The 57229-nt window shown below is 52.6% G+C and carries 57 protein-coding genes, 1 pseudogene and 1 riboswitch (1 of these 59 only partly in view); of the genes and pseudogenes, 18 read left to right on the top strand and 40 right to left on the bottom strand.

Annotated elements, in window-relative coordinates:
• The 8 genes from EVJ24_RS01360 to EVJ24_RS01395 all read right to left on the bottom strand — a co-directional run.
• On the bottom strand, positions 1 to 586 hold the 5' portion of the coding sequence (locus EVJ24_RS01360) for an acetyltransferase (RefSeq protein ID WP_131438999.1). 41 nt of this gene lie to the left of the window's left edge; only the first 586 of its 627 coding nucleotides appear in the window; it begins with the start codon at positions 584 to 586; the stop codon falls past the left edge of the window.
• 3 nt (positions 587 to 589) lie between these two features.
• Entirely contained in the window at positions 590 to 1210 is a 621-nt protein-coding gene (locus tag EVJ24_RS01365; protein ID WP_131439000.1) for a sugar transferase, read from the bottom strand.
• Between the two features lies 1 nt (position 1211).
• Entirely contained in the window at positions 1212 to 2291 is a 1080-nt protein-coding gene (locus EVJ24_RS01370; RefSeq protein ID WP_330857575.1) for a DegT/DnrJ/EryC1/StrS family aminotransferase, read from the bottom strand.
• A 77-nt stretch (positions 2292 to 2368) separates the two neighbouring features.
• The gene (locus tag EVJ24_RS01375; protein WP_131439603.1) at positions 2369 to 4186 is read right to left on the bottom strand and encodes a polysaccharide biosynthesis protein; all 1818 of its coding nucleotides are present in this window, start codon (positions 4184 to 4186) and stop codon (positions 2369 to 2371) included.
• Between the two features lie 76 nt (positions 4187 to 4262).
• Positions 4263 to 5156: a UTP--glucose-1-phosphate uridylyltransferase GalU gene (gene galU, locus EVJ24_RS01380; RefSeq protein ID WP_131439605.1), complete on the bottom strand. Its 894-nt coding sequence runs from the start codon at positions 5154 to 5156 to the stop codon at positions 4263 to 4265.
• Positions 5157 to 5381: 225 nt separating this feature from the next.
• Positions 5382 to 6131 (bottom strand): tyrosine-protein phosphatase, encoded by a 750-nt coding sequence (locus tag EVJ24_RS01385; RefSeq protein WP_131439002.1) that lies wholly within the window; start codon positions 6129 to 6131, stop codon positions 5382 to 5384.
• 15 nt (positions 6132 to 6146) lie between these two features.
• Positions 6147 to 6863, bottom strand: coding sequence for a CpsD/CapB family tyrosine-protein kinase (locus EVJ24_RS01390; protein ID WP_070328404.1), 717 nt, complete (start codon positions 6861 to 6863; stop codon positions 6147 to 6149).
• Positions 6856 to 7581: a YveK family protein gene (locus EVJ24_RS01395; RefSeq protein ID WP_131439003.1), complete on the bottom strand. Its 726-nt coding sequence runs from the start codon at positions 7579 to 7581 to the stop codon at positions 6856 to 6858. Before EVJ24_RS01395 ends, EVJ24_RS01390 begins: the two co-directional genes overlap by 8 nt.
• A gap of 194 nt (positions 7582 to 7775) precedes the next feature.
• Here EVJ24_RS01395 and EVJ24_RS01400 point away from each other — a divergent pair, with 194 nt between their 5' ends.
• The gene (locus tag EVJ24_RS01400) at positions 7776 to 8948 is read left to right on the top strand and encodes a hypothetical protein (RefSeq protein WP_131439004.1); all 1173 of its coding nucleotides are present in this window, start codon (positions 7776 to 7778) and stop codon (positions 8946 to 8948) included.
• A gap of 27 nt (positions 8949 to 8975) precedes the next feature.
• Entirely contained in the window at positions 8976 to 9992 is a 1017-nt protein-coding gene (gene galE, locus EVJ24_RS01405; RefSeq protein ID WP_131439005.1) for a UDP-glucose 4-epimerase GalE, read from the top strand.
• A 25-nt stretch (positions 9993 to 10017) separates the two neighbouring features.
• Here galE and EVJ24_RS01410 read toward each other — a convergent pair whose 3' ends face one another.
• From EVJ24_RS01410 to EVJ24_RS01430, 5 genes are all read right to left on the bottom strand, one after another.
• Entirely contained in the window at positions 10018 to 10365 is a 348-nt protein-coding gene (locus EVJ24_RS01410) for a hypothetical protein (protein WP_131439006.1), read from the bottom strand.
• Between the two features lie 124 nt (positions 10366 to 10489).
• The gene (locus EVJ24_RS01415; protein ID WP_131439007.1) at positions 10490 to 11689 is read right to left on the bottom strand and encodes a hypothetical protein; all 1200 of its coding nucleotides are present in this window, start codon (positions 11687 to 11689) and stop codon (positions 10490 to 10492) included.
• An 85-nt stretch (positions 11690 to 11774) separates the two neighbouring features.
• The gene (locus tag EVJ24_RS01420) at positions 11775 to 12698 is read right to left on the bottom strand and encodes an LCP family glycopolymer transferase (protein ID WP_131439008.1); all 924 of its coding nucleotides are present in this window, start codon (positions 12696 to 12698) and stop codon (positions 11775 to 11777) included.
• Positions 12699 to 12800: 102 nt separating this feature from the next.
• The gene (locus EVJ24_RS01425) at positions 12801 to 13670 is read right to left on the bottom strand and encodes a YihY/virulence factor BrkB family protein (RefSeq protein ID WP_131439009.1); all 870 of its coding nucleotides are present in this window, start codon (positions 13668 to 13670) and stop codon (positions 12801 to 12803) included.
• Positions 13671 to 13718: 48 nt separating this feature from the next.
• Positions 13719 to 14597, bottom strand: coding sequence for an LCP family glycopolymer transferase (locus EVJ24_RS01430; RefSeq protein WP_236637510.1), 879 nt, complete (start codon positions 14595 to 14597; stop codon positions 13719 to 13721).
• Between the two features lie 509 nt (positions 14598 to 15106).
• Here EVJ24_RS01430 and EVJ24_RS01435 point away from each other — a divergent pair.
• Positions 15107 to 15319, top strand: coding sequence for a hypothetical protein (locus tag EVJ24_RS01435; RefSeq protein WP_131439011.1), 213 nt, complete (start codon positions 15107 to 15109; stop codon positions 15317 to 15319).
• 59 nt (positions 15320 to 15378) lie between these two features.
• Positions 15379 to 16260 carry a phosphogluconate dehydrogenase (NAD(+)-dependent, decarboxylating) gene (gene gnd, locus EVJ24_RS01440; protein ID WP_131439012.1) on the top strand — a complete coding sequence of 294 codons (882 nt, stop codon included), beginning with the start codon at positions 15379 to 15381 and terminating at the stop codon, positions 16258 to 16260.
• A 53-nt stretch (positions 16261 to 16313) separates the two neighbouring features.
• Here the strand turns inward: gnd (EVJ24_RS01440) and pelG are convergent, their stop codons facing one another.
• The 5 genes from pelG to EVJ24_RS01465 are packed head-to-tail and all read right to left on the bottom strand — an operon-like array spanning position 16314 to position 23139.
• Positions 16314 to 17795, bottom strand: a complete 1482-nt coding sequence (gene pelG / locus EVJ24_RS01445) for an exopolysaccharide Pel transporter PelG (RefSeq protein ID WP_236637511.1) — start codon at positions 17793 to 17795, stop codon at positions 16314 to 16316.
• Entirely contained in the window at positions 17755 to 19173 is a 1419-nt protein-coding gene (gene pelF, locus EVJ24_RS01450) for a GT4 family glycosyltransferase PelF (protein ID WP_131439013.1), read from the bottom strand. Before pelF ends, pelG begins: the two co-directional genes overlap by 41 nt.
• Positions 19170 to 21011: a DUF2194 domain-containing protein gene (locus EVJ24_RS01455; protein ID WP_131439014.1), complete on the bottom strand. Its 1842-nt coding sequence runs from the start codon at positions 21009 to 21011 to the stop codon at positions 19170 to 19172. The genes pelF and EVJ24_RS01455 overlap by 4 nt, the downstream gene beginning before the upstream one ends.
• Positions 21008 to 21916, bottom strand: coding sequence for a hypothetical protein (locus EVJ24_RS01460; protein ID WP_131439015.1), 909 nt, complete (start codon positions 21914 to 21916; stop codon positions 21008 to 21010). Before EVJ24_RS01460 ends, EVJ24_RS01455 begins: the two co-directional genes overlap by 4 nt.
• Entirely contained in the window at positions 21913 to 23139 is a 1227-nt protein-coding gene (locus EVJ24_RS01465) for a hypothetical protein (RefSeq protein WP_131439017.1), read from the bottom strand. The genes EVJ24_RS01460 and EVJ24_RS01465 overlap by 4 nt, the downstream gene beginning before the upstream one ends.
• A 68-nt stretch (positions 23140 to 23207) precedes the next feature.
• Positions 23208 to 23292, top strand: a riboswitch (cyclic di-GMP riboswitch).
• Positions 23293 to 23331: 39 nt separating this feature from the next.
• On the opposite strand from EVJ24_RS01465, the gene EVJ24_RS01470 reads away from it, so the two are divergent.
• Both EVJ24_RS01470 and EVJ24_RS01475 read left to right on the top strand, forming a co-directional pair.
• Positions 23332 to 24189 carry a putative glycoside hydrolase gene (locus tag EVJ24_RS01470; RefSeq protein ID WP_131439018.1) on the top strand — a complete coding sequence of 286 codons (858 nt, stop codon included), beginning with the start codon at positions 23332 to 23334 and terminating at the stop codon, positions 24187 to 24189.
• Positions 24190 to 24650: 461 nt separating this feature from the next.
• Positions 24651 to 27104, top strand: coding sequence for a putative bifunctional diguanylate cyclase/phosphodiesterase (locus EVJ24_RS01475; RefSeq protein ID WP_131439020.1), 2454 nt, complete (start codon positions 24651 to 24653; stop codon positions 27102 to 27104).
• A gap of 127 nt (positions 27105 to 27231) precedes the next feature.
• Here EVJ24_RS01475 and EVJ24_RS01480 read toward each other — a convergent pair whose 3' ends face one another.
• The 3 genes from EVJ24_RS01480 to EVJ24_RS01490 form a co-directional block, all read right to left on the bottom strand.
• Positions 27232 to 27642 (bottom strand): hypothetical protein, encoded by a 411-nt coding sequence (locus EVJ24_RS01480; protein ID WP_071398262.1) that lies wholly within the window; start codon positions 27640 to 27642, stop codon positions 27232 to 27234.
• Positions 27643 to 27770: 128 nt separating this feature from the next.
• A complete protein-coding gene (locus EVJ24_RS01485; RefSeq protein ID WP_131439022.1) occupies positions 27771 to 29357 on the bottom strand; it encodes an FMN-binding glutamate synthase family protein in 1587 nt (528 codons plus the stop codon).
• 102 nt (positions 29358 to 29459) lie between these two features.
• On the bottom strand, positions 29460 to 30308 hold the full coding sequence (locus tag EVJ24_RS01490) for a MurR/RpiR family transcriptional regulator (RefSeq protein ID WP_131439024.1): 849 nt from the start codon (positions 30306 to 30308) through the stop codon (positions 29460 to 29462).
• 130 nt (positions 30309 to 30438) lie between these two features.
• On the opposite strand from EVJ24_RS01490, the gene gnd (EVJ24_RS01495) reads away from it, so the two are divergent.
• The 4 genes from gnd (EVJ24_RS01495) (at position 30439) to EVJ24_RS01510 (ending at position 34782) form a co-directional block, all read left to right on the top strand.
• The gene (gnd, locus tag EVJ24_RS01495) at positions 30439 to 31323 is read left to right on the top strand and encodes a phosphogluconate dehydrogenase (NAD(+)-dependent, decarboxylating) (protein ID WP_131439026.1); all 885 of its coding nucleotides are present in this window, start codon (positions 30439 to 30441) and stop codon (positions 31321 to 31323) included.
• An 82-nt stretch (positions 31324 to 31405) separates the two neighbouring features.
• Positions 31406 to 32749 (top strand): GntT/GntP/DsdX family permease, encoded by a 1344-nt coding sequence (locus tag EVJ24_RS01500; protein ID WP_071398266.1) that lies wholly within the window; start codon positions 31406 to 31408, stop codon positions 32747 to 32749.
• 16 nt (positions 32750 to 32765) lie between these two features.
• Positions 32766 to 34265 carry a gluconokinase gene (gene gntK, locus EVJ24_RS01505; RefSeq protein ID WP_131439028.1) on the top strand — a complete coding sequence of 500 codons (1500 nt, stop codon included), beginning with the start codon at positions 32766 to 32768 and terminating at the stop codon, positions 34263 to 34265.
• A 214-nt stretch (positions 34266 to 34479) separates the two neighbouring features.
• Positions 34480 to 34782 carry a hypothetical protein gene (locus tag EVJ24_RS01510; RefSeq protein ID WP_131439030.1) on the top strand — a complete coding sequence of 101 codons (303 nt, stop codon included), beginning with the start codon at positions 34480 to 34482 and terminating at the stop codon, positions 34780 to 34782.
• Between the two features lie 43 nt (positions 34783 to 34825).
• Here the strand turns inward: EVJ24_RS01510 and EVJ24_RS01515 are convergent, their stop codons facing one another.
• The gene (locus EVJ24_RS01515; RefSeq protein WP_131439032.1) at positions 34826 to 35341 is read right to left on the bottom strand and encodes a dihydrofolate reductase family protein; all 516 of its coding nucleotides are present in this window, start codon (positions 35339 to 35341) and stop codon (positions 34826 to 34828) included.
• Positions 35342 to 35415: 74 nt separating this feature from the next.
• Between EVJ24_RS01515 and EVJ24_RS15485 the strand changes: the two genes are divergently transcribed.
• From EVJ24_RS15485 to EVJ24_RS15490, 3 genes and pseudogenes are all read left to right on the top strand, one after another.
• Complete coding sequence (locus EVJ24_RS15485; protein ID WP_236637512.1) at positions 35416 to 35808, top strand: helix-turn-helix transcriptional regulator; 393 nt, start codon at positions 35416 to 35418, stop codon at positions 35806 to 35808.
• A gap of 33 nt (positions 35809 to 35841) precedes the next feature.
• Positions 35842 to 36000 (top strand): annotated as a pseudogene (locus tag EVJ24_RS15575) (WYL domain-containing protein); the annotation flags it as partial.
• Positions 35977 to 36306, top strand: coding sequence for a hypothetical protein (locus EVJ24_RS15490; protein ID WP_442899254.1), 330 nt, complete (start codon positions 35977 to 35979; stop codon positions 36304 to 36306). The pseudogene EVJ24_RS15575 and the gene EVJ24_RS15490, both read left to right, overlap by 24 nt.
• 267 nt (positions 36307 to 36573) lie before the next feature.
• Here EVJ24_RS15490 and EVJ24_RS01525 read toward each other — a convergent pair whose 3' ends face one another.
• Positions 36574 to 36984: an Lrp/AsnC family transcriptional regulator gene (locus tag EVJ24_RS01525; protein ID WP_131439035.1), complete on the bottom strand. Its 411-nt coding sequence runs from the start codon at positions 36982 to 36984 to the stop codon at positions 36574 to 36576.
• 118 nt (positions 36985 to 37102) lie between these two features.
• Here EVJ24_RS01525 and EVJ24_RS01530 point away from each other — a divergent pair, with 118 nt between their 5' ends.
• The 3 genes from EVJ24_RS01530 to EVJ24_RS01540 all read left to right on the top strand — a co-directional run bounded on the left by EVJ24_RS01530 (position 37103) and on the right by EVJ24_RS01540 (position 39302).
• Complete coding sequence (locus EVJ24_RS01530) at positions 37103 to 37861, top strand: MBL fold metallo-hydrolase (RefSeq protein WP_131439037.1); 759 nt, start codon at positions 37103 to 37105, stop codon at positions 37859 to 37861.
• Positions 37862 to 37986: 125 nt separating this feature from the next.
• On the top strand, positions 37987 to 38448 hold the full coding sequence (locus tag EVJ24_RS01535) for a GNAT family N-acetyltransferase (protein WP_233589653.1): 462 nt from the start codon (positions 37987 to 37989) through the stop codon (positions 38446 to 38448).
• A 137-nt stretch (positions 38449 to 38585) separates the two neighbouring features.
• Positions 38586 to 39302 (top strand): polysaccharide deacetylase family protein, encoded by a 717-nt coding sequence (locus EVJ24_RS01540; protein ID WP_131439041.1) that lies wholly within the window; start codon positions 38586 to 38588, stop codon positions 39300 to 39302.
• 34 nt (positions 39303 to 39336) lie between these two features.
• On the opposite strand, the gene EVJ24_RS01545 is transcribed toward EVJ24_RS01540, so the two are convergent.
• From EVJ24_RS01545 to EVJ24_RS01560, 4 genes are all read right to left on the bottom strand, one after another.
• The gene (locus tag EVJ24_RS01545) at positions 39337 to 39735 is read right to left on the bottom strand and encodes a cytidine deaminase (protein WP_016507888.1); all 399 of its coding nucleotides are present in this window, start codon (positions 39733 to 39735) and stop codon (positions 39337 to 39339) included.
• A 133-nt stretch (positions 39736 to 39868) separates the two neighbouring features.
• Positions 39869 to 40219 carry a cyclophilin-like fold protein gene (locus EVJ24_RS01550; RefSeq protein WP_071398277.1) on the bottom strand — a complete coding sequence of 117 codons (351 nt, stop codon included), beginning with the start codon at positions 40217 to 40219 and terminating at the stop codon, positions 39869 to 39871.
• A 134-nt stretch (positions 40220 to 40353) separates the two neighbouring features.
• The gene (locus tag EVJ24_RS01555) at positions 40354 to 40914 is read right to left on the bottom strand and encodes a DapH/DapD/GlmU-related protein (protein WP_131439043.1); all 561 of its coding nucleotides are present in this window, start codon (positions 40912 to 40914) and stop codon (positions 40354 to 40356) included.
• Between the two features lie 2 nt (positions 40915 to 40916).
• The gene (locus EVJ24_RS01560; protein WP_131439045.1) at positions 40917 to 41648 is read right to left on the bottom strand and encodes an SDR family oxidoreductase; all 732 of its coding nucleotides are present in this window, start codon (positions 41646 to 41648) and stop codon (positions 40917 to 40919) included.
• A gap of 104 nt (positions 41649 to 41752) precedes the next feature.
• On the opposite strand from EVJ24_RS01560, the gene EVJ24_RS01565 reads away from it, so the two are divergent.
• Positions 41753 to 42631, top strand: coding sequence for a LysR family transcriptional regulator (locus tag EVJ24_RS01565; RefSeq protein ID WP_131439047.1), 879 nt, complete (start codon positions 41753 to 41755; stop codon positions 42629 to 42631).
• Here EVJ24_RS01565 and EVJ24_RS01570 read toward each other — a convergent pair.
• On the bottom strand, positions 42628 to 43200 hold the full coding sequence (locus EVJ24_RS01570; protein WP_131439610.1) for a TetR/AcrR family transcriptional regulator: 573 nt from the start codon (positions 43198 to 43200) through the stop codon (positions 42628 to 42630). The two genes, EVJ24_RS01565 and EVJ24_RS01570, sit on opposite strands and share 4 nt — an antisense overlap.
• Positions 43201 to 43338: 138 nt before the next feature.
• Here EVJ24_RS01570 and EVJ24_RS01575 point away from each other — a divergent pair, with 138 nt between their 5' ends.
• Positions 43339 to 44088, top strand: a complete 750-nt coding sequence (locus EVJ24_RS01575; protein ID WP_071398281.1) for an SDR family oxidoreductase — start codon at positions 43339 to 43341, stop codon at positions 44086 to 44088.
• A gap of 45 nt (positions 44089 to 44133) precedes the next feature.
• On the opposite strand, the gene EVJ24_RS01580 is transcribed toward EVJ24_RS01575, so the two are convergent.
• From EVJ24_RS01580 to araB, 12 genes are all read right to left on the bottom strand, one after another.
• Complete coding sequence (locus tag EVJ24_RS01580) at positions 44134 to 45165, bottom strand: FecCD family ABC transporter permease (RefSeq protein ID WP_131439049.1); 1032 nt, start codon at positions 45163 to 45165, stop codon at positions 44134 to 44136.
• Positions 45162 to 46181, bottom strand: a complete 1020-nt coding sequence (locus EVJ24_RS01585) for a FecCD family ABC transporter permease (protein WP_071398283.1) — start codon at positions 46179 to 46181, stop codon at positions 45162 to 45164. The genes EVJ24_RS01580 and EVJ24_RS01585 overlap by 4 nt, the downstream gene beginning before the upstream one ends.
• A gap of 4 nt (positions 46182 to 46185) precedes the next feature.
• Positions 46186 to 47223: an iron-siderophore ABC transporter substrate-binding protein gene (locus EVJ24_RS01590; RefSeq protein ID WP_071398284.1), complete on the bottom strand. Its 1038-nt coding sequence runs from the start codon at positions 47221 to 47223 to the stop codon at positions 46186 to 46188.
• Between the two features lie 194 nt (positions 47224 to 47417).
• Complete coding sequence (locus EVJ24_RS01595; RefSeq protein ID WP_071398286.1) at positions 47418 to 48362, bottom strand: glycoside hydrolase family 43 protein; 945 nt, start codon at positions 48360 to 48362, stop codon at positions 47418 to 47420.
• Positions 48359 to 49306: a glycoside hydrolase family 43 protein gene (locus EVJ24_RS01600; RefSeq protein ID WP_131439053.1), complete on the bottom strand. Its 948-nt coding sequence runs from the start codon at positions 49304 to 49306 to the stop codon at positions 48359 to 48361. The genes EVJ24_RS01595 and EVJ24_RS01600 overlap by 4 nt, the downstream gene beginning before the upstream one ends.
• Positions 49303 to 50472, bottom strand: a complete 1170-nt coding sequence (locus EVJ24_RS01605; protein WP_131439055.1) for a sn-glycerol-1-phosphate dehydrogenase — start codon at positions 50470 to 50472, stop codon at positions 49303 to 49305. The genes EVJ24_RS01600 and EVJ24_RS01605 overlap by 4 nt, the downstream gene beginning before the upstream one ends.
• Positions 50469 to 51458: an aldose epimerase family protein gene (locus EVJ24_RS01610; RefSeq protein ID WP_131439057.1), complete on the bottom strand. Its 990-nt coding sequence runs from the start codon at positions 51456 to 51458 to the stop codon at positions 50469 to 50471. The genes EVJ24_RS01605 and EVJ24_RS01610 overlap by 4 nt, the downstream gene beginning before the upstream one ends.
• Positions 51459 to 51473: 15 nt before the next feature.
• On the bottom strand, positions 51474 to 51704 hold the full coding sequence (locus EVJ24_RS01615; protein ID WP_131439059.1) for a DUF6171 family protein: 231 nt from the start codon (positions 51702 to 51704) through the stop codon (positions 51474 to 51476).
• Between the two features lie 10 nt (positions 51705 to 51714).
• Positions 51715 to 53214: an alpha-N-arabinofuranosidase gene (locus EVJ24_RS01620; protein WP_131439612.1), complete on the bottom strand. Its 1500-nt coding sequence runs from the start codon at positions 53212 to 53214 to the stop codon at positions 51715 to 51717.
• Positions 53215 to 53282: 68 nt separating this feature from the next.
• Complete coding sequence (araA, locus tag EVJ24_RS01625) at positions 53283 to 54770, bottom strand: L-arabinose isomerase (protein ID WP_131439062.1); 1488 nt, start codon at positions 54768 to 54770, stop codon at positions 53283 to 53285.
• A gap of 33 nt (positions 54771 to 54803) precedes the next feature.
• A complete protein-coding gene (gene araD / locus EVJ24_RS01630; protein ID WP_071398291.1) occupies positions 54804 to 55502 on the bottom strand; it encodes an L-ribulose-5-phosphate 4-epimerase in 699 nt (232 codons plus the stop codon).
• Positions 55496 to 57193 carry a ribulokinase gene (araB, locus tag EVJ24_RS01635; protein ID WP_131439063.1) on the bottom strand — a complete coding sequence of 566 codons (1698 nt, stop codon included), beginning with the start codon at positions 57191 to 57193 and terminating at the stop codon, positions 55496 to 55498. The genes araD and araB overlap by 7 nt, the downstream gene beginning before the upstream one ends.
• Positions 57194 to 57229: the final 36 nt, after the last annotated feature.

A 57229-nucleotide genomic window follows, 5' to 3' on the forward strand; every position in this document is an offset into this window, starting at 1 on the left:
CAGGGTTATTGATACTTTTCACCACTACAGCACCTGCTGCGATTGTGCAATCTTGAAAAACACTTAAATTATTTATAATTCTTGCGCCTGTTCCAATCCAAGTTCTACTGCCTATTTTTACAGTTCCAGCGATTGTAGACCCCGGAGATAAATGGACAAAAGCCCCTAACTCACAATCATGATCAACTGTTGCGCCTGTGTTTATAATACAACCTAGCCCTATAGTAGACGATGAGTTAACAACACACATAGGCATGAGGACAGTACCTTGACCTATTTTAACATCAAGACCAATTACGGCAGATGGATGAATCAATGTAGACAAATACGCACCCATTTTCAATAACTTATGTGTGACTTCTTCTCGAACATACGCATTCCCAATTCCTACCACAAACTCATAGTCATTAACGTAAAATTCTAAGTTTACTGTTGTATCAATAATATTAAACCCTATGAGACTACTACCTACCTTATTCAAATCATCATCAAGAAATGATATTTCATTCCAATCGCCACAATCGTGCGCTATGTTGGCCACCACTTTGCCATGACCACTTGCCCCTATAATTAACAACTTTTTCAAAGGTTATTCGCTCCCTTTAAAAGGTTCTACTGTAACGTGGTCTGTTGCACTAATTCCTTCTTTCAAAACTACTTTTTTCAATGTCAAAAAAATCAGCTTTATATCGCCCATGAAACTAACATTTCGAACATATTTTACGTCTAAGTTAAACTTCTCTTCCCAAGTCAATAGATTGCGACCATTCACTTGCGCAAGCCCAGATAGGCCCGGTCGAACGTTGTGCCGTTTTTTCTGTTCTGCTGAGTAAAGAGGTAAGTATTCAACCAACAATGGTCGAGGACCAATCAATGACATATCACCATTTAGAATATTGATCAGCCCCGGAAGTTCATCTAGAGAACTTGAACGAAGAAAACGACCGAATCTTGTTAATCTTACATCGTCAGGAAGTAGATTGCCCTGCTTATCTCTTCCGTCCGTCATCGTTCGAAATTTATACATTTTAAAAATCCGGCCGTTCAGACCAGGGCGATTTTGAGAAAATAAGATTGGACTTCCCAATCTTAAACGAACTAGTAATGCAACAATTATAAAAAGCGGACTTAACGCAATTAAAGCGGTTAATGAAAGAATAAAGTCTAAAGGTCGCTTAAAGTGTTTTTCATATGGTCTTGTTTTATACATATTACATCCATAGCCCTTCAATTATCCCAACGACACGTTGCAAATCTTCATTCGTCATTTTTGTATCAGACGGTAAACAAATACCTTTTTCAAACAACGTTTTTGAAACGTCCGCTCCGATATAATCGTAATTTTCAAAGTAAGGTTGCATATGCATCGGCTTCCAGACAGGACGTGACTCGATATTCGCTTTCTCTAATGCGTCCATGACATCGCTTGAAGAAATATCGCCCTCAATCGTCGCGCAAGACAACCAATAGTTGGGTTGATCCCAATCATTCACGGGCATGAACGTAATTTCTTCAATCTCAGCGAGCGAAGTTTTATAAAACTCGAAAATCTCTTTTTTTCGTTGTACGCGCTGCTCAAGAACTTTCAATTGTCCTCTTCCGATTCCAGCGACAACATTACTCATCCGGTAATTAAAACCGAGTTCGCTATGTTGGTAGTGACGTGCTTGATCACGTGATTGAGTCGCCCAAAAACGAGTTTTTTCAACAGCGACTTCATCGTTCGAGACGAGCATACCTCCGCCAGAAGTCGTAATGATTTTGTTTCCATTAAATGAATAAATCCCAAACTGTCCAATCGTACCTGTTGGTCGGCCTTTGTAGAAACTACCAAGACTCTCCGCGGCATCTTCAATCACTGTGACGCCATATCGAGAGCAAATTTCCATGATTTGATCCATATCAGCAGCGAGGCCGTATAAATGAACTACTAATACTGCTTTCACGTTAGGATATTTTTCAAATGCGGCTTCCAGGGCAAGAGGATCCATATTCCATGTCTTGTAATCACTATCAATAAATACAGGTGTCGCACCTTGATAGATGATTGGATTAGCGGTAGCAGAGAACGTCAATGTTGAACAAAAGACGATATCACCCGTATTAACACCAGCTGCTTTAAGTGCTAAGTGAATCGCAGCCGTACCGGAACTTAAGGCCGCAGCAGCATTCACATTCACTTTTTCAGACAGCTCTTGTTCAAACCCATCTACATTCGTTCCAAGTGGTGCGATCCAATTCGTATCGAACGCTTCTTTCACATATGCTTGTTCATACCCTTCATCACTCATATGAGGCGATGCTAACAAGATCCGCTTGTCCGTACTTACTTGAGTTTTTACGTTCATTTAACAGAATCCCCTCGTTACTATATTGTTTGTTTCATATCATTCGTAACTGTTAACTGTTCATTTGCCCAATTAACAAGATATAGACTGAGCGCCTCACTCGTTTTCAGTTGCTTCATCTGGGCTAACTTCTCGTTCAAGTTTGTCTCTTCACTCACGATGCCTGTAAAGATTTTCGGGTAAACTGCTTCTGGATGGACTTCGCCTTCTTTCAGCAACTCCTCGAACATCTTCTCACCAGGACGAATCCCGCTAAAAGCAATCGGGATCTGCTCTTCAGTGAATCCACTCAGTTTGATCATATTTCGGGCAAGCTCGACAATCTTCACCGGTTCCCCCATATCAAGGACAAACACTTCACCACCGTCAGCCAGCGTACCAGCTTGAATGACGAGACGGCTCGCCTCAGGAATCGTCATGAAGTATCGCGTCATATCAGGATGTGTCACTGTAACGGGACCACCCTTCTCAATTTGCGATTTGAACAACGGGATGACCGATCCGCGACTGCCTAACACATTGCCAAAACGAACGACTGCGTATTTTGTCCGACTCGTCTTCGCCAAGTTTTGAATGATCATCTCAGCGACTCGTTTCGTCGACCCCATCACGTTCGTCGGGTTGACTGCTTTGTCGGTCGAGATCATGACGAAACGAGATGCACCATACTCATCCGCCATCTCGGCGACGTTTTTTGTGCCGTAAATATTATTTTTCACTGCTTCGTGCGGGTTTGCTTCCATTAACGGGACGTGTTTGTGTGCTGCCGCGTGAAAGACGAGGTGTGGTGAATGTGTCATGAATACATCGCGTAACCGTTCGACGTCTTGGACGTCTGCAATGACAGGAATGAGTTCTACATCTAAGTTCAACTCTCGCAACTCTCGCTCGATCAAATAGATACTGTTCTCACCATGCCCAAGCAGTAACAAGCGTTCTGGTTTAAACTTTAAAATTTGACGACAGATTTCGGATCCAATCGACCCACCAGCACCGGTCACCAAAACAATCTTTCCTTCCACTTCAGACTGAATACCTGAAATGTCGAGTTCGACTGGTTCGCGGCCGAGCAAATCTTCAATCGATACTTGACGCATCTGATTGACCGCCACTTTACCGGCTGCGACTTCTTCAATCATCGGTAACGTATGCACATTCGTACAAACCGCTTTCGCCCGTTTGATGATGGCTAACCGCTCTTGATATCTCATAGACGGAATGGCGAAGACGATTTTATCGACTGCTTCCTTTTCGACGATATCTTCTAACTTATCGACCGTCCCGACAACTTTGACCCCGTTAACGGTAAGCGTCTGCAGATGACGGTTATCATCCAAAAAACCGACCGGGTTCATTCGGTGATTATCCGACTGGTTCATTTGCCGAACGAGCATGCGTCCGGCTTGTCCCGCTCCAATGATGAGCGTCCGCTTTTCGTCTTTACGTCGCTTCATATTACGACCACGCAAGATCGAAAGCTGATCGTGTTTCCACGTCACGTAAATACGTGACCCTAAGCGGATGCCACCTAATAGTAGAAGCGACAAACAGAAGCTGAGGAACAACATCCGCTCCATCGCTTCGCCGTAAACGACGAACTGAATCATATAAAGGGTAATCGTACTCAAAAAAAGCGTCATCGCGAGACGAATCGCCTCAGACATACTGGCAAAGCGCCAAGCGACACGGTATAGACGACTGAGGCCGGCCATGACGATAAATAACGCACTATATAAAATCGCTGATTCAATAAAATGATTTTGATCAATATTTTGAATGAATTCGACTGGATATAAGAAAAAATAAGTGACGACCATCGACGATAAGATCGCTGCCATATCGAGGATGACCAATATACTCGTCCGTAACGATTTTCGACCTAGTTCAGGAATGGACAATCGTTTTCCCTCCCTTTCAATTGACCGCGTTCATAGAAGATTGTTCTTCTACTAACTGCGTCATCATCTTTAAAACATCGTCCCGTAAGTCTTCACGTGCCAAAGCGAATTCTAACGTCGTCTGGATAAAACCGAGTTTTTCACCGACATCATAGCGCTTGCCTGTGAATTCAAAAGCGAATACAGGTTGGACTTCGTTCAAGCGCGTGATCGCATCCGTCAACTGGATCTCGCCACCAGCGCCAGGCGCTTGGGTCTCTAGAAACTTAAAGATTTGCGGCGTGAACAAGTAGCGCCCGAGAATCGCCAAGTTCGACGGTTCGGTTCCTGGTGCCGGTTTCTCGACGAACGACTCGACTTTATGTAACCCGCCTTCAAGTGATGACTGAAGGTCAACGATGCCATAACGGTGTGTCACGTCACGAGATACCGGTTGGACACCGATGATCGAGCTCTCTGTCTTGTTGTACTGTTCAATCAATTGACGGGTACAAGGCACGTCCGCTTGCACGATGTCATCACCAAGCATGACGACGAACGGTTCGTCGCCGATAAACGCTTTCGCTTGAAGCACGGCGTGACCGAGCCCTCTCGGCTTCGATTGACGGATGAAATGGATGTTGATGTTCGTCGTCTCTTCGACGAGCTTCAAAAACTCCGACTTCCCTTTCTCAATCAATTGTTGCTCAAGCTCTGGCACCGAGTCGAAGTGGTCCTCGATGGCCCGTTTTCCTTTACCAGTCACAATCAAAATGTCTTCAATGCCTGACTCGACCGCTTCTTCGATGATGTATTGGATCGTCGGTTTGTCGACGATCGGCAACATCTCTTTCGGCATCGCTTTTGTCGCCGGTAAGAACCGTGTCCCGAGACCAGCTGCCGGAATGACCGCTTTTTTAACTCGTTTCATTGTCATCTATCCCACTCCTCTTGGATGGTTCTATCTATTATGTCTAATCCATAGAAAAAAGGATGTATCTACCATCCTTTTAAAAAATTATAAATTAAGGGTATCACGTTCGAACCACCTAAAAAACCAAGGAAAGGGAATTAAAACATAAAATCGTTCGACAGATGTCGACAAAAATCATAAAGATAGAGTAGCTGTCAACTGTCTATTGTTAATAAAGGGAAATCATTTCTTCCATTTCCCTCTCCAATTTTTAATTGGAAGAATAGGGGGGTCGATGAAGACGAACTCGTCTTTTAGGATTGCTTCGGCGTTACTAACGTACGTGTTCCATTTGTCTTGGCCGAGTTCTTTTGTGACGGCGTCTTTGGCGTCGTCCCAATAGAACGTGCGGCGCCCGGTACTATGGGCGTCCGAGGCGATCAAGTGGCTCAGCCCGTTACGAAGGAACGTGAAAGCGAGGTCTTGAACGTTCTGTCCGAACTCGCCTGTCAGGCTGCCCGTCGTGATTTGCGACAAGGCCCCGGACGACACGAAGTCCATCAACCGTTTCGGGTTCAGCGCGAACTCTTTGTTGCGCTCGGGGTGGGCAATGACCGGCGTGTAGCCTTCTGTCTGCAGTCCGAAGAACAGTTGCTCGGCATAGGCCGGGACAGAGTCGCTCGGAAATTCGACAAGGACGTAACGCGATCCGGCGAGCGACAGCGCCTCGACTAAATCGCCGAACACGCGAATCTCTTGACCAGCGTACAGGTCGAGCGCGATGCCCTCATGGCGCAACACGTCTTGAAGCTTGGCGACGGCGTTTTGGATGTTCAACTCGTCCGTCTCGAACTGGGGGTGAAACGCGTGGGGGGTGACCACGATTGCGGTCACCCCTTCGCTTGCCGCGCGTTTCGCCATTTCTACCGCTTGTTCGACCGTCTCCGGTCCGTCATCGACGGCCGGGAGCAAGTGACAATGAATATCGATCATGGCGTTGTCTCCTTTTTACTCGTACGCGTAGTAGTAATAGTAATCGTCGCTGCCTTGCGGCTCACGCTTATTCAAGACGACACCGAGGATATGGGCCTCGGCGAGCGTCAACTGTTCTTTCGCCTTGACGACCATCTGGCGGTCCGACTTGTCGCAACCGACGACGAGGACGACGCCGTCTACTTTCCGGGCCAGGACGCGTGTGTCGGCGACTTGCATCATCGGTGGGGCGTCTAAAATGATGATGTCATAATTCGTTTTCAACTCTTCGAGCACGCGGTCCATCGTCTTCGACGACAATAACTCAGAAGGGTTCGGTGGGATCGGTCCCGCCGCCATCAAGTCCAAGTTCTCGACTTGTGTCGAATGCGTCGCTTTCTCGATCGTCGTCTTCTTGGCGAGGACGGTCGACAGCCCGATACCGTTCGATAGACGGAACGTGAAGTGGGCCGTCGGACGACGCATGTCGCAGTCGACGAGTAAGACGCGCTTGCCTTGTTGGGCGTAGACGACGGCGAGGTTCGACGACGTCGTCGACTTGCCTTCGCCAGACGAGGCCGATGTGATGACCATCGTCTGTAAGTCGTCATCGACGGCCGTGAACTCGAGGTTCGTCCGGATTGTCCGGTATTGCTCGGAGATCGGCGACTTCGGCTTATGGACCGTGATCAAGTCGCGGCCGGTCTTATCGTACTTGATATGTTTATGCTTCTTTTTCCCGAAATTAAACATGGACTTCTTCACCTTTCACTTTCGCTTGGCGTTGTTGCTGCATCTCGACACGGTCAATGACCGGGATCGACCCTAATACCGGGAGTTCTAAAATCATCTCGACGTCTTGCTCCGTCTTGATGCGACGGTCGAGCACGACTCTGAGGAAGGCGATAGCGACTCCGATCATCAAGCCAAGCACAGTCGCGATCGCCGTATTGAGCAAGATGTTCGGGCTGACCGGGAACATCGGCACGGACGCATCCGACAACACTTTGACGTTGTCGACGCCGCTCATCAATTGTTGGACTTCTTTTGAGAATACGGTGCTGATCTCGTTGGCGATATCCGTTGCGAGCACCGGGTTCGTATGTTGGACCGCAATGTTGATGACTTGTGAGTTCTGTTCGCTGTTGACTGTGATCAAGTTACTGATGTCCTCCGGGGCACCGACGACGTTCTCTTGGACCGGCTCTAAGATGGCCGGGCTCTGGATGATGACGCGGTACGTGTTGACGAGCGCGACCGACGACTGGACTTGGCTACTATCAATCATGTTGTTTTGTGTCTCTTTAGGTGCGACGAGCACTTGTGTCGACGCCTCATACGTCGGTTGAATGACGTACGAGCTGACGAGGAAGGCGATGAGTGCCGCGATGAGTGCTAAACTTGCGATGAGCCATTTGCTCCGCTTCAAGATGGAGAACAGTTCTCCAAGGGAAATCGTTTCTTCATTCATATTCGTGTTCTCTCTCCTCTATTCTGTAAAATCACGACTGGAAAATTTCCGCAAATAATATTTTTACTGACAATACCAAAACATTATAGCAAAAATTCTCTCCCGTGATGACCCATTTTTTAAAAATTGGGTTTTTTGGCATGCAAATCTGCTAAACTTTGAAAGGAATAACTTTACAAAAGGGGGAGACAATAGTGCACGTTAGTGAGCGCCTACTCCAGCTATATGCCGATGTCGATGCGTCGACACGTACAAAATTGCAAACTTTAATCAAACAAAATCTAGGGGACGGCAAATCGTTGACCGTTTCTTTTGAAGAACTGACCGGTGCGACGAAAGCCCCACTCCCGACCGACGAAAAATCAGCGGCCGACTTCACGGCCTGGATCAAAGACGGGAAGAAAGATGCCACGTTCCTTCCATATTATGTGTCTTTACTCGAGAAGCATGATCGGGTGCTGAACAAAGAAGCGACGGTGCCGCAACCGATCACGGTTGACAAGACAGTCGTCAATGAGACACCTGCTGAAAAAATGCCACAATCAGCAGCACAGACTCAGAAGCCGCGTTACGTACCGGAGACTTCGGTCCCGTCACGCGCCGAACGGGCCAAGCGAATTGAACCGGCCCGCCCTCGTAAAAAGAAAGGCAAATGGCTCGGTGGCCTGTTGCTCGTCGCGATCTTATTAGGCGGCGGCTATATCGGGTATCCATATGTAGCGGCGCTGTTTGAGCCGAGCGAGACAACGGAAGTCGAAGCCCCGGCGCCTGAGCCGGAACCGGTCATCGAACAACCGGAGACGAACTACGTCTGGCTGGCGACGAAAAACGTCAACCTCGTCAGCGAACCGAACGGCACGACAGTCACCTATATAGGAGATATCGGCGATCGCTACGAGATTATGAACGAACAAGATGATCATGTCGAAGTCGACCTCGATGGCACGACGGCTTGGGTCGCACTCGATGCCGTCACGACCGACTGGCCGTCACGCGATCTGACTGACAGTACGCTGCTCGACTGGGCCGAGACGAACCTAGACAACACTTGGCTTGGTGAAGCGCTCCCTGATTTCTTTGCGATGAACGAGACCGCGCTCACCGAGACAATCGGCGCACCGTACGGTCGTGAGACAGACGCCTTGAACGCCTATGCGTTCTACAACGGCGGCTTCTTCGTCATCCAAGACGATCAAGTCCACGCCATCGACTGGACGAACACGCAACTCGCGCGCGAGGCGTTCGACCCGCTTGGTGAACCCGTCATCGAGACGAGCGACGCGCTCGTCTATGAGAGCGAGACGTACTCGCTCCGCTTATTTATCGGCACGAACGGACAGACCCGCGTGCGTTTGACAGAAAAATAATAGTTTTCTTCGGAAGGAGTAACCCCTATGACTACGATTTTAGTTACAGGTGGTGCCGGCTACATCGGCACCCACACCGTCCTCCAACTACTTGAGACCGGACACGATGTCATCGTCCTCGACAACTTGTCGAACAGCCGCCGTGAGGCGCTCGACCGCGTCGAGGCGCTGACCGGTAAAACGGTCGAGTTTTATCTCGGCGACATCCTCGACCGGGAGTTATTGGAACAGATCTTCTTGAAACATACAATCGACGCCGTCATCCATTTCGCCGGACTGAAAGCCGTCGGCGAGTCGGTGAACGAGCCGCTCCGCTATTACGAGAACAACGTCGTCGGGACGACCGTCCTGCTCGACGTGATGAACGCGTTCGACGTGAAACAAATCGTCTTCTCTTCTTCTGCAACGGTATACGGCATGCCGGAACGGACACCGATCGACGAATCGTTCCCGCTCAGCGCGACGAACCCATATGGACGGACGAAGTTGATGATCGAAGACATCATGCGTGACTTGGCCGTCGCCGACCCGTCATGGAGCATCGCGCTCCTCCGCTACTTCAACCCGATCGGCGCCCATGAGTCAGGCCAGATCGGTGAGGACCCGTTCGACGTGCCGAACAACTTGATGCCGTACATCACGCAAGTCGCCGTCGGCCGCTTGAGCGAACTGAGCGTGTTCGGTGACGATTACGACACACCGGACGGCACCGGCGTCCGCGACTACATCCACGTCGTCGACTTGGCGGAAGGCCACTTGAAGGCGCTCGACTATGTCATGGACCACATCGGCGCCGAGGCGTTCAACCTCGGGACCGGAACGGGCTACAGCGTGCTCGACCTCGTCAAGGCTTTCGAGGCAGAGAGTGGAAAAACTGTCCCTTATAAAGTGACGCCGCGTCGCCCGGGCGACATCGGCAGCTGCTACGCCGATCCGACGAAGTCGAAAGACGCGCTCGGTTGGGAAGCGAAACACGACGTCCGTGCCATGTGCCGCGACGCCTGGAACTGGCAAGCGAACAACCCGAACGGTTACCGGGCATAAGAAAAACCCCTTACGCGAGAACGAGTTATCGTTCTTCCGTAAGGGGTTTTGTCATGTCTTCTTCTATCAAGTCTTGTCGCTCCCGCGCCCCAAGCACGCCGTAGTCGAGGACGACGATCAAAATGGCGATCCCGGCGAGCGTCCAAGCGGCATCGATGGCGAACTCGCCGACGATGAAGCCGAACAAGACGAAGGCGCCGAACGTTAGGTAATAGCCCTTGCGCCAAAGCAATCGGTACTGATTGGCGACGTCACGGTCCCATACGTAGAGGGCGACGTAGCCGACCAAGGCGATGAACAGCGTGGCAAACATCCAATAGAGAAACGACTGCAACGTCAAGCCTAACAAATACGCGAATAAAGATTGATTCATGGAAATTCGCTCCTTCGGTGTATGGTCGTGTATGTCATAGAACTTCCTTCTATTCCATTTTCTACCTAAACACCGAATGCGTCAATACGACTATTCACCAAAAATGACTTTTGGTTCAAAAGACCTATTCTTGCTTGATCCACATGAAGTCGTATGCCTCGAGCACGACCGCATCGACCCATTCTCCCGTGAACAAGTTCGTCCCACTCGCAGCGATGACGACCCGTTCGTCGGACACGTTCGTATAGAGTAGAAGCGCCTCGCCTCCCCCGCTCCGCTCGACCGTGAACACGCGTTTGTCCGTCGCGACGATGCGCTGCTCGGCGTACGGCGAGAAGGCCGGATGCGTCCGCTTGACGTTCAGCTGGCTCAAGATGCCGGAGAACACTTGCAGGCGGTACGGATCCGTCTTCAACTCTTGGACGAGCGCGGCCCGCTCGACCGGCGTCGTCACCCCGAGCAGCGTCCGGTAATCGACGGCCGGGATGCCTTGCAGCGAGAACAGGACGCTATGGGCGGCGAGCAACATGTCGACCGACGGCTCGAGCAAATTCTTCTCGAACGGGTCCCGCTCCGGCGTCGACAAGAAGTTGAAGTACGTCTTGCCGTCCCCTGGCGCCTCGATGCGGTCGGCCCATTCGGTCAACCCTTTGGCGTTGCCTTGGGCGAAAGCGAGCAGCGTATGGGACGCCAAGTCGAAGTGACAGATGACGTCGGCGACTTCGAAGTAGGAACCGGTCCGGTCGGCGTCCCCTTCATAGGCGAGGACGAGCTGCCCGTGCGGTTTATAGTGGTGGAGAATCAATTGCCATAGTTCGAGCACGTGCTTGATCCGCTCCTCGGGCATGCCCCGGAACGATTGGACGTGGACGCGGACTTTCGTCGCCCCTTGTGCGAGCCGTTCGATGAAGGCGTCGGTCTCGTCGAGCAAATCGACTTGCAGCTCGTTATAAACGTCCGGCGTCATCTCATACATGAGATCGAACTCGTCGTGGAAGCGCCCGAGGTCCTCGAACAGACGGATGCGCGGGTTGACGGCCGTGTCGGTCGGCTTCACTTGATGCGGGAACAGCGACACGAGATACAAGTCGCTGATCGACGATCGGACGTGGTCTTTCAATAGCGTGTGCAGCGCGTCGAGGTCTTGCGTCCCGTCGGTCGTGACGGCGTTCGCGTCGACGATGAGGACGCTCGTCAGCTCGCTCGGCGCCTCGTGGTCGTGCCACGTGTGGCCGGCCCACTTGTCGAACAGACGGCGCCAGTCGTCGGTTGTATGATCGTCTTCGAGTCGGTTGATTATCGGTTCAAGTTTGTCCCAAATCATGTGATCCCTCCTAGTACTGTCTCTATTAACAGTCCCACCGATGTGCCCGTTTCAAACGCACGAAAAAAGCCACCCGAGGGCGACTTCAGTCCATCAAACGCTTCAGTTCGGTCTGGACGCTTGCGAGCGAGTCCGGATTTGGGTTCCAGTAATAAATACCGTCTGACTCTAGCCCGCCCGCCCCTTCGATCCGGAGCGTGCTGGCGTTACGGAACGCCTGCATGTAGTCCGTCGACAGACCGACGAGCTCGTTGAACTCGATGTTCGTCTTGGCACGGTTGCCGGCGACGTCCAACAGTTTCGTCACTTTATCGACCGAGAAGTCGGAACGCCCTTTCTCGACGATGGCCGCGACGACGGCGCGTTGCCGCTCTTGGCGGCCGAAGTCCCCGTTCGGGTCGTCGTAACGCATGCGCGTATACGACAATGCCGACTCACCCGTCAACTCCACTTCACCGACCGGATACGAGTAACCGTCCGACGCGAACGCGAAGTTGTTCGTCACCGTGATACCGCCGAGCGCGTCGACGACCTCGGTGAACGCCTCCATGTCGGTCTCGACGACGTAGTCGATCGGGATGTCCAAGAGTCCTTCGACCGTATCCATCGCCATCTCGGCCCCACCGAACGCGTAGGCGTGGTTGATCTTGTCACTCATCCCGCGCCCGACGATCTCCGTCTTTGTATCCCGCGGGATGCTGAGCATCGCCCCTTCGTCCGTCTCCGGGTTGAGCGTCATGACGATGATCGAGTCGCTCCGCCCTTGCTCGGTGCCGCGGCGGTCGACGCCGAGGAGGAGGACCGATACGGACCGTTTCTCTTCGATCGTCTGCACTTGTTTGCGCTCTTCAGAGATTTCTAAATTATCGTTCACCCGTGTCACCGTCTCATTGACGTCCCGGTACATCGACCAGACGAATAGCCCGCCGGCGATGAGGAAGACGGTCATGACGCCTACTGTGAGCAATACCCATTTCTTCCATGATGATTTCTTGCGATGTCTCGCCATCAGACCACCTGCTTTCATTAAATCTATAGTATGAATAATTCCCGCTTACCGTGTAGTATTATAGCACGTTGCCAAAAAATGCTAACGATTTCTTTCGGATTTTTATGGGAAATGTGTACGCTGTGGCCGGCGTCGCATATGACTGGGCCAAGCCGCGTTGATCTCCGCCCCGAGCAGCATCGTCGCCGCCGTCAAGTAGAGCCAGATTTGCAGCAAGATGACGATCCCGATCGTCCCGTACGTGTCGCCGAACATCGAGAACTGGTCGACGTAGATGCTGTAGCCGGTCGACAACAGCTGCCACGAGATGACGGCGAAAGTGGCGCCTGGGAGCGTCTCCGTGAATGTGACGTGTTGCTGGGGCGCGAATTTATAAAACAGCGAGAACGCGAAGATGAGGATGACGGTCGAGACGGTATACCGGGCGAGCGTCGCCAACCGTTCAAACTCCTCGAGCATCGGGAACCACGCGTACATGAGCTCGACGAACTCGCGGCCGAAGATGTGGAACACGATCAAGATGACGGCACCGACGCTGAAGGCGACGAGCGTCAACAGCCCGATGAGCCGACGGACGATGTAGCTGCGCGCCTCGGTCTCGCCGTACGCGAACACGGTCAGCTTGACGAGCCGGGCCGCCCCGTTCGAGGCCGACCAGACGGCGATGACGGCACCGACCGAGATGAGCCCGGCGTTGATGTCGCCGCTGACGTCATAGACGACCGACAGCATGTCACGCACACTCGCGCCCGGGATCAAGATCTCGATCTGCTCGATCAACAGGGCGTCGTCGATCCCGAGCCACGCCATGACGGCGAACAACAGGACGAACGTCGGGAAGATGGCGAGAAACCAGAAGAAGGCGAGCGTGGCGCTATAGTCGTTGATGTGATGGTCTTTGAAGCGATGGCGGACGTCGATGATGAGACGGATCAGTCGGTCGAGCACACGGGTCACCCCTTTTCTTTTCATTATCGCACAAATTAAAACGCCTCATCCGCTTTGGATGAGGCGCTGTTGTCATTGTTCCATCAATTCGCCGAGATACGACTTCACGTCTTCCAGTGAGGCCGCATCCGGGTTCCAGTAATAGATGCCGTCGTCAGCCTTGCCGCCAGTGCCTTCGAGTCGAAGGACGTCCTGGTTTTTGAAGGCGGCCATATAGTCGGCCGACAGTGTCCGGATGTCTTTGAACGTCATGTTCGTCTTCGCGTTATTGCCTAAGACGTCGAGCATATTGTTGAATTTCGAGATCGAGAAATCGTCTTTGCCTTCGTTGACGAGCGCCGTGATGACGTCACGCTGACGCTCTTGGCGACCAAAGTCACCACTCGGGTCGTCGTAGCGCATCCGCGTGTACGCGAGCGCCTCGGGGCCCGACAAGTTGATCGTGCCCGGCTCGAACGAATACTCGCCTGACGTGAAGGCGAACTTGTTCGTCACTTCGACGCCGCCGAGAAGGTCGACCGTGTCTTGGAACCCTTTCATATCGACTTCGGCGACGTAATCGATCGGGATGTCGAGTAAGTTCTCGACCGTCGCGAGCGCCATTTCGGCACCGCCGAACGCATAGGCGTGGTTGATCTTATCGGTCGTGCCTTTGCCGACGATTTCCGTCTTCGTGTCGCGCGGTATGCTGAGCATCGCGCTCGCATCCGTATTCGGGTTGAGTGTCATGACGATGATCGAGTCGCTGCGGCCTTGCTCGTCGGCACGGCGGTCGACACCAAGCAACAGGACAGATACCGGTTTCTTGTCGTTGATCGTCTGCTTGTTCATCCGTTCCGGGCTGAGCCCGGCCGACTCGTTCAAACGACTGACCGTCGAGTCCACTTGGTTATACAAATAAGCTGCCACCCCGACTCCGATGAGCAGGAACAGTCCAACGACGATCCCCACAATCAACGCGATGCGTTTTGCGGGTGTTTTCTTCCTACGACGTTTCTTGACTCTCTTTTTCTTTTGCTCTTCCATGACATTGCACCTTTCCTCGAACCTGTAGTCAATTTCACATAGGTTTTATTTTAGCATGCACCTTATTTTAATATTCCTATTTTTTATAAAAGAGGTAAATGGTTGCCGATTGTTGTCGAATCATTCACTCGCTTATTTCTATCGGTCGGTTTTGAAAAAAGGTTTAGCTTTTCTGGCATATCTTTTTTCAAACCTACCCTGACCTCCAAAAACTGAAACCGCTACCATTCCGATCACCATGGGCACAAGGTCACAGCACGCAGTTCTAATTCTTGCGAAACCGATCGGGGACGTCCTCGATCGATTGTTTTTTAGGTCCGTTTCCTTATTTCTAAAAAGCCTTATAGTACAAACGCATTATTTTTTGTAATATTTGTATAAGGAGTCATGTAAATGTAATTAAAATCCAATTATTTCGCGAAGGGGATAGACGGATGCGTTTCGTCGTCACGTGTTTTATCGAGAAAAAAGAGCCGTTTTCATTCATTATTTACGGGAGTTCGAAGCATCAGGCCGAACGGACATTTCACCAGACGCTCCAGTTGGCCAATCCGCTCAACGACTTCATCGAGGCGAGTGATGGACAGAAGATCCGAATCGGGTCGATCCTCGCCTACCGGATCGATGATATAAATCCTCTCTTTTGAATCCGCTCCATTTCGGGTAACCCTTATAAAGACTAAACCAATTGATTGGGGGAGCGAATATGGAACTAGGAATGATTGGACTTGGCAAGATGGGACTCAACCTGGCGCTCAATTTGACGGATGGGGGCCACCGCGTCATCGGATACGATCCGGGTAACGTATCGACGAGCCAGTTCGAGACGCTCGATTCGCTCGAAGCGGTCGTCGCCGAGCTGAAAGCGCCGCGCGTCGTCTGGGTGATGGTGCCAGCCGGTGATGTGACCGAGCGTGTATTGAACGATTTGCACGCGCTGTTGTCTCCAGGGGATATCGTCATCGACGGCGGCAACTCGAACTATAAGGAGTCGATGCGGCGGGCCAAACACTTCAACGACAAACTGATCTACTTCTTCGACGTCGGGACGAGTGGCGGCATGGAAGGCGCGCGTAACGGCGCCTGCACGATGATCGGCGGCGATATCGAGGCGTTCGGCAAGATCGAGGAATTGTTCCAAGACGTGTCGACGGACAACGGCTACTTGTACGCCGGTCCGAGTGGTAGCGGTCATTTCCTCAAGATGATCCACAACGGCATCGAGTACGGCATGATGCAGGCGATCGCCGAAGGGTTCGAGATTCTCGAGAAGAGCCCGTTCGATTACGACCACGAACAAGTCGCCCGTGTCTGGAATCACGGCTCGGTCGTCCGCTCCTGGTTGATGGAGTTGACTGAGAGCGCGTTCCACAAGGACGCGAAGCTAGATACGATCAAAGGCGTCATGCATGCGTCAGGTGAAGGCAAGTGGACGGTCGAGACGGCGCTCGAATACGGCGTCCCGGCACCGGTCATCGCCATGTCGCTCATGATGCGCCAACGCTCGCTCGAAGAAGACACGTTCTCCGGCAAGGTCGTCGCCGCGCTAAGAAATGAGTTCGGCGGGCATGCGGTCGAGAAGAAATGAATGAACACACGACAGAGCGCCAACCGAATTGTCGGTTGGCGCTCTGTCACTCCTTATGCTGACTTTTGATTGAGCCAATCCCCCACCCGTGTGAACGTCTGCGTGAGCGGCGTCGGCTCCATCCGACTGAACGTATGATAATCAATGTCTGTAATATACCAAACGAGCCGGAGCAACGAGAAAGCGAACGCCATCGTCGAACCGATTGCAAAGCTGAGGCCATACCCTTCCGCTCCTAAAGGGAGGAGCGATACTGTCAAGAGCGCGTTTGATGTCAAGAACAAGAATGACGTGAACGCCGCACCTCGATGATCTTCAAAGTAAAGCAGCACGAGCGTCAAGACGAGCACCATCGCATTCGAGAACGCGCCGACCGTCGTCATGAGAAAGACGTCGTGTGATTCGGGCGACAGTCCGATCAAGACGAACACTGTCGAAGAGAAGAGCAACACCATGAGCGTGACGATGCCCTGGTTACGGAATAAGCGTTGTAACTCTTGCTTCAAGACGAGAATCATCGCACTCTTGGCCCGTTGAATCTGTTGATACGTCCCCCCTTCATTCGCGTATCCATAAAACATACGATACCGCTCATAAAACCTTGTCTCGACGGAGACGACGAAAATCGTCATCGTTGGGATGATCGTCAAATACGACAAGAAGATTGCCGTGTCATAGACCGGGTGATAGCGGAACGTGTCTAGATGCGTGCTGCTTCCGTCAGCGAACCAAATGACCCACGTCCCGACCCAGATCCCGATATTGTATAAAAAACTCGTCCAAAACAAGGCCGGGTACTTATCAAAATAACTGAAATATGTGAACCTGTCCTTTGTGCCCCGACCCGGGAACGTCAAGAGCATCGATGTGAACAAACCGAACAGCGTGACGATGAGGCCGAGTGTCATGCTCGCCGTGAGGGCGATACTCTTCGCATACGGTGCCGTCAAAAACGGCATCAAAAATTGATCGGTCAGTAAGACGCCGCCGACGGAAATGACACCGCCGACGAGAAAGCTATAGGCGACCGCCTGATAGAACTTGGCCGCACTTAAAAACAGGAAGTGGACCCAGATCAAGTTGATTGTCATAAACAACACGAACGCGAGCGCGTTCAAGACGACCGGTAAGTCTGAAAATCCTAAGAAAAAGAGGAACAATAAACCCGCGAGCACGACCGTCGTCTTCGTCATCCCGATATAGGCCGGGAAAATATCATCATACCGTTTTTCATAAAAACAGTCGGCGAGGTATCTCGTGACGACGAGCTGTTGCACACCTAGCACGACTTGCGAAAAGATGAAACTATATGACACGACGAGATTGAACGTCGTCCGTTCCTCGAGCGACGCGATGGAGAGAAACGTCGTCAACCATTGCATCAAGGCGATCGTCACGATGACGATCAGCCATGGTCCAGACGTGACGAGACCGGCGAAAGCATACGCTTTGAGGCGCGATGAAAAGTAGTCTTCTTGAAATAATTTTTGCAGCTTAAACCCGATGCCCGCCATAAGCCACACCCCTTTCTTCATAAAGCTGAACGTATTCCGAGATGAACTGTTCGGTCCGGTAATACGCCAAGGCACGCGCTTGTCCGTTCTCACCGAGCTTTCGCGCGTCCTCCCGGTTATGGTAGAACCAACTGCAACGCTCGGCGATGCGTCGTGCATTGACCGGCGGCACGACAAAACCAGCCGGGCCGAACGGCTCGAACGAACGACCGTTGATGAGTTCGGCGCAGGCACCGACATCTGTGACGACCCATGGGACGCCTGCGGCCATGCCTTCTAAGACGGCGAGCGGTTGTCCTTCCGAGATGCTCGTCAATAGACATACGTCAAACTGCGGCAAATAAGACCGGATATCGACTTTACCGACAAGGAATACTTCTTGCTCGAGATCAAGTTGACGGATCAGTCCCATACATTCCTCGGCATATTCGTCATCCTCGTCGAGCGGACCCATGATTGTCATCTCGAACGGGATGAACATCTCTTGTAAGATTTTTGCCGCATGAATCATCGTCTTAATATCTTTGATCGGGACGACCCGGACGATGGCCCCGATCCTCAACACAGGGCTTGGTGGTTGTCGCGTCAAAGCCGACAATGCGGTCGCATCAATCCCGTTCGGAATGATGCGTAATTTTTCAGCGGGTGCTCCGAGCTGAGCTTGAAGCTCACTGTTACGGTCAAACAATGTAATGACATCGTCCGCCGCCCGATAAGCTTCTTGCGACAGATGATGGAAGAAGCGAATCCAGTGTGACCGGAAATCTGACGGGATCCATGCCGCTTGGAGCAACTCTTCTTCCCGTTCCCGAGAATAGATGCCATGTTCCGTCAAAATAAACGGGACATGCTGCCGCTCCTTGATCGCACTTGCGATCAATCCGGCGTAGCCGGTCGCGGCCGAATGGATGAGGTCGACTTGCGGCAGGTCTGCTTGTAGTAAGTCGAGCACTGGTGCATACATGCTGCGCCACATCCAAAAATAGTCGATGAACGAACCGGCCTGACCTTCTTCTTCATAGCTTGACGTGACAAGATCATAAAACAGACGGCTCGAAAAGAACTGCTCCGGCGTGCCGATTGAACTCTCGAGGAGCGGATAAATCGATTGATTCACTTGCCCGAACGTCATCCACGTTTTGATTTGTTGATTTTGTTCAGGTGTCAATGCACGTGGGCGCGATGGACGCGCTTGTTTTTGATTGAGCGCGAGCGTCGTCACCCCGCTCACATTGTCAGGTAGCGTGTATTTATAATCAGACGAAGTCATCGGTTTGGGCATGATTGAGATAATCTCGAACTCATGCATCGGCATCTGTTGCATCAACATATGCACCCAGCTCGATACCCCACCGCTAACATACGGATAACTCCCCTCAACGACTAGACCGATTCTCATGAGCCTTCCTCCTTGATTGCCAAACTAGCGTATGAATCCGTCAGTTCGACTTGATACAACGTTCCACTGTCCCCGAACGTGCGCACGGTGCCAAATGCGAACGTGCCCGTTTCGAGTGACGTGCCGGGCTCGAGACGGACGAGCACCGTCGACGGCGTCGGGATCGACCGACCATTGATTTCAATCGTATCGTCGGTATAGGCGACTTCGATGGTCGCTTGTTTGTATAGTTCGTATTTCCGGTAAGCATCATATTGGGTGAGCGCTTCGAGATGTGGATACGTCTCGTGAATCGTCTCGAACATGCCTTCAAACGACTCTTTCATCTCAGCCCAGCCTCGCCCTTTTGAGCGGAACTCGTCGAGGACGTCATCAGGATGAATGAAGTGAGAGACGAGCCCAAAGTTCGCGACCGCATCCGCAACGACGAATGTTTCATCCGCCGTCTCATTGTAGCCGCTCGATACACGTGGGAAATTGTACAGGTTCTTGTTGACTGGGTCCGGTCCGAACTCTTGGACGTAACTTCCTTTTGAGGTGTCCCCGCTGTAGAGTCCAGCAACAATCAGACCGTCCGGAAACGCATCATTCAACACCGATAAACCGGACGCCCCGATAATGTTTGACGGTGGGACGTAACTGCGGATTTGTTCTTTCGGCAAATAATAATCGAACGTCTCGACGACGCGGTCGACCGCACTACGCATCTGTTGTTCGTCATCCCATCTCGTATATCCGAGCTCCGGGTCCATCGTCTCGTCACCCGAGACGAGCGGTTGGTGGTTGAAGCCGTGCAGGCCGACTTCGCCATTAATCTGTAACAGTCCGCGCCCGTATTCGAGCATTGGCGTCCGGATTTTTCCGTTTAGTTCTTCGACCGTCTCTTCGTTCGTCGCCTTATAGCTACCAATCAAAAAGCCGGTGTAGATCACGTCATGGTCCTCGCCGATCTGCTTCATGTCCCGCCACCATACTTCAGAGAAAAACTCTTTAATCGAAAGATTGTAGGCGTCTTCGATGACCGGACTCGAATTGGCCGGAACCGGCGCCGGGAAGTCATCGAAATGGACGACTTTGATCCCTGCCTGTGGGGTCACGAATGCCGGGAACAGCGTCGTCAATGCTTGGATCATCAGCCCGCGTGAATTCTTATCGGCTAGTGACGTTGTATTCCAATACATCACTTCCCCCTCGCCGTATGGGGCTTTCCACAAAATCGGCTCCTCTTTCGCCGTGATCATCACGTCTGAACTCGCCTCGAGCTCGACATCGGCGATACTGTGGATGAACAGTTCTGAGTCTTGTGGCAAGTCGATGTAACCAGGGAACAACTCCCGCTCGAACACTAAGCCGTTAATATCATCCAAGTAATCTCCAAAGTCCGAGACGCCGACTAAGTCAGCCCATTTCGCATCGATAAAGCGGCCGGCGATATAAAGTCTTCCGCCTTCATCGACAAACCGTTCAATCGTCTCGTATGGCCATAACTCTGTATTCTCCCCGCTCAAGACGAGCACTGTGCGCGGTGACGGTTTGAGCGTTTCGATGGCCTCCACCCCGATGCGCGTATACGGTAGTTTCGCGTAATCCAATGCGTACGTGAAATTGGTCAAGATTGACTCCGAGAGACGATCTTCGTTTTGATGAATATAAATTTGAACCGGTTCTCCCGAGAGCGCCCGCGACTCTCCCGCAAGTGTGTCAAACGTCCGGGTCTCACGCGCCTCGTTCGGTATGAGGCGATGTCCGTAATCGAGTCGTAAAAATTGAACGATGACGATGACGGATACGAGAATCGAAAACAAAACGATGATATAGCCATAGATTGATTTTTTCACTGCGTCACACCTTCCAACCTTTCTAGAATAAAACGACGTTCCTCTGGGATGTCGTCTGGCGACACCGAATGCGTCATCCGATCGAGGAGTGGTCGTAGTGCTGTCCAGTCTCCCGCAGTCATATGATGTTCGATCAACATGAAGTATCCGTCTGGACGAGTAGCATGATGTCTCGTCAATTCGTCTGCCAATCGAACGCCCGCCTCGATATCGTCACGTCTGAACGCGAGTTGTGCCGCCGCTTTCAAATACGTGTAATCGGTCGCATCGATCTGAGCGAGCTGTTCTAAATAAGTATGCAGCTTGATCATGGCACGCTCTTTTGACGTATCGTCTAACAGCCCGCTCTCGATGAAGCGCTCATATGTGTCAATCAGCCGATAAAATGAATCGATTTTTTCATCGTCAAGCTGTACTTCTTTTTGCTTGATCGCCGTCTCGTAGCGATCGAATAACGTGTTGCGGACGGTCGCCGCATAATGAACTGTCTCAGTGTCCTCATGCTCGAGACCAGCATCCAAATAAGATTCGATGTTATCAAGTGGCGTCGACATCAACTGGGTCATCGATTGCTTCCGTCGTGTCGCGTCCATCAAGAGTGCCTCAGACAGTGGTACGGTATCGATATCTTCTTTCGCCTGTTGCTGTAACCGCTCTAAATTAACAGTATCGAATTGGATGTATTCGTCATAGTCGAGCAACGTCTTCTCTGAAGCGTAACGGCGAGCGATTCGATAGCTGATCCAACCAAACAACTCACCGAAAAGCGGAATGAGTGCACTCATCCAACAGACGACCAAGAGGATGCCGCGGTCTGATTCGGCCATCTTCGGAGCAATGAGTCGGTATGCCACGTACAGACAAATCGCATGGACGAGAAAGAATAGCCCGATTAGTGCCGTCATCGTTTCTGCCCGCCTTTCACTAAGAACGTCTGCTCCATACGCTCTTTAAAGCGCTCCGCGAACTCTTTAGGCGTCCCTGGAAGTAAGAAGTGTAACGTCTCCGTCTCAGCATCATAGCCGATGATGTCAATTTCTCGCATCGCTTGTCGCAAGATTAACTCCATCTCAATGAGTGACAAGTTGATGTGGTCGACCGCGAGCGCGAGCGTGCTATAAGGTTGGTCATATTGTTCGTGACGGACGGCTTGAAGCTTCACTTTCTCCTCGAACGCAGCGACATGATAAATATGCGTCCCGTCAACTAACTCGTTACGTGCGAGCATCCATTCCATCGCCCGCGCTTTCTCGATTCGTGTACCAGCCCAGTCCAAGATGAGCTGCATCATGTTCATCTCGTAGCTACGCAGCTTGTTAAAATCAACTTCTTGGATCACAACGACTTCTTGGATCGCACCATCATACCGAATCGGCGCAATCAGAAGCGGCACGTCCGTTTCGTCAGCCGTGCGAATCGATAACTTACCCGTCCGAAGCATGCGTTCATATAGACCTTGTCCCGCCTCGATGAACAACGTCTGCGGCAGACGAGACGCTTCACCTGACCGGACGTGCAGACGCAATGTCCGCTGTGACGTATCCACATGGTAAATCGCGATCTGTTTGGCATAAAAGGACTGTTCGAGCGTACGCACGAGTTGATCGCGGACAATGTCCGGGAGATCTTGATCGAGACCAAGCCCAATTTCATAAATTTTCGACAACGTATAATCGGAATCGAGCACTTTTTTACGCATCTCGACTTGTGAGAGTTCGAGATGTCTGACCGTCTCCTTCAGTTGTCGATTTTCATCAGCGACTTCTTCTTGGCGAATACGGAGCGACTGATAGCGCTCTTGGAACGATGTGCTGAAGATACCGGCGAAAATGGCGATGAAGAAATGGAGCAAAATCCAAGCCAGTTCGTTCGCATCATATAAAAATAGCAACAGATCGGTCCCTTGCGATAGAAGAAACATAAAGTGATAGATGCTCGTCAACGTGAAGCTGACGAATGCTCCGAGCAGACCATAACGGAGCGAGAACAATAAAATGTAAAAAATGAGCGGGTCGATCGCCCAGTCAGAGATTGAAAGATTAAAGATATAATCAAAGATGCCGATAATAAGGATACTAACAAGCATCTCCGTCCATTTGATCGCGTTTCGATTTTGGGTATAGATCACGTATCAATCATTCCTTTACCTACGATTTTCGTCATCCGATGAGACGAGGTGTTGTTCGTACAATTTCATATCGAGAAGGGCAAACTTGCTGAAAAGTAAGGGCGCAAAGACATGGGTCGTCGATCTTTTGATACCGATCGCCAGTCTGCAATGCCACAGCCGCTCTCTGATAACAATCAGGAGGGTATTTAAATGGGTATTATCTCACTCAAACGCACGATGTCGATGTTTTGTGCATTCGTTGTCGGTCTGTCTATATTGACACCACTCACAGCGAACGCACAGACGAGCAATCCGCTATCAGGGGTCAAATCGTACAAAATCTATTACGACGCCCCGACGAAAGCTCAAATGAAGAAGATGCAACGCTATGACCTCATGATTATCGAGCCGGTCTATTATTCGGCCGCCCAGATCAAAGAGCTTAAAAAATACGGCACGAAAGTGTATGGCTACATCAACACGATGGAAGCAGATAACTGGAACGTAGATTTCATGAAACAGTTAAACGAATCCGACTTTTTCCATCGAGACGGTAAACGTGTACATTATGCGGAATGGGACTCGTATTTAACCGATATCACGTCCTCTCATTATCAAGCACTCTTAGTCGCTGAAGTGAATAAACAGATTGTCAACAAAGGGCTAGACGGTGTGTTTTTAGATACGGTTGGAAACATCGACAACGAACACTGGCAGCAACCGGCTGTCCTCGCCGCCCAGCGCGACGGGATGAGTCAATTCATGAGTACGTTACGCGTGCAACATCCCTCGTTGTCATTGATTCAAAACTGGGGATTCGGCACACTGAAAAGTCATACGTACCGTTACGTTGATGGTGTCATGTGGGAGAGTTTTAATCATAGCGTCATTTCAAAAGACCAGTGGTCCAAAGATCGCATTCAAGAATTGCGTACGATCAGTGAAGCATACGACATTAAAACGCTTACTGTTTCATCGGCACAACAAGCAAAAAGTAAAGCACTCGCCGAAACAAACGGGTTTATTCATTTCCATTCGAACACGACATTAAACTACAATAAATTTTAAAGATTTTTCTTAGAATTACACATTCTTTCCACGAATACTATGTGTGGTTTCCAAAAAAGGTAGATGAGTTTTACACATACAAAGGTCGAGTCGATGATATTCTGTCAGCTCGACCTTTTTTATTCACATAAGCGAGGTCTAGGCTTCTCGATGACGCGAAGAGAAGACCTCTCACAGACAATCGTCAGCACATAAGCTTGCTTAATCACTATATGTAAATATTATACACGGAAAATAGAATTCTTCCTTTTGTTCGGTTTTGAGAAACATTCGTTAACATGATGCATCAACACACCTATTTAGGTCTTTATCCTCATTTCACAGGCTTTACGTTCAAACTTATTTACTATGTATCTAAAGATGCGTATATTTGTACACGCTGCTGTTTTGTAATGATTGGAAATGAAAACAAGGACGATTTACTCGTTTTGACTCGATGCATTCACATTAAGGAGGAAACTATGACTCGATTCACCTGGATCAATCCGCTCAAATCTCGATTGGCTGCCAATGAGTTACCGGTCGAACTCGCTGACGTCGCGAGCGACCGCCATTTCATCGAAGGACACCTCGATCCGCTCTACTTGCTCGACACTTCTGGCACGATCGTCGACTGCAACGAGAAGCTGTCGCTCTTACTCGGCTACACGAAGCGTGAACTGCACACACACTTCGCCCGCTTCACGACCGAAACGGACGCCGAACGGATTCACACCTATTTCGCAAGCGCACTCTCAGGAACTGAAGAAACGTACACGTGCGTGGCCAAACGGAAGGACGGCCGCATGTTGACGCTTCAAATCACGAATATCCCTGCTTATGACGACCAATTGATCGTCGGCGTATACGGAATTGCCCGGGACATCACGAACGAAGACCGATTGAAGAGCGATGTGGAACGTTTTCGCGACTTATACGAGCACGTCGAGGCGTCCATCTATCGAAAAGACTTACGGACCGGGAAGCTCGAGTTTTATACAGCCGGATTTGAGACGTTGTTCCAAACGGCACCGAAAGCGATGGGCGAGGACCCCTCCTCTTGCCATCACGTCATCCACCAGAACGATTTAGCCAAGGTCCGGGCCGCCCATACGCACGTCGAAGCAGGTCAGGAAACGACAGTCCTTTACCGGACAAACCTCAACGACAGCGTCAATTGGGTCGAGGAACGCCTCATCCCAAAGTTTGACGACGACGGCACGGTCATCGCGGTCATCAGTATCGCCCACGACATCACCCGACTGAAGACGCAAGAAGAACAGATTTGGCAACTCGCCATGCACAACTCGCTCACCGGTCTGCCGAACCGGAGCCTGTTTCTCCATGAATTGTGCGAACGGATAGAACAACACGAGCACATCGCGGTCCTGACCATCAGTTTCAATTCCATTCATCGAATCAATCACGACTTCGGCTACAAGGTCGGAGATGACTGGATCGTCGCGGCCACGTCCGCCTTGCTCCATCGATTACCGAACGGCAGTTTCGTCGGTCATCTTGGGGGTGACGAATTCATGTTGCTCTTGACCGATATCACAGACGAATCTTCGTTGATCACGAGCTGCCAGTCTTTACTCCAACTCGGGGACAAACAGATTCAAGTCGGCCCGTACGAATGGCGCCCGCCCGTCTCGATCGGGGTCAGCCGCTATCCGCATGACTCGACCGTCGCCGAAGAGCTTCTGCAGTACGCCAACACGGCACTCGGCCGGACGAACTTGCCGGGTATGGACCGGTTCGTCTTTTATGCCTCAAGCTTTAATATCGACTCATATCGGCGCCATCAGCTCGGCAACGACTTGAGTCGCGCCATCGACGAAAACGAACTTTTCCTCGAATTTCAACCGAAAGTCGACGCTTGGTCTGGCCGGATCGTCGGGGCCGAGGCGCTCGTCCGCTGGCAACACCCTGAGTGGGGACGGATTCCACCGAACGACTTTATCCCATTGTCTGAAGAGAGCGATTTGCACATCCAACTTGCCGATTGGGTGCTTCATCATACATGTGCCCATCTTCGAGACTGGCAGGACAAAGACTTACCCGTCGTCCCGGTGTCGATCAACGTGTCGCCGAAACGCCTGTCACATGGTCAGTATGCCGAGACGGTCACGCGGGCGCTAAGCCATTATACGCTCCCGCCGTCGTTGCTCGAAATCGAGATCTTAGAAACCGATGTCTTGAACGATAATCGAAAGATTCATGACACACTCGAGCAACTCGACGCCGCCAATATTCGTGTCGCCCTCGACGACTTCGGAACCGGTTACTCGTCACTCTCTTATTTACAGCAATATCCGATCAAGACGATCAAAATCGATCAACAGTTCGCCGCTGACTTGCATAAGAACAAAAAGACACAGGCGATTGTACGAACGATTTTGTTCATGGCCGAGGAGTTTGCGATGGACGTCGTCATCGAAGGCGTCGAGACGCTCGAGCAACTCGACGTCGCTCGACGCCTCAACTGCCGCATCGTTCAAGGCTACTTGTTCAGCCGTCCACTCGGCGCGGAGCAGTTCGAACGTACGCTCGAGGACCGTTTCCTCGCGACGACAGAAACGGTCGGCTCCGCTGTCACGAGACAAGCGTTCTCACTCGAGGCGAGCGTGACGATCCACAAGTTCCATGACCGGGAGCTATCCATCGGCTCGACCCCGATTGTCGTGACGAAAAATGGTCTACAAAGCCTGCATTTTCACGCCCCGATCCTTCTGCCGGTCACCGAGGCCATCGAATTGAAGATCTTCTTGCCACAAATAGGTGACAAGACAGACATCCTCGTTCGACTCGTCCGTGTGACCGAGCTCGAAAGCGGTCTGTTCGAATACGAGGCGAGCTATCTCGATACGAGTGAATCGCACCGTGTCATGATGACGCTTCAACAAAACACGCAAGTCCCGAAAAGCTCTTTGTGATCAGTCGAGGGCACTGAAAAACTTCAAATGTTTTTATCTCGAAGTGTTCTTCACGCGAAGCTTCAAAGCGACAAAAACCACACAATAAAAACGACCATTCCTTCGCTCTGAAGGGATGGTCGTTCGTTCATTTCCCGCGTGTCTCTGTCTCGTCGGCTGTCGGAATCACGATTCCGTCGAACTGGTCATCGCGACAGAGCGTGATCGCTTGCATCGCGAGTTGATAGTCCTCTTGCGGCAAGCTGATCAGTTCCGTCGGTAGCACCCATTCTTTATGATTGTACAGATGAATGACGAGTTTGACGAGGACGATTTCGCCCTTCTCAAACGTATTGTCTTCGATGATGGTCGATGTATTGATTCTCCCTGTCTCGAGGTTGATGTACGGCAGCAGAATGTCACGCACCCGTTCGTTCCCCGCGATCACGTACAGCGCCGAGAAATATTCTTTCCCCGCCGCCCCTGGGTCTTCTAACTGACGTGCCAGTTGTTTGAACACGCGATAGTGGTCAGCCGACAAGAAGTCAATGTTATTCATAGTGTTCAGCCTCTCTATCCGTATTTCGCTAGATATGTATCATTTCCACGCTTTGCCAAAACGTAACCCTCTCCGCAGCCTATTCCGCAATCTTTACATTTCGCAATGACGAAAAAAGCGGCAGCCCTTCAGCTGTCGCTCGTCCCGAACAATTCGGTCCCCGGCTTCACCCGTCCATCATCGTATTTGTAGATGATGTGCTCGGCTGTGAACTCGGTCGGTATCGTGAGCCCGGCCGCGGCCGTCAAGTTGTACAGCCCTTCGCGGAGCGAGATAATATAGTTCGTCACCCGGAAGCTCTTCTCGTCGACGACGAGCGCCCGTTGCAGCTTCGGGTCCGTCGTCGCGACACCGACCGGACACCGGTTCGTATGACAAACTTGTGCCTGGATGCAACCGACGTTGAACATGAGGCCGCGGGCGATGTTGACGAAGTCCGCACCGAGCCCTAAGGCGATGGCGACCTTATCCGCCGTCACGAGCTTGCCGGAGGCGAACAGTTTGATTTTGTCGCGCAGTCCATGCTCGACGAGGAGACGATGGACGTACGGCAACGCGGCGTGAAGCGGCAGTCCGACCGCGTCCGCGAGCTCTTGGTACGTCGCCCCGGTCCCGCCTTCCCCACCGTCGACGGTGATGAAGTCCGGATATCGATCGGACGTGGCCATGGCAGCGATCAGGTCATGGAGGTCATCTAGCCGACCGACGACGAGCTTGATGCCGACCGGCTTGCCCCCGACGTCGCGCAACCGTTCGATGAAGGCGAGCATCTCCGTATTCGTATGGAACTCGTTGAACCGGTTCGGGCTGTCGATGCTGACGCCGACTTTGACGTTGCGGATCTTGGCGATCTCCGGCGTCACTTTCGTACCTTCGATGTGGCCGCCCCGCGTCTTCGCACCTTGGGCGAGCTTCAGCTCGAAGGCGCGCACTTGTTTGATTGCACTCTTCTCCTCGAACGCCTCCCATGAGAACGCCCCGTCCTCGGTCCGGACACCGAACAGCGCCGGTCCAATCTGATAGACGAGGTCGACGTCCCCTTTCAAGTGATAGTCGGACAAGCCGCCTTCCCCAGTGTTCATCCACGTCCCTTTCGCCCGACCAAGGCCGATCGAAAACGCGCTGATGGCATTCTCGCCGAGCGAGCCGAAGCTCATCGCCGACTGACCGATGAGGCCGCGCACTTGGAACGGCTCTCGGCACGTATCTTTGCCGATGACGGGCGCGTCTGCAAGTGGCAACAAATACGGCGACACCTCTTGCTCGACGATGTGCTCTTTTCGCGTGAACAGATTATCGGCGTCGAGATGATACATATGCGTCGTCACCGTCTCGTCACGGGCGATCTTCAAGTCGGCCCGTTGTGTCGGGAACAAGGCGTTCTGGACGTAGAAGCCGTTCGCGTCGAAGTCCCGTTCCGACCCGAAACCGATGAGCCGTGACTTATATTTCCCGGAAATGACGGCCGACTCGTACTCGTTCCGCGAGAACGGCGTCGCCTCGTTGTCGTTCAAAAATAAGTATTGGCGCAACTCGGGGCCGATCATCTCGAGGATATAACGGACCTTACCGAGGAGCGGGAAGTTGCGGAGGACGGCGTGCTCGCGCTGATTGCGGTCTTTCATCCATAAGTAGAACAGCAGCATGAACGGCATCGAAATCAAAAGCACCATCAATATGAGCAGTACGACCAGCATCGTCGTGTTGAGCGACATCGTCCTCTCTCCTCCCGTAGCGTTCGGTTGTCCTTATCCGATACCACGTCGGGTGAACGATGAAACAGCTCCGACCCGTAACGTCCTGGGTCGGAGCTGTTTTCACATACGACGGCGTGAGATGGCTTCCCGCATCTGCCGGAGCGCATCCCGTCCCGTCTCTCCACGTTGCATCATGACGACCGTGAACAGAGCGTCAATTAAACTGAGCTCGGCGATACGCGAAGCGAGCGCCTCGGAACGGAACTCGGTCTCTTGCGACACGGTATACAAGGCGACGTCGGCGAGTTTCGAGAGCGGTGACTTGGCGTAGTTCGTGATGGCGATAATCGGCACGCCGCGATCCCGACAGACGTGCGCGACGTCGAGCGTCTCTTTCGAGGCACCCGAATGCGAGATGAGGACAGCGACGTCGTCTGTCGTCAGCTGTGACGCCGACATGAGCTGCATATGTGATTCTAAATTCGCCGTAACGAGCAGGCCGCTACGGACAAATTTATGGTACGCGTCAAGTGCAATCACAGCCGAACCGCCACTCCCGAAAAACTCGATGCGGCGGGCCGACAGCAACAAGTCGACCGCCTGCTGCATCGTCGCCTCCTCTAAGATTTGGCGGGTCGACTCGATCGTCTTGACGTTCGTCGCGAAAATTTTTTCAGCGATTTGAAGTGGCGTATCGTCTTGCGTGATGTCTTCATGGATATCATGGAGCGGTGCGACGATATCCGAGGCGAGCGCGATCTTCAGCGCTTGATACCCTTTGAAGCCGACGCGTTGACAGAAACGGAACACGGTCGACTCGGCGACATCTAAGTCGTCGGCCACTTGGTTGATCGTATGGTGAATGATCAGTTCCGGTTGTTTCAACATATAGTCGGCAATTCGTTGTTCCTTTTTGCTGAGTGTCGAATAGGCACCGCGGATACGGGCCAGTCCATTCATCGATTCCATCATCTATCACCCTTTCGTCTCTCTTAACGATACCTTTCCGAAAAAAATTCCGCAATCTCTATTGAAAATCGAATTTTATTTGATATTATGGACTAGAGACGGAAAAAAATTCTTTTTTTGAGGTGACGTTATGAAAATCGGTTTGATTGGATTAGGTAAAATGGGTTACAACTTGGCGCTCAATTTGAGCGACCACGGTCACACGGTCATCGGAACGGACGCGTCGAGCGTCGAGGCGACGACAGCGTTTGAGATCGTCCCGACACTCAAGCACGTCGTCGACAAGCTTGAGGCGCCCCGTGTCGTCTGGGCGATGGTCCCGGCTGGTGAGATTACGGAGACGGTTCTCACTGAACTCTTCGAGCGACTCGAACCGGGTGACATCGTCATCGATGGCGGCAACTCGAACTATAAATTGTCGGTCGCACGCGCCGAACAGTTCGCAGAGAAGAACATCTCGTTCTTCGACTGCGGGACGAGCGGCGGAACGGACGGTGCACGCAACGGAGCCTGCACGATGGTCGGCGGTGACGCGAAGGCTTGGCCAACCATCGAGCCGATCTTCAAGGACCTCTCGGTCGAGAACGGCTACTTGTATACGGGACCGGCCGGGAGCGGCCACTTCCTCAAGATGATCCACAACGGCATCGAATACGGCATGATGCAGGCCATTGCCGAAGGGTTTGATATTTTAGAGAAGAGTCCGTTCGACTACGACTACGAACAAGTGGCCCGCGTCTGGAACCACGGCTCGGTCGTCCGGTCATGGCTCATGGAACTGACCGAGAACGCGTTCAAAAAAGACGCCAAGCTCGATGAGATCCGTGGCGTCATGCATTCTTCAGGGGAAGGGAAATGGACGGTCGAGACGGCGCTCGAATTGCAGGCGGCGGCCCCGGTCATCGCCATGTCACTCATGATGCGCTATCGCTCGCTCGAGGACGACACGTTCTCCGGTAAAGTCGTCGCCGCACTCCGCAACGAGTTCGGAGGCCACGCGGTCGTCAAAAAATAATGTTCGGGAGAAGGTCAGGGGTGGCCTTTTCCTTTGTAAAAATTTGTAAACGGTTACACATACGGTAAAGGGGGAACTACATATGTCAGGCTCTACACTTATCTTGATCGCCGTCGCCGGCATCTTCTTGCTCTTATTTTTGGTCATGCGGACGAAACTTCATGCGTTCGTCTCGCTCTTGCTCGTCAGCTTGCTCGTTGGGATCGCGGCCGGAATGCCGCTCGGGGATGTCATCACCTCGATTCAGAACGGGATGGGCGGGACACTAGGTTTCGTCGCCGTCGTCGTCGGTCTCGGTGCCATGTTTGGTAAAATGTTAGAGGTATCAGGTGGCGCGGAACGTCTCGCCCAGACACTCGTCAACAAGTTCGGTGAGGACAAGGCACAATGGGCACTCGCCATCACCGGCTTCATCGTCGCCGTCCCGGTCTTCTTCGACGTCGGCTTCATCATTCTCGTTCCAATCGTTTATGGCCTCGCCAAGCGGACGGGTCGCTCGCTGCTCTACTACGGCATCCCGCTCCTCGCCGGCCTCGCCGTCACACATAGCTTCATCCCGCCGACACCAGGTCCGATTGCGGTCGCAAACCTCATCGGTGCCGAGCTCGGTTGGGTCATCTTGTTCGGAGTGATTGCCGGGATCCCGGCAGCGATTCTCGCCGGTCCAATTTTCGGGAAGTACATCGCGAACAAGATTCACGTCACCATCCCGGACTATATGGAATTTGAAGAGATCGACACATCGAAAGAACTGCCAAGTTTTAAAATGATCATCTCGCTCATCTCGATCCCGCTCGTGTTGATTCTTGCGAACACGTTGTCTGCGGTACTGTTAGATGAAGGCAATACGATTCGTACGTTCTTGACGTTCATGGGTCATCCGTTCGTCGCTTTGACGATCGCGACGCTCCTCACGTTCATCTTCCTCGGCACGCGCCGTGGTTACACACGTGACGAAGTGCAAGAGATTGCGACGAAAGCGCTCGAACCGGCCGGGATTATCATCCTCGTCACCGGTGCCGGCGGCGTGTTCAAACAAGTCTTGATCGACTCAGGTGTCGGTGACGTCCTTGGGGAGATGATGGCCGGGTCACCGCTTCCGGCGATCGTGCTCGCCTTCTTGATTGCGACCGTCGTCCGCGTCGCCCAAGGTTCAGCGACCGTATCAATGGTCACGGCGGCAGGACTCATCACGCCGCTTCTTGAGATTCAAAACATCACTGGGGCCGCGCTCGGCTTGATCGTCATCGCCATCGCTTCCGGTGCGACTGTCCTCTCACACGTCAACGACTCGGGCTTCTGGCTCGTCAACCGCTACTTCGGTCTAGACGTGAAAGACACGCTCAAATCGTGGACCGTCATGGAGACGATTATCGGACTGACCGGATTTGCGGTCGTCTTCTTGATCAGCCTATTCATCATTTAACAAAGGAAGTGATTGTGTGTACACCATTGGCGTCGACATTGGGACGACGAGTACAAAAGCCGTCCTGTTTCAGAATCACCAACAACTCGCGGTACATAACGTGCTGTACCCGCTCCTTACCCCGGACACGGAGACGGCCGAGCAAGACCCGGTCGTCATCTACGGGGCGGTGCTTGAAGCAGTCAGTGCCGTCCGGGCGCAAGCCGACGGGCCGATTCGCTTCGTCTCGTTCAGCTCAGCGATGCACAGCTTGATTGCACTCGATGTGTCAGGGCGTCCGCTCACGAACAGTATCACCTGGGCCGATAGCCGGGCCAACCCGTACACGCAGGAGATTAAACGCGACTTTGACGCGAGCGCGCTCCATATGCGCACCGGCACACCGGTCCATCCGATGGCGCCGCTGTCGAAACTGCGTTGGTTAAAAGCGGAACATGCGGACGTGTTCAAGCGTGCCGCCAAGTTCGTCTCGATCAAAGAGTACGTCTTCTATCGCCTGACCGGACGCTTCGTCGTCGACCATTCAATCGCCTCGGCGACCGGTCTGTTCAATTTGAAGACGTGCGACTGGGACGCAGAGGCGTTACATATCGCCGGCGTCACACCGGACCAACTGTCCGAACTCGTCCCGACGACCGAGATCATTCAATTGAAGCAAGACGTGCGTGAGACGCTCGGCTGGGACTTCCCGCTCGTCATCGGGGCAAGCGACGGCGTGCTATCGAACCTTGGTGTCGGGGCGTTCGAACCGGGCGTCGTCGCCGTCACGATCGGGACGAGCGGTGCCATCCGGACGGTCGTCCGTGAGCCGGTCGAGGACCCGAAAGGCCGGATCTTCTGTTACGCCTTGACCGACAAGCATTGGGTCATCGGTGGACCGGTCAACAACGGCGGCATCATTTTGCGTTGGCTCCGGGACGAGTTCGCGGCGAGCGAGGTCGAGACGGCGAAACGGCTCGGCATGGACGCCTATGACGTGTTGACGCGCATCGCCGAGACGGTCAAACCGGGTTCTGACGGACTGTTTTTCCACCCGTACTTGATGGGCGAACGGGCCCCGCTCTGGAACTCGAACGCACGCGGTTCATTCTTCGGCCTGAGCATCCACCATAAACGCGAGCACTTCATCCGCGCTGTCTTAGAAGGCGTCATCTTCAACTTGTACACGGTCATGCTCGCACTCGACGAACTGACGGGCGCACCGAACCGGATCCATGCGACGGGCGGATTCGCCCAGTCGAAGCTATGGCGCCAGATGATGGCCGACATCTTTGACACGCCGGTCGTCGTGCCGGAGAGCCATGAGAGTTCGTGCTTAGGTGCGGTCATGCTCGGCGAGTATGCGTTCGGTGACATCGACGACTTCACGGCGGTGCCGCAAGTGACGCATGAGCACATTCCGGACGTAGAGGCGACGACAATCTACCGGGAGTTACTCCCAATTTATATTCGCTTATCGCGTCATTTCGCGGAAGAGTATGAAGCGATCGCCGCGTTTCAGCGGAGGCATGTATGAGAGAAGCCGAGTCCTTCACGGGCTCGGATTTTTGATGACATTAATTAGAGATGCTCAAGTCTATTCGTCATCAGAGTATCATCATTCGAACAAATAACCGGATTATGGAAGGGTAATGAATTACATATATAGAAAATATCAATCGTACTGAAGTTGTCGACGCTTATCTGTGAAAAGTTTTTTCATTATAAGTTAACGAGAAGGGAGGAATCCGGTGGCCATTGCGATTGGATATATCATTGCATGTATAGGTGCATTTGTGGCTTATTGGTTTAGTACGGGGGAATCGAGAAAGACAAAATTTAAACTATGGGGCATTGCTCTAATGCTTCCCATTTCACCCGCTTTAGCTTTTTCGATTGGACTCTCCTATGCAATCAGTGTCGAAAATGGTTGGGCCGGATTAATCATGTGGCTTATCTTCCCCATTATTTTCTTAATCGGACTCACTCTGCTGTTAGTCGGCATTTTCAAAAAAGAAAAGACAATCAAGTCGAACAGAACTTCTAGTACGTAGAAGTTCTGTTTTTCTATAGATGTCTTCGAAAAATCGACCGATTTCACTCGTACGTCACCATGACGAACTGTCCGGACGCGCGTTGACTCGTCAGTTTCAACTTCGTCTCTTTCGTGCCTTCCGGGAAGAGCGGGATGCCTTCTCCTAGGACGACCGGTGCGATGGCGATCTCATAACGATCGATCAAATCGTGTTCCATCGCAGCCTTGATGATTTCCCCGCCGCCGATGAGCCAGACGTCTTTGTCGACTTCTCGTTTCAACCGCTCGATCAACTGCTCGATCGGCTCGTCCGTAAACGTGACGTGCTCGGCTTCCCGCTCCGGGCTCCGCGTCAGAATGTAGTTCGGGATGTCCGGGTACGGATAGCGGTCAGGCTCTAACTTCAACACTTCCTCGTACGTCTTCCGCCCCATGATGACCGCACCGACCGTCTTGAAGAAGTCGGCGTAACCGTTGTCCCCTTCCCCTTTGATTTCGAACAACCAATCGAGCTGATCGTTCGTGCGGGCAATTTTTCCATCTAAACTTGTCGCGATATATAAGACGACGTTTGCCATGATGATTTCCTCCTTGATTCGTGATACATTCAGCTTATCTGATAAACACGACAAAACTTGACGGGGATGAGGAAATGAAAAAACGACATCTTCACTTGATTCGACTATTGAACCGGGGTAGACGGTTCACCGCGGACGAACTCGCCAACGAGACGGGCGCCTCGGTTCGAACGATTCAACGCGACATGCTGACGCTCGAAGAGCTCGGTTATCCGATTTGGAGCGTCCCCGGTACGGGCGGTGGCTATGAGATGTTGCCGAATCGCCTGCTCCCCCCGCTCCAGCTCCGCGAACAAGAAGCCGTCGCCCTCTACCTCACACTCAAATGGATGGAACAGATTCCGGACGTGCCGCTCGGAGACATGCGGGACACGTTGTCCGATTGGTATGTGAATGAGCTGCCGCATGACCTCGAGACGAAAATCGCCCGGCTCGAAAAGAACATCCTCTGGCTCGGCAAAAGATAAGTCCCACCGGCGCCATTCACGAAAGACGTCTATCGTGCCGTCGAACAACGACAGAATATTGAGTTGACGTATGCGACGACGAAAGGCAGCCGCACGTTCACCGTCGCACCGGTCGGGATGGCGCTCCTCGATTTGAAATGGTACGTGTATGGCCTCTCAGATTACGGGCTGCGCCAATATCGCATCGATCGGATTGAGACGATGCACCTGCTCGAGGAGACGTTCGAAGCGGACGATTTGGTGACACTTCTCGAGGCGAGTGACGAACGGATCGGTGTGACCGTTCGAATCAACATCACCCCGCTCGGTCGTCGCCTGCTTGAAGACGTATTACCCGATATCGCTGAAAAGAATGAGTGGATTGTGCCTGAGGCCGAGTTTCCGTTCTTGTCGCGGCAATTACTCGCGGCCGGGGCTGAAGTCGAGGTTGTGGAGCCGACTGAACTGCGGGAGATGATACGGGAGCAAGCGGAACGGCTTTGGGACCTGTATCGTTAATCAAATCGATGCTTTGGTCTCATGTCATAATTGTCTTTATATGGTAATCTTAGTTTATATTGTCACACGTAAAGGAGCACTATTATGACTATGAAGTTATCGTTCTCTACGTTATTTGTCTCGATCAGTGCCCTCTCTATTTGTCATTATGGTGTACCTCAACGTCTCGACGCTCATCAAAACCGTTCAACATTATAAGACACCGTCTTTCACGAATTAAAAACAAGCCCGTCAATCAAAAGATTGGCGGGCTTTGCTGCGTCCTCATCAGCGGTCGATGACAATCGACAACTTATAATTGACGTACTTGTTGAGCCCGTCCAAAAAGGCGTTCAGCTCTTGGTTCGACGGGAAACGGCACTCCAAGACGTAACAGCCGTCCCCGCTCACCTTGTAGTTATTTCGGACGTACGGCCGGTGCTCCTCGAGGAACATCAGATACGGGTCGTGGAACGTGCTCGACGTGAAGATGGTGATCATCGCGTGGACCGGCAGCCCGAGTTTGTCCTCGTTCACGCGAATCGTGTAGCCTTCGATGATGCCGAGGTCTTCGAGTTTCTTGACCCGCGTCGCCGTCGCCTGCCCCGTCAAGTGGACGTGCGCCCCGAGTTCTTTCATCGTCATCCGACTGTTCGCCTGAAGCGCCTCGAGGATGAGGCGGTCTGTTGGATCGAGCATAGGTGACTCCTTTCATTATTCAAGCCGATTCGTGAAAACACTTGATTCGTGTTATGTATGGAAGTGCGGCTGATTGTTAGACTGTACATACATTATAGCCAAAAGGAGAGACTTTTCTATGCACGTACAATTGATCCGAAATGCCACACTGCGTGTCGAATACGCCGGGAAGACGTTCCTCGTCGACCCGTTCCTCGGGGAAAAAGGCGCCTATCCCCCATTCCCGAACTCAGCACGACAAGATGAGAACAACCCGTTGGTCAGTTTGCCGATTCCAATCGAGGACGTCTTGACAGGCGTCGACGCAGTCATCTTGACGCATCTACATCTCGACCATTACGACGAGGTCGCGAAACAAGTGCTGCCGAAAGCGATCCCGCTGTTCGTTCAAAACGAGCACGATTTGAACGTCATCGAAGGCGACGGTTTCACGAACGTGAGCGTGTTGAACGATACGACAGCGTTCGAAGGAATCAAACTCACGAAGACAGCCGGTGAGCATGGACGCGGGCCGATTTTGGAAATGGCCGGTCTCGTCTGCGGGATCGTCTTCAGCCACCCTGCGGAACAGACGCTCTATATCGCTGGGGACACGGTCTGGTATGACGAGGTCGAAAAGACGATTCAAGCACATCAACCAGAAGTCATCGTCGTCAACGCCGGCGACAACCAATTCGTCGAAGGCGGGTCGCTCGTCATGAACGAAGAAGATGTCCGCCACGTGCATGAGGCTGCACCCGAGGCAACAATCATCGCGGTCCATATGGAAGCGGTCAACCATTGGAACTTGTCGCGTGTCGACTTACGCACCTATGCGACGGAACATGGATTCGCCGAGCGACTCATCGTTCCTGAAGACGGAGAGATGATTTCATGATAAGCACCTGAGTCCGGTACCCCTACCGGATTCAGGTTTTTTGTCATGTTGATTCGCATCCCGTGTAAACTGAAAGTGAATCGTTCAGAAAAATGATACAGGAGGTAGACACTCTAGTGAAACTGATGACAGCCCGTTGTCGTGTTCGTCCGTTCGAAACGTCAGACATCGAACCGTTTATGGCATACCGCAACGACATGGAATGGATGCAGTACCAGTCATTCAAAGGTTTGTCCTACGAAGACTATCAACGTTCCTTGCTAAAGCCCCCATCTATCGTGGACGGGATGCAACTCGCCATCATCCACAAGGAAACGGATGCACTGATTGGCGATTTGTATGTACATCAAGACGAGACGACGTATTGGATCGGTTACACGATTTCACCCCGACACGCGCGCCAAGGCTATGCCTTCGAAGTGGTGTCGGAACTGATTGATCACTTGGCCGACCAGGGAGCCAAAACGATCAAAGCGGGTGCGCTCGCAACGAACGAGGCGTCCATCGCCCTCTTGAAAAAGTTGAATTTTACTTACCTTACGACGGAAGACGATGAACAGATCTATCAGCTCGATGTAATGAAATGAACCGCCATCATATCCCCGCCCCTGATTTTCAATTTCAGGGGCATTTTTAGCTTCATTTCTGAATTGGATCTATGGTAACCTATCCTTCAAACCGATACCATGTCACCTATTTTTTGCCTCGAGGGAGTTTTGTGTGGATGAAGAAACGTGTCATTTTGCTCATGTCCATCTTTTTATTGGTTAGCTCCCTGTCACAGGCAGCGATTCCGAAACCGAAAGCCTATAACGACCGCAGCCTTATCTATTTGACGCTCGATGACGGACCGAACCGGAAGACGGGAGCGCTGCTCGACGTCTTGAAGAAACATCGGGTGAAGGCGACCTTCTTCATTCTCGGGAAGAATATCAAGGGTAATGAGCACCTCATCCGCCGCATCGTCGCCGAAGGCCATCTCATCGCCTTGCATGGGATGACACACGAGCGCGAAGAGTTTTATGAATCGCCGATGACGGCCGTGCGTCAGATGAAGGACGTGCAACGCCTCATTTATGAAGTGACGGGCATCCATACGAATATGGCCCGTACCATCTATGGGAGTGACGCAGGGATGACCCCGGCGCACTGGCAAGCGATGAACGAGGCCGGTTTTGAGATTTGGGACTGGAACGTCGGCAGTCTCGACCATATCTATAAGAAAGACAACGCTCCGATCGAGCAGCGAGTGTTCAATCGGCTTGAGGCGAATTCCGAGATGAATATCGCCTCCATCATCTTGGCGCACGATCACTCGATGACACCGAAAGCGCTCGATACGATTATCCGCTATGCGAAAGAACGCGACTATGAGTTCCGGACGCTAGAAGGGGTGCATCCACCGTACAACTTCTCTGACCCATGGGAAGCGAATGAATAAGAAAACGCTGAGTCGCGCGACTCAGCGTTTTTGTTTACATCTCTAATTCTGTGAACGCAAGCGGAACGAGTTCTTCAAGCGTCACTTCTTTCACGTCGGCGTTGCCGTTCGTGAGCAACACTTTAAAGTCCGGATCACCGAACTCGACGAGCACTTGGCGGCAGATGCTGCACGGCGGCAAGAAGTCGACCGTGTCACCTGACACCGCGACCGCTTCGAAGTCGCCTTTTTTATAGCCTTGCGCGATTGCCGTGAACACAGCCGTGCGCTCGGCACAGTTCGTCGCTCCGAACGAGACGTTCTCGACGTTGACGCCGTCGATGACCGTCCCGTCCTTCATAAGAAGGGCTGCTCCGACGCGGAAATTCGAATACGGGGAGTAGGCGTTCTCTTTTAATTGACGGGCGCGTTCGACTAATTGTTGTTGGTTCATGGGATCATTGTCCTCTCTGACTCAAAATGAACTGATGCCAGTTCCCGTGCCTCGATTTTTGGGCAGGATTTTTAGCATACACCTCACTATATAGAGAAGTCAATGAAAAGTTGAAAGCGGTCACACGACCTCCTCATCTCATCTGAAACGTGATGTCAATCGTTCCAGTTCCAAGCAGCGGCTCAAGCATCGAAAAATCTTCAACCTGCCCGATTCGCGTATACGAATAGCTCGTCTCGACATCTTCATAGAATAAGACGAGACAGTCATCTCCGTACAACATAACGTCACCAGCCCGAATCGAACCGACGCGTTCCGGATTCGCGGGTAGCGGTTCTCCAAAATAGAAAAACTTCTCGTTTTGATGCAAGTCCTGCATCGACAGCGTGAGCGGCAACCGCTCCTGTAGTGCGACAGCCGTCGGACTGTTCTCGAGGCGGATGACGGCCTGTTCGCCGTCAATTTGGAGCGTGATTTCGCTCATCTCGATTCCTCCTTCACTCGGTTGCTCGGACGATGGCTCTTCCGGTTGAGATTTGCTTTCGAACACATCGCCTCCGCACCCACTCAGCAACAAAAGCGAGACGAACATACTAGTCAGTACGGGTTTCATAACAATCACTCGATCGCTCCGACGATGCGGGCCGGGGTGCCGGCGACCGTCACATTGTCCGGGACATCTTTCGTCACCGTCGCGTTGGCCGCGACGATGGCGTTCTCGCCGATCGTGACGCCAGGCAAAATCGTCGCCCCGGCCCCGATCCAGGCGTTCCGTTTCACACGAATCGGTTTCGTGATTAAGCCGCGCCGTTCGTTCGGGTCGGTCGGATGGTTGACCGTCAACAGCTTGGCGAACGGACCAATTAAGACGTGGTCTTCGATGTCGATGCCCCCGAGGTCGGTGAACATGACGCCTCGATTGATGAAGATGCCCGTCCCGAGCGTGATATGCTTCCCAAAATCGGTGTAGAACGGCGGTAACACCGTGACCGAATCGTCGACCGGGTCCCCAATCAAATCCGAGAGTGTCCGCTGAAATTCGTCTTTCTGTAAAAGTTGATAGTTCAAGCGCATGAGCGTCGGCTCGATGGTTCGTTGAATGCGATGGATTTCTTCAAAGACGGCTTCCCCAGCAGCGATATATCGGCCAGACACACGGTCTTTCAATTCGGTATCCATCGTCACACCTGTTGTTTCGTCGGACGAATCACAAGATCGCTGATTGAGACCCGGTCCGGCGTATCGATGGCGTAAACGACTGCTTCGGCCACATCCTCGCTCGTCAATCCCCATTCGGTTTGTGCTTCATGGAGCGCCTTTGCGGCTTGTTTGTCACTGATCGTGTTGTACAGCTCGGTCTGAACGGCTCCAGGCGAAATGATCGTTGACTTGACGTTATTCTCGCGCTGTTCTTGGCGCAAGCCTTCCATGATGGCGCGGACCGCGAACTTCGTCCCGCAGTAAACGGCCGACTCCGGATAGACGACGTGCCCGGCTACCGAATCGGTCGCGAGGATATGACCCGACTGTTGGCGTTCCATGATTGGGAGTACAGCCGCGATCCCGTTCAGCACACCGGTCACGTTCACATCCAGCATAGCCTGCCATTCGTCACGGCGCCCGTCAACGAGCGGCGCGGTCGGCATAATCCCGGCGTTATTGAACAATACATCGATGCGGCCGAACGTATCGAGTGCCGTCTTTACAACCTCCTCCACAGCGGCATAATCGGTAACATCAGCTTGTTTCACGATGATATCGGCCTCGGGGTGGTTCGCTTGGATGGCTTCTAACCGATCGAGACGCCGAGCGGCGAGCACAAGTTTCGCGCCCCATTCTGCTAAGCGATTAGCTGTTGCTTCCCCAATCCCGCTCGACGCCCCCATGATGATGACAACTTTATTGATGGTCATATTGCATTCCTCCTTTGATTGACTCCAGTATAGGAACGGACAAGCGTCATGTCTAATGCTACTATTTGATTAAGAACCATAACAAAAACGCATGGAGGGATGACATGGAGCTCCAACAACTGCGATACTTCCTCGCCGTCGCAAGCGAGAAGAATATCACGCGCACCGCCGAACACTTACGGTTATCCCAACCGGCCCTGTCCCGCCAGATCCATCAGCTCGAGGACAGTCTCGGGGGACCGCTGTTCGAACGAAGCCAAGGCGGGGTCACATTGACCGAACGGGGTTACTATTTAGCTGAACACGCCAAGGAGATGGTCCGCCTTGCCGATAAGATTTCGGCGAACTTGAACACGGCGACACCCGTCAGCGGAGAACTATATATCGGCGGTGGTGAGACAAGGACGCTCACCTCGGTCATCACAACGTTCAAGCAGATGAAACAGCTTCATCCCGACATCAAGTTGCGCCTATATAGCGGTAACGGCGACGACGTGATCGACAAGTTGGACCGAGGCATCCTCGACTTTGGGGTCGTCATCGAACCGGTCAATCTAGCCGCATACGCCTCGCGCGAGCTCCCTCATGTCGACCGTTGGGGCGTGTTGACACGGCGTGATAGCCAGATTGGGAACCGTACACATCTAGAGACGGCAGATTTGTTGGATTTGCCGCTCATCTTGTCGGAACAGTCACTAGTCGACCGTCACTTGTCGGACCGGCTCAGCGTCGATTTGGGTGAAGCGGACGTCGTCGCGACGTACAATCTGCTCTATAACGCCTCGCTCCTCGTCCACGCAGGCATCGGCCACGCTCTATGCCTCGACGGGATCATCAACACGAATGGGACCGAGTTGGTGTTCGTTCCACTCAATCCATCGCTCACGTCTTCCGTTCATTTGATTTGGAAGAACGAGAGTCATCTGTCGAACGTCGCCTCGACATTTTTGGATATGTTCGATGAACGAGAAAAGACCACCTAAACGAGGCGGCCAGAATCGAGTCGTAATATGTTTGCCAACTGCTCGTTCATCTCACTCGGATCGGTCTGGAAATCACGTTCGGCCCAATAGATGATCATCCCGACGATGGCATTCGCTTGATACGAACACAGCAGGTCGTGATCGATGTCGTTCCGTTTGAGCGCCGCCGTATCACGGAGGAGCAGTTTCCGTACCTCGTCGAATAACATGTAGTAATACGCGAGTGGTACGTTTTTCGAGAAGACGATGCGGTAAAATTCGACGTAGGTCTTGATGTGGTGAAAGATGCGGATCGTCGACGGTTCGAGTTCGCGCGGGTTGAGCAACTTCACATGACGGTACGGCTCCTCGTACGACTTGGCAAGGTCGGCCGTGATTTCTTGGAAATACTCTTCGAACACATCCTCGATTCGACCGTAATGAAGATAGAACGTCCCTCGATTGACATTTCCCACACGACAAAGTTCTGAAATCGTCACTTGTTCGAGCGTACGATCCCGCAATAATTCGACGAGCGCCTCATGGAGCGCTCGTTTTGTTTTGACGACACGCAAATCCGGCTTCATCATTTGCACGTTCCTTTCAACAGTTATCTATCTACTTGTTGATTATTCAACAGTTCATCAATCTTTTGATTATTGTAAGCGTTTTCTAAAACTCATTATAATAGTTATTGAACACATGTACAATAAAAGGAGGAGACAGGTATGCGGTTAGCAGGCAAAGTGGCAATCGTCACAGGAGCAGCATCAGGCATGGGGAAAGCGATTGCGGAGTTGTATGCGAAAGAAGGCGCCAAAGTCGTTGTCTCAGATATGAACATCGATGGAGCGCAGCAAGTTGTCGAGAACATCTCAGGGGAAGCACTCGCGATCCAGACAGACGTGACGTCAGAAAAAGCACTACACAACTTGTTCGATGAGACGGTGAAGACGTTCGGACGCGTTGACATCCTCGTCAACAACGCCGGCATCATGGACGGAATGGAGCCCGTCGGTGAAATCTCGAATGAACGCTGGGAGAAAATCTTTGCCGTCAACACGGTGTCAGTCATGAAAGCGATGCGGATTGCTGTCGATTTGTTCACGAAACAAGGGCACGGTGTCATCGTCAACAACATCTCGGCCGGCGGTTTGTATGGGGCCCGTGCCGGTGCGGCCTATACGGCGTCGAAGCATGCCGTCGTCGGATTGACGAAGAACACGGCGTTCATGTATGCCGATCAAAACATCCGCTGCAACGGGATCGCCCCTGGTGCGGTCGCGACGAATATCGGCTCGACGATGACGAACATGAGTCAGGCCGGATTTAATCGCCAACAACTCGGGATGGCCATCAATCCGCGCATCGGGCAACCGGAAGAAATCGCCCAGCTCGCCCTCTTCCTTGGCTCGGACGAGTCAAGCTTCGTCAACGGCCAAGTCGTCGCCATCGACGGCGGATGGACTGCCTACTAACAGCAAGAAGAGCCACATCCGACGCGGGATGTGGCTCTTCTCTCGTTATAACTCCCCTCTCCGGTTCATTCGGATCAAGAGGTAAATCAAATACGGTGCACCGACCATGCCGGTGATGACACCGACCGGATAGCGGACTGTGAAAGCGAACTGTCCGATCAAGTCGGCGGCGAGCACGAGAATGACGCCGACGAGTCCGGCCGGAATGATCGTCGAGCGTCCATCCCCGACGAGCCGTTTCGCGATCGGTCCGGCAAGGAAAGCGATGAAAGCGATCGGTCCGGTCGTCGCTGTCGCCAGTGCGAGCATGAGCACCGAGGCGATGATCAAGAGGATCCGGGTCTGGTTCGTCTTGATGCCGAGCGACGTCGCCGTCATCTCCCCGAGCTCTAAAATCTGCAGCTGCCGGCTGAGGCGGAGGATGACCGGGAGACAGAGGGCGACCGCGAGCATGAGCGGCGGCAACGTCTCCATCTTGACCCCGTTCAAACTGCCGCTCAACCAACGCATCGCTGTCCCGACATCGTTTTGGCGACTGATGAGCAATAAGTAGTTGATGACCGCGGTCAGCATCGCTTGGATGCCGATCCCGACCAAGACGAGACGTCCGATCGAGAAAGCGGCGCCTTTTGATAAGACGTAGAGCACGATGACCGTCGCGAGTCCCCCGATGACCGAGATCACCGAGACGAACGTATTGCTCGCCTGTAAGACGACGATGCCGAACACGGCGGCCGCACTCGATCCTGTCGTGATGCCGATGACGTTCGGGTTGGCGAGCGGGTTTCTGAGCATCGTCTGGAACACTGTCCCGGCGATACCGAACGCGAGTCCTGAGAAGACGCCGGCGAGCATGCGTGGCAGACGGATCGTGCCGACGGCGAACGAGGCACCCGGTACTTGTTCCCCGAACAAGACACGGACGACATCCGCGACCGGATAGATCGTATTGCCGAGCATGAGCATCAATGCGCTCAAGGCGAGCGCGAGCACGAATAGCACGAGCGTCACGAACACCGTACGTTGCCGGCGCTTGCGACTATTGTGAATGATAGGTTGAACTGACTGTTTCATCATAGGCCACGCACCTTCACTTTCATCGTCAAGGCGATCAAGATCGGCGCCCCGACGAACGCGGTGACGATCCCGACTTCAAGTTCGCCCGGACTGCCAAGCAAACGCCCGACCACGTCGGCGAACGTCAACAGGATGGCGCCCGATAAGGCTGACATCGGAATGATATACCGTTCATCCGGGCCGAGCACGAGACGGATCAAGTGCGGGGCCAACAGACCGATAAAGCCGATCGGACCGGCCAATGCCGTCGCTGCGCCACACAAGATGACGCCGGCGAACGAAGCGATGATTTTTAACGAACCGATCCGGACCCCGAGTCCCGTCGCCATTTCTTCGCCGAGCGCCATGATGTTGAGTGACGGGGCCGCGAAGATGGCGATAAAGATGCCGGCGATAAAGAACGGGAGGAACGTTACGATCGAGTCCATCGTCCCCGCCCCGACGCTGCCGACTTGCCAGAACCGGAACTGGTCCATGACGTTCGAGCGCGGGATCATGATTGCCATGACGAGCGAGGACAACGCCGCACTTGTCGCCGCCCCGGCCAAGACGAGCTTGAGCGGGGTCGAACCGCCTCGTCCGAGCGAGCCGATGCCGAACACGAACGCGGCCGTCAAGAGTGCACCGACGAGGGCGAACCAGATGTAGTCGCCCGCCGTCGAGATGTTGAAAAAGGCGATCCCGACGACGACGAACAGCGCCGCGCCCGTGTTGACCCCGAGAATGCTCGGGTCAGCGATCGGATTACGTGTCACCGACTGCATCAAAGCACCCGACACACCGAGCGCAGCGCCGCACATGAGACTGAACAGCGTCCGCACGACCCGTTGCCGGATAATGTCCGCTTCATACGACTGAACAGCCGGACGGAATAAACCGTCAAGCAGTTCATCCCATCCGACTGTCCGTGAGCCGAAAGCAAGTGAAGCGAGCATACAGACGACGAGCAGGACGATCGACCCTACGAGCAGGAGCGGGAAATGTCTCGGCGTTTGCAACTTCTTCAGCGTATTCATATGATTACTCGACTTTCCCGAGTGCTTCTGAGACGAGCTTCAAGTAGTCGTCGATCGTGTATTCGATCGAGAGCGGTGACGGTGTCCCGGCAGCCGCGAGTGGCGTGTTGTCTTCGATCATGACGACCGATCCGCGCTCGATAGCCGGTACTTTGCTATAGAGCGGGTCAGCTTGAAGTGCTTTCAACGTCTCTTCGTTGCCGTAAGCGACGAAGATGTCGACATCGTTCAAGATGTCAGCGTTCTCTGAGCTGAGTTCGAGGTAGAAGCTGTTCTCATCTTTAATTTGATCTGTGATGTTTTTTGGGTATTCCATGCCGAGCTCTTCGATGAAGGCGCCACGTGGGTCACCTGTCGTGTAAATATAGAATTTTGAAAGGTCATCCGGGCTGAGCGCGATGAAGGCCGCTTTCTTGCCAGCCATGCCTGGTACTTCAGCAGCTTTATCAGCGATGAGTTTCTCTGTGTCTTCGATCAACTGTTTGCCTTCTGCTTCCATGCCCATGGCGATCGAGTCGTAGAGGACTGTGTCCTGCCATGATGACACCCAAGGCGTTTCTTGGTAAGCGACGACCGGTGCGATCTCGCTCAACGTGTCGTAGTCTTCTTGTGTGATGCCTGAGTAGGCAGCCAAGATGACGTCCGGCTGTGAGTCAGCGATCGCTTCGAAGTCGAGACCGTCTGTGTCTTGGTAAATGTTCGGGTTTTCTTCCCCAAGGTCTTTTAGCTTCTCAGCCGTCCATGGCAACATGCCGCTGCCGTCTTGGACACCGTAGTTCGCAGCCGAGAAACCGACTGGGACGACGTCAAGCGCAAGGGCGACGTCTTGGTTCGACCAAGCAATTGTTGCGACGCGTTCCGGTTTCTTGTCGATGACCGTCTCGCCTAACGCATGTTTAATCGTGATCGGATAGCCTTCTGCCGTTTCGGCAGACTCATCTGTCGTGGCCGCATCTTCATTGTTCGAGCCGCATCCTGCGAGCACGAGCACGAAAGCAGACATGATGATGAACATATGTAGCAATTTCTTGTAACTTTTCATGTTCGAATCCCCTTTTCCTATGACAATGCCTTTATAACGACATTGATAATCATTATCATTTATGAGTATAGGATGAACGGCTTGACGTTGTCAACGTGAAGTTTAAGGAATTCATAAGTTGTTCCATTGAAGAAACTAAAAAACCTGCTCTTCTCCATCTACAGAGAAGGCAGGCTCAAGTCAAAATCGTTCTTTTAGAGCGGTTTCCCAAACTCGGGGCGGCCTTCCTCATTCCATATAAACACTTGGGCCCGCGCATGACGATTCGGATCGTACAGTGGATCACCTTCGATCTCTGTATACGTCCGTGCATGGTAAACGATGACGTCTTCACCGTTCTCGTTCACCGTGAAGCTATTGTGTCCGGGCCCGAATTGATTGACTGCTTCATTCGTTTGGAACACCGGCCGAAACGCTTTCGACCATGACGCCGGGTTCAACACATCAGATTCGCTTGATGCACACAACATGCCCAAACAGTAATTCTCATCGGTCGCACTCGCAGAGTACGTGATAAAGATGTGGCCGTTCCGCTTCAATACTGCTGCTCCCTCATTGACGAGGAAACCACGAGTCTCCCAATCATACTCCGGCTTCGTCAGCATGACTTGCGGTAATTTGATGGTCCATGGATTTTCCAGTTCGGCGATATATAAATTTGAGTTCCCGTCGATGGCGGGATCTTTTTGCGCCCACACAAGATAATGTACGTCTTTATGTTCAAATACGGTCGCATCAAGGGCGAACGAATCCCATTCGGTCTGGACTTGACCTTTTTCGACCCATTCCCCGTCAAGCGGGTTCGCCGATTCGTTCTCTAACACGAACATGCGGTGGTCGAACAAACCATTGACGATGTCACGTGACTTCGCGGCAGCAAAGTATATATACCATTTACCGTGAATGTGATGTAGCTCAGGCGCCCAAATTAAGTCGCTCATCGGGCCCGTCTCATGCTTCACCCATGCGGTCACCGGCTCGGCCGTCTTAAGCGCTTGAAGTGATTTAGCCCGACGTAGCTCAATCAAGTCATATTCAGGCACTGACGCCGTGAAGTAGTAATAGCCATCGGTATGCAAATACACCCACGGGTCGGCCCGTTGTTCTAAAATCAAATGTCGATCTTCTACTTGCTTCATCGTACAGCCTCCTCGTCACGAATCGGTCGGCCGAACACTGGGCCGACTTCATCCCACATGAACGGTTGGACACGCGTATGTCGGTTCGGGTCCCATAGCGGGTCCCCTTCAATCTCTTTGTAGTTGCGGGCGTGATAGACGAGGATGTCCGTCCCGTCATCTAGCGTCGTAAAACTGTTGTGACCCGGTCCGTACTGGCTTGCCGTTTCATCGGTTCCGAAGACCGGTTCGGGATGTTTCGTCCAACTCGCCGCGTCCAATAGAGTACTCGTCTCCTCGGCGCGCAGTAGACCCATGCAGTAGTTGTGGTCCGTCGCACTCGCAGAGAACGTGATGTAAATGTGACCATTCCGCTTCAACACGGCGGGTCCTTCGTTCACAAGGAACCCGACCTTCTCCCAGTCATACTCCGGAGTCGCAATCATCGTCTGTGGACCCGTGAGCGTCCACGGGTTCTCCATCTCCGAGATGTAAAGGTTCGAGTTGCCGTCGATTGCCGGGTCTTTTTGCGCCCATACATAATAGAGACGTCCCTCGTGCTCGAACGTCGTCGCATCAAGGGAAAACGACTCGCACCATGTCCGGACTTGCCCTTTCTCGACCCATTCGCCTTCTAACGGATTCGATGAGCTATTCTCGAGCACGTACATCCGATGATCGAAAATGTCATCTTCCCGCGCGGCCGCGAAATAAAGGTACCATTTCCCATGGATGTGATGTAGTTCCGGAGCCCAAATATTAGCGCTCATGATTCCTGTCTCATGCTTGTTCCAAACGACTCGTTCTTCCGCCTCTGTCAAGCCTGCGAGCGTTTTCGCTCGACGGAGCGGAATGCCAGTGAAGTCAGGCAATGAGGCCGTGAAATAATAATAGCCATCTGTATGGCGTGTGATCCATGGGTCCGCCCGTTGTTCAACTAACGGATTCGTGATCGTCTCTCTCATAAAGAACGCTCCCCTACCTCAGATTGTGTTCGGTTCAAGCTCATATGTTTCAATAACGTATGTCGTTCTCTCAAGCGGTATGCCTCTCTCCGACTGCTCGCTAACAGAAGTGAGGAGACCCCGATCTCTTCGGGTCGAAGCGGCGCCTGTAACGCGCGGAAGATGTGTTCGAGCTCTTCCCGTGTCGGCATCTGTTCGGCCCACGTCCGTAACGAGTCCGGTGTGTTGGGCCAGTCGAGCATCGTCGTTTTATACGTATCGATGAGCTCCATCGTGGCGATGGCGACTTTCGTTCCATGAAGGACCGCCGGACGATGGTTGGCGATAAAGTCCATCTCCCAATAATGGGACAAGTGATGTTCACCGCCGGAAGCTGGATGTGAATGCCCAAAAATCAACATGGCGATCCCCGACAACAGTAGGGACTCCATCAGTTGCTCCAACCCGTCCGCGTCTCGTTCATAGATGGCAGGCAAGGTGTCCACACACGATTGTAACGCCTGTTCTGTCAGCGATGCGGCGACCGGACAAAACGGTTCACCACCGTCAAACGCTCCAAACCGCCAGTCCAACAAGGACGTGTACTTCCCAAGCATATCGCCGACCCCTGCTGCAATCAATGCATCGGGTGCCTTCCGAATCACCTGGTTCGGGACGAATACCGCAATCGGAGAAACGAGTTGGTACGTGATTTTTTTGCCTCTTACAATGAGCGGCGCCCCTTTTGACGTAAAACCATCCACTGATGGTGCGGTCGGCACCGAGATGAATGGCACTTTCGTTTTGGCCGCACAGAAGCGGGTGACATCGTGAATCGTACCTGCTCCTAGCGTAATGAGCGCGTCTACGGTTGCCTCTTGGGCAAGCAACACTTGAACGACCGAGCGTTCATTCGCCAAGACGTCACCTTGCTCGTCCGCTTGGAGCGAAACGAGCGACACATCGACTCCGATTTTCATCAAGGCTTCTCGTAGCGGGAGAAACCCGACGCGCTCGGTATTGGCGTCGGCGACAACAAGGACACTTGTCCATCCTTTTTCTTGTACAAATGCGGCCAATTCGTCCCAGACGTAATCTGACGCGACCATCCGTTCAATCGTGATCGCGTGATGGGGATTCCCGCAATCACAAGCTTGTACGTGTTCGTTAATCTGTTCGAGGTTCATCGGCTGACTCCTGTCTCGACACGGTACGTCGTTTGCCAGCGGTACGTGTCTCCCGCCTTCAAACGAATCGACGGGAACGTCTCATGGTGCACCGCATCAGGGAGGTTTTGCGGTTCAAGACAGACGCCGTAGTAACGTCTCGACATCCCTTCACGCAATGAAGTCGTCTCGTTCATCTGATTCCCCGAATAGAGGACGATGGCAGGGGCGGTCGTCGACAACGTCAACTCACGCTGTGACTCTCGGTCATACAATCTCGCTTCACGTCGATCAGTGAAAATAAACGGATGATCGTAGCCGTTGACCAATTCATTTTGCGGATGTGTCGAAGCGACACCATCGGACAAGGCGCGATCTGTCCGGAAGTCGAACGGTGTACCGTCCACTTCAAGCAAGCGTCCCGTCGGAATCAAATCGTCTCGCAGTTCAGCGAATGCGCTAGCCGATAACGTGATTTCGTGGTTCAAAATATCACGCTCGCCCCCACTCAAGTTGAAATACGTATGGTTCGTCAAGTCGCACACCGTGTCTTCGTCTGATGTCGCTTCGTACATGATGGTGACACCACGGTCGACCAGTTCGAACGTGGCGCGGACATCGAGCGTGCCACCATACCCGTTCGCTCCGTCCGGACTGACGCAATGAAGCGTCACACGGTCGGACGTCCTCTGTTCGACCGTCCAGACGCGACGGTGTAAACCATCCCCGCCGTGCAGATGATGCATTCCATCATTCGCGGGTAAGCGATAGGTCGTGCCGTCAAAGTCGAACGTGCTGTTGTCGATCCGTCCGGCAACTCGACCGATTGTCGCTCCTAAATAATACGTGTCCTTCATGTATTCCTCGACCGTGTCGTATGACAAGATGATGTTTTTCCAACCCTCGTCTTGAATCGAGAATTCTTGCAACGTCGCACCGTAAGTCAATATGTTCAAGCGACACGAGTCATTTTCGAGTACGATTGTTGACTCTGTTTGCTGCTTCATGACATCTACTCCTTTTTACCAAACGTTCAATGGGCAGTGCTTCGTCGCGAGTCTGGCCCGATATGAGACGTAGCACCCACATTTTAAACAAGTGTCTTGTTGGCGGAACGGACAAGCCGCACAATGCGTGAGTCGTGCCTCATATTCGGCATCTGGGACTTGGTCCATGACTTCCGCATCGATGGTTAACAGCCAGTCCGTATCCGTTTCCTGAGGAAGACATGTCCGGCATCGTCGCGTCTCCACCACTGTCATCTCAGCGGACCGCGATCGTGATGACGCTCATCGCCGGGACGTCGAAAACGAGCTTCCCGTCTTCCGTGACAGTCACGTCATGATTGCGTGGTGAGACGAAATCCGGCTGTTCGAACGTGTTATGGGCGTTCAAGTGGTCCGCCGTCAAGATTCGGGCCGACACGTCAGAGATGGCGCCGATGCCCCGTAAATCGATTTCGACCGTATCGCCTTGCTCATGGTCGAGTTGGCACAGGCTGATATGGAGCACCCCGTCCGCATTTCGCGAAGCAGTGGCGTTCACCGCCGGGATGGCTTCATCTTTGGCCACATAGTTACGTGTATGCGCGGCGAGTTCGACGCGCTCTGCGTCTTGGTGGACACTGTACATCTCGAACACATGATACGTCGGCGTGAGGATGAACTGGTCTCCTTCTGTCAAAATCATCGCCTGCAACACGTTGATCATTTGGGCGATGTTCGCCATATGGACGCGGTCGTTATGGTTATGGAAGATGTTGAAATGGATTGCAGCCACGAGTGCATCCCGAATCGAGTTTTGTTGATACAAGAAACCTGGGTTCGTCCCTGGCTCGACATCGAACCAAGTGCCCCACTCGTCTACAATCAACCCGACGCGTTTCTCCGGGTCATACTGGTCCATGATTTGGCCGTGCTTCGTGATCAACTCATCCATATGGAGAGCGCGCTTCAATGTGATGAACCATTCGTCCTCCGTGAAATCGAGGGCTGATCCTTTGCCCAACCAGAAGTCGCCGGGGATCGTGTAGTAATGGAGACTGAGTCCATCCATCATCGTCCCTGCTTCCCGCATGAGGACCTCTGTCCATTTATAGTCATCGATATTCGCTCCGCCAGCAATTTTATAGAGTTTGTTGCCGTCATAGTTGCGGACGTACGTCTGGTAGCGGCGATACAGATCCGCATAGTATTCCGGGCGCATGTTTCCGCCGCAGCCCCAGTTTTCATTCCCGACACCGAAGTAGGTGAGTTCCCACGGCTCAGTCCGACCGTTCTCTTGACGCCAGTTCGACATCGGTGACTCGCCGCCGAACGTCATGTATTCCACCCATTCCGACATTTCTTGGACCGTCCCACTTCCGACATTCCCGCAGATGTATGGCTCACACTCGAGTAGTTCACAGAGGCGCATGAATTCATGGGTGCCGAAATGATTGTTTTCGACGACCCCGCCCCAGTGCGTATTGACCATCCGTTTACGATTCTCGTTTGGACCGACTCCGTCCTTCCAGTGGTACTCGTCGGCAAAACAGCCACCCGGCCAGCGGAGAACGGGAATATTCAATTTTTTCAGGGCAGCGAGCACGTCATTTCGAATGCCGTCGGTGTTTGGAATCGGGGAGTCAGGACCGACCCAGAGGCCTTCATAAATACAACGACCTAAATGTTCAGCAAAGTGCCCATAAATGTGCTTGCTGATTTTCCCTTTCGATAAGTCGGCATTGACGATGATCTGCGTCGTTCCTGTCGCCTTGTGCATCGGTTTAATGAGTTGGTTGTTCATTGTCTCTCCTCCATGAAGAAGGGCCATCAAAGTGGCCCTTTAGATTATGGTCGATAGTAAAGTTCGTTCCACCGTAGCTCGTTGTTGAACTGGACCGTCTCGGTCTTGGCGTCGATGACTGCGATTTCAACGTCGAGCAGTTCCGCAAAATCACGCAATTGATCGGTCGTCACTTCATAGGAGTAACATGTATGGTGCGCGCCGCCGGCTTGAATCCAGTTTTCGACCGCTTGCGCCATCGAAGGCTCTGTTTTCCAAAGAACGCGGGCGACCGGTAAGTTCGGCATCGCTTCTTCCGGCTGGATACCTTCAACTGTATTGACGAGAAGACGGAAGCGATGTCCGAGATCGATGATACTCGCATTCAACGCCTTGCCGCTCTGTCCTTCAAAGACGATACGTGCCGGTGCTTCCCGGTCACCGATCCCGAGCGGATGGACTTCGATTCTTGGTTTATCGACAGCAATCGTCGGACAAATCTCAAGCATGTGGGCACCGAGCACCATTTCGTTACCCGGTTCAAAGTGGTACGTATAATCTTCCATGAACGACGTCCGCTCGTTGTTCGCCATAATTTTCATGAGACGGACCAACGCCGCCGTTTTCCAGTCGCCTTCTCCAGCAAAGCCATACCCTTGTTCCATCAAGCGTTGGACGGCAAGACCTGGCAACTGCTTCATGCCATGCAAGTCTTCAAACGTCGTCGTGAAGGCGCTATAGCCGCCTGCCTCGAGGAAGGCTTTCATCCCAAGCTCGATGCGACCTTGATAACGGACGGATGCGAGGAATTCATCTTCAGCCATCCCTTTATTCGCGAGCTCATAGCGAGACGCGTATTCATTCATTAACGCATCGAGGTCAGCGTCTGTCACGGCGTCCATATATGTGACGAGATCGCCGACCCCATACCCGTCCACCGTCCAGCCGAGGCGAATCTGCGCTTCGACTTTATCGCCTTCTGTCACAGCGACGTTACGCATGTTGTCACCAAAACGCGCCACTTTTAACACCTTACTCTCCGCCAACGCATGCGCGACTTTCATCCAATTCGCCATCTTGCCGCGTGTCGCCTCATCTTGCCAATGGCCGACGATCACTTTGCGTTTGACGTTCATGCGACTCGTGATAAAGCCGTGCTCCCGGTCGCCATGTGCCGATTGGTTCAAGTTCATGAAATCCATATCGATTTCATCCCACGGGATATCGCGATTGAACTGTGTCCCGAAATGGAGCAACGGTTTTTGCAGGACACGCATGCCACTGATCCACATTTTCGATGGCGAGAACGTGTGCATCCAAGTGATGACACCCGCACACGAGTCGTCCGCGTTCGCTTTTAACATCATCTGACGAATTTCTTCTGAATTTTTAACGACGCCTTTAAATACGACTCGATCCTTGAATGCGTCGTCCGCATCAAGACCGACCACCATGTCTTTTGAGTTTTGTTCAACTTGTCGGAGCACGTCTTCGCCGTAAAGCATTTGGCTTCCTGTCACGAACCAAAATTCGTATGTTTTCGCTGTCAACATTCAAAGTCCCCCTAATATCAAGGCGAGTGACGGTCATTTTTGGCCGTAGTATGCGTTCGCCCCGTGTTTTCGCAAATAATGTTTATCTAATACGCTCTGTTTAATCGGTGTCAGGCCTGGATTTAAATTCAAGGCATGAAGGCCCATCTTCGCGACTTCTTCGAGGACGACCGCGTTATGGACGGCTTCATCCGCGTCTTTGCCCCAGCAAAACGGTGCGTGGTTCGCCACGAGCACACCGGGTACGGCGACTGCTTCAAGCATTAACTCATCAAGCGTTTCCAAGATGACATGTCCCGTCTCGAGTTCATACGCCGTTTCGATTTCCTCGTCTGTCAATTCACGGGTGCATGGGATCTCGCCATAAAAATAATCGGCATGTGTCGTTCCAAACGCCGGGATGGCCCGCTTCGCCTGTGCCCAACTTGTCGCCCATGGCGAATGTGTGTGCACGACACCACCGATCTCAGGGAGAGACCGGTAGAGCGCGAGATGGGTCGGTGTGTCTGATGAGGGACGCAGTTCACCTTCGACGATGTTACCTTCGAGATCGACGACGACCATATCCTCCACGGTCAATCGTTCGTACGGAACGCCGCTCGGTTTGATGACGACCAAGCCGGCGTTGCGGTCGATGCCACTGACGTTGCCCCAGGTGAACGTGACCAAACCGTGCTTCGGAAGAGCCAAGTTCGCTTGTAACACTTCTTCTTTCAAGCGACGGCTTACCATACAGGCTCCTCCTTCACACGTGAGGCTTCAGCTTTTATTTTTTTCAAACGTTTCATCACGTCATTCTCGCCGCGACCGAAGTAATCGTATAGTTTCGTATATTCGGCGAACAAAGCGTCATACGTCGCGACGTTTTCCAAGATCGGCTTATACGTCTCTTCTTTGACGCGGCCCATCTTCGCTGCAGCTTCTTTGATCGTGGCATAACCTCCCCGCTCCACGCCGGCAGCTACTGCTCCGAACATGGCGGAGCCTAGAGCTGGTGTTTGTGAAGAGGCTGAGATTTTGATCTCCATGTTCAAGACGTCCGCATAAATTTGCATCATAAGTGCGTTCTTTTCGGCAATCCCACCTGCGGCATATACTTCATGCACGGGGACGCCGCTGTTGCGGAACGCTTCCACGATCGTCCGCGTCCCGTATGCTGTCGCTTCGATTAACGCCCGATAGATGTCTTCCGGCTTCGTGAGCAATGTCGCTCCGAGAAGGACACCCGTCAAATTCGTATCGACGAGCGTTGACCGGTTTCCGTTCCACCAGTCGAGAGCAACGAGTCCACTCTCACCGACACGTTGACGGGCTGCTTTCTCCGTCAACAGCTGATGGATACCGATACCTTTCAAGGCGGCCTCTTCCACGTAATGCCCTGGGACACATGTCTCGGTGAACCATTCAAAATGGTCCCCGACACACGATTGACCAGCTTCATAGCCCATCAAGCCTGGAATGACACCGTCTTCGACGACGCCGCACATGCCTGGGACGACTTGTTCATCTTCACCGAGCAGGATGTGGCACGTCGATGTGCCCATGACCATCAACATCTTGCCAGGTTCTGCAATCCCGACGGCCGGCACCGCCACGTGGGCGTCGACGTTCGCAACCGCGACGGCCGTGCCCGGAAGGAGTCCGATGCGCGCGGCAAACGCTTCTGTCAGTTCGCCTGCTTTGGCTCCAATCGGCGCGATGTCACGCGATAGTTTCTCTTCGACGACGTTCTCCAACCGAGGGTCAAGCGCTTTGAAGAACTCGTTTGACGGATAGCCGTCTTGTTTATGCCACATGGCTTTATATCCAGCTGTACAACTGTTTCGAACGACACGGCCCGTCATCTGAGAGACGACCCAATCCGTCGCTTCAAGAATCTGATCTGCTTCCTCATAAATCGCCGGGGCCTCGTTCAAGATTTGCCACACTTTCGGGATCATCCATTCCGATGAGATTTTACCGCCGTATCGTTTCAAGAAATCCTCGTCCCGCTCGGCCGCGATGCGGTTCAACTCATCCGCCTCGTCCTGAGCGGCGTGGTGCTTCCAAAGCTTCACGTAGCTGTGTGGATTCTGTTGATGTTCCTCACGGAAACAAAGTGGATTCAAATGTTCGTCTATCGGTAAGATCGTGCATGCGGTAAAGTCGATGCCGAGCCCTATGACTTGCTCCGGCGTGATCCCTGCCTCTTTCACGACGGCCGGGATGGTGATTTCCAGTACTTCTAAATAGTCTTGTGGATGTTGGAGCGCCCAATCATGCTCGAGACGGGTCGCCCCGTCCGGTAAATATTCATCCATCACGCCGTGTGTGTACGGTTTGACCGCTGTCGCCACTTCTCGACCTGTCGCTACGTCGACGAGGACCGCGCGTCCTGATTGCGTCCCATAGTCGACACCGATTGTATAATTGGTCATATTCATCACCCTACCTCCAAAAGAATACGCTTACATAAAGGA

The organism is Exiguobacterium sp. SH1S21 (assembly GCF_004337175.1).
Taxonomy (GTDB): domain Bacteria; phylum Bacillota; class Bacilli; order Exiguobacteriales; family Exiguobacteriaceae; genus Exiguobacterium; species Exiguobacterium aurantiacum_A.

What these genes read in the sequence shown, in the direction of transcription:
- EVJ24_RS01365 (WP_131439000.1), bottom strand. Translation starts at nt 1,210, where the DNA reads ATGTATAAAACAAGACCATATGAAAAACACTTTAAGCGACCTTTAGAC.
- EVJ24_RS01370 (WP_330857575.1), bottom strand. Translation starts at nt 2,291, where the DNA reads ATGAGTGATGAAGGGTATGAACAAGCATATGTGAAAGAAGCGTTCGAT.
- EVJ24_RS01375 (WP_131439603.1), bottom strand. Translation starts at nt 4,186, where the DNA reads ATGGCAGCGATCTTATCGTCGATGGTCGTCACTTATTTTTTCTTATAT.
- galU (WP_131439605.1), bottom strand. Translation starts at nt 5,156, where the DNA reads ATGAAACGAGTTAAAAAAGCGGTCATTCCGGCAGCTGGTCTCGGGACA.
- EVJ24_RS01385 (WP_131439002.1), bottom strand. Translation starts at nt 6,131, where the DNA reads ATGATCGATATTCATTGTCACTTGCTCCCGGCCGTCGATGACGGACCG.
- EVJ24_RS01390 (WP_070328404.1), bottom strand. Translation starts at nt 6,863, where the DNA reads ATGTTTAATTTCGGGAAAAAGAAGCATAAACATATCAAGTACGATAAG.
- EVJ24_RS01395 (WP_131439003.1), bottom strand. Translation starts at nt 7,581, where the DNA reads ATGAATGAAGAAACGATTTCCCTTGGAGAACTGTTCTCCATCTTGAAG.
- galE (WP_131439005.1), top strand. Translation starts at nt 8,976, where the DNA reads ATGACTACGATTTTAGTTACAGGTGGTGCCGGCTACATCGGCACCCAC.
- EVJ24_RS01410 (WP_131439006.1), bottom strand. Translation starts at nt 10,365, where the DNA reads ATGAATCAATCTTTATTCGCGTATTTGTTAGGCTTGACGTTGCAGTCG.
- EVJ24_RS01415 (WP_131439007.1), bottom strand. Translation starts at nt 11,689, where the DNA reads ATGATTTGGGACAAACTTGAACCGATAATCAACCGACTCGAAGACGAT.
- EVJ24_RS01420 (WP_131439008.1), bottom strand. Translation starts at nt 12,698, where the DNA reads ATGGCGAGACATCGCAAGAAATCATCATGGAAGAAATGGGTATTGCTC.
- EVJ24_RS01425 (WP_131439009.1), bottom strand. Translation starts at nt 13,670, where the DNA reads ATGAAAAGAAAAGGGGTGACCCGTGTGCTCGACCGACTGATCCGTCTC.
- EVJ24_RS01435 (WP_131439011.1), top strand. Translation starts at nt 15,107, where the DNA reads ATGCGTTTCGTCGTCACGTGTTTTATCGAGAAAAAAGAGCCGTTTTCA.
- gnd (WP_131439012.1), top strand. Translation starts at nt 15,379, where the DNA reads ATGGAACTAGGAATGATTGGACTTGGCAAGATGGGACTCAACCTGGCG.
- pelG (WP_236637511.1), bottom strand. Translation starts at nt 17,795, where the DNA reads ATGAAGAAAGGGGTGTGGCTTATGGCGGGCATCGGGTTTAAGCTGCAA.
- pelF (WP_131439013.1), bottom strand. Translation starts at nt 19,173, where the DNA reads ATGAGAATCGGTCTAGTCGTTGAGGGGAGTTATCCGTATGTTAGCGGT.
- EVJ24_RS01460 (WP_131439015.1), bottom strand. Translation starts at nt 21,916, where the DNA reads ATGACGGCACTAATCGGGCTATTCTTTCTCGTCCATGCGATTTGTCTG.
- EVJ24_RS01470 (WP_131439018.1), top strand. Translation starts at nt 23,332, where the DNA reads ATGGGTATTATCTCACTCAAACGCACGATGTCGATGTTTTGTGCATTC.
- EVJ24_RS01475 (WP_131439020.1), top strand. Translation starts at nt 24,651, where the DNA reads ATGACTCGATTCACCTGGATCAATCCGCTCAAATCTCGATTGGCTGCC.
- EVJ24_RS01480 (WP_071398262.1), bottom strand. Translation starts at nt 27,642, where the DNA reads ATGAATAACATTGACTTCTTGTCGGCTGACCACTATCGCGTGTTCAAA.
- EVJ24_RS01485 (WP_131439022.1), bottom strand. Translation starts at nt 29,357, where the DNA reads ATGTCGCTCAACACGACGATGCTGGTCGTACTGCTCATATTGATGGTG.
- EVJ24_RS01490 (WP_131439024.1), bottom strand. Translation starts at nt 30,308, where the DNA reads ATGGAATCGATGAATGGACTGGCCCGTATCCGCGGTGCCTATTCGACA.
- gnd (WP_131439026.1), top strand. Translation starts at nt 30,439, where the DNA reads ATGAAAATCGGTTTGATTGGATTAGGTAAAATGGGTTACAACTTGGCG.
- EVJ24_RS01500 (WP_071398266.1), top strand. Translation starts at nt 31,406, where the DNA reads ATGTCAGGCTCTACACTTATCTTGATCGCCGTCGCCGGCATCTTCTTG.
- EVJ24_RS01515 (WP_131439032.1), bottom strand. Translation starts at nt 35,341, where the DNA reads ATGGCAAACGTCGTCTTATATATCGCGACAAGTTTAGATGGAAAAATT.
- EVJ24_RS15485 (WP_236637512.1), top strand. Translation starts at nt 35,416, where the DNA reads ATGAAAAAACGACATCTTCACTTGATTCGACTATTGAACCGGGGTAGA.
- EVJ24_RS01525 (WP_131439035.1), bottom strand. Translation starts at nt 36,984, where the DNA reads ATGCTCGATCCAACAGACCGCCTCATCCTCGAGGCGCTTCAGGCGAAC.
- EVJ24_RS01530 (WP_131439037.1), top strand. Translation starts at nt 37,103, where the DNA reads ATGCACGTACAATTGATCCGAAATGCCACACTGCGTGTCGAATACGCC.
- EVJ24_RS01535 (WP_233589653.1), top strand. Translation starts at nt 37,987, where the DNA reads ATGACAGCCCGTTGTCGTGTTCGTCCGTTCGAAACGTCAGACATCGAA.
- EVJ24_RS01540 (WP_131439041.1), top strand. Translation starts at nt 38,586, where the DNA reads ATGAAGAAACGTGTCATTTTGCTCATGTCCATCTTTTTATTGGTTAGC.
- EVJ24_RS01545 (WP_016507888.1), bottom strand. Translation starts at nt 39,735, where the DNA reads ATGAACCAACAACAATTAGTCGAACGCGCCCGTCAATTAAAAGAGAAC.
- EVJ24_RS01550 (WP_071398277.1), bottom strand. Translation starts at nt 40,219, where the DNA reads ATGAGCGAAATCACGCTCCAAATTGACGGCGAACAGGCCGTCATCCGC.
- EVJ24_RS01555 (WP_131439043.1), bottom strand. Translation starts at nt 40,914, where the DNA reads ATGGATACCGAATTGAAAGACCGTGTGTCTGGCCGATATATCGCTGCT.
- EVJ24_RS01560 (WP_131439045.1), bottom strand. Translation starts at nt 41,648, where the DNA reads ATGACCATCAATAAAGTTGTCATCATCATGGGGGCGTCGAGCGGGATT.
- EVJ24_RS01565 (WP_131439047.1), top strand. Translation starts at nt 41,753, where the DNA reads ATGGAGCTCCAACAACTGCGATACTTCCTCGCCGTCGCAAGCGAGAAG.
- EVJ24_RS01570 (WP_131439610.1), bottom strand. Translation starts at nt 43,200, where the DNA reads ATGATGAAGCCGGATTTGCGTGTCGTCAAAACAAAACGAGCGCTCCAT.
- EVJ24_RS01575 (WP_071398281.1), top strand. Translation starts at nt 43,339, where the DNA reads ATGCGGTTAGCAGGCAAAGTGGCAATCGTCACAGGAGCAGCATCAGGC.
- EVJ24_RS01580 (WP_131439049.1), bottom strand. Translation starts at nt 45,165, where the DNA reads ATGATGAAACAGTCAGTTCAACCTATCATTCACAATAGTCGCAAGCGC.
- EVJ24_RS01585 (WP_071398283.1), bottom strand. Translation starts at nt 46,181, where the DNA reads ATGAATACGCTGAAGAAGTTGCAAACGCCGAGACATTTCCCGCTCCTG.
- EVJ24_RS01590 (WP_071398284.1), bottom strand. Translation starts at nt 47,223, where the DNA reads ATGAAAAGTTACAAGAAATTGCTACATATGTTCATCATCATGTCTGCT.
- EVJ24_RS01595 (WP_071398286.1), bottom strand. Translation starts at nt 48,362, where the DNA reads ATGAAGCAAGTAGAAGATCGACATTTGATTTTAGAACAACGGGCCGAC.
- EVJ24_RS01600 (WP_131439053.1), bottom strand. Translation starts at nt 49,306, where the DNA reads ATGAGAGAGACGATCACGAATCCGTTAGTTGAACAACGGGCGGACCCA.
- EVJ24_RS01605 (WP_131439055.1), bottom strand. Translation starts at nt 50,472, where the DNA reads ATGAACCTCGAACAGATTAACGAACACGTACAAGCTTGTGATTGCGGG.
- EVJ24_RS01610 (WP_131439057.1), bottom strand. Translation starts at nt 51,458, where the DNA reads ATGAAGCAGCAAACAGAGTCAACAATCGTACTCGAAAATGACTCGTGT.
- EVJ24_RS01620 (WP_131439612.1), bottom strand. Translation starts at nt 53,214, where the DNA reads ATGCACAAGGCGACAGGAACGACGCAGATCATCGTCAATGCCGACTTA.
- araA (WP_131439062.1), bottom strand. Translation starts at nt 54,770, where the DNA reads ATGTTGACAGCGAAAACATACGAATTTTGGTTCGTGACAGGAAGCCAA.
- araD (WP_071398291.1), bottom strand. Translation starts at nt 55,502, where the DNA reads ATGGTAAGCCGTCGCTTGAAAGAAGAAGTGTTACAAGCGAACTTGGCT.
- araB (WP_131439063.1), bottom strand. Translation starts at nt 57,193, where the DNA reads ATGAATATGACCAATTATACAATCGGTGTCGACTATGGGACGCAATCA.